Annotated in this window: 52 protein-coding genes and 3 pseudogenes (1 of these 55 cut by a window edge); 21 read left to right on the top strand and 34 right to left on the bottom strand. The window is 71.9% G+C overall.

Annotated elements, in window-relative coordinates:
- The 3 genes from Aru02nite_RS06635 to Aru02nite_RS06645 all read right to left on the bottom strand — a co-directional run.
- Positions 1-398 (bottom strand): class I tRNA ligase family protein (locus tag Aru02nite_RS06635; protein WP_203655759.1); only part of this gene is annotated, 398 nt, incomplete at its 3' end.
- A gap of 67 nt (positions 399-465) precedes the next feature.
- Entirely contained in the window at positions 466-930 is a 465-nt protein-coding gene (locus Aru02nite_RS06640; protein WP_203655761.1) for a hypothetical protein, read from the bottom strand.
- A 174-nt stretch (positions 931-1,104) separates the two neighbouring features.
- Positions 1,105-2,289 (bottom strand): pyridoxal phosphate-dependent aminotransferase, encoded by a 1,185-nt coding sequence (locus tag Aru02nite_RS06645; RefSeq protein ID WP_203655764.1) that lies wholly within the window; start codon positions 2,287-2,289, stop codon positions 1,105-1,107.
- A gap of 22 nt (positions 2,290-2,311) precedes the next feature.
- Here Aru02nite_RS06645 and Aru02nite_RS06650 point away from each other — a divergent pair, with 22 nt between their 5' ends.
- Positions 2,312-2,854: a helix-turn-helix domain-containing protein gene (locus tag Aru02nite_RS06650; protein ID WP_203655765.1), complete on the top strand. Its 543-nt coding sequence runs from the start codon at positions 2,312-2,314 to the stop codon at positions 2,852-2,854.
- Between the two features lie 37 nt (positions 2,855-2,891).
- Here the strand turns inward: Aru02nite_RS06650 and Aru02nite_RS06655 are convergent, their stop codons facing one another.
- From Aru02nite_RS06655 to Aru02nite_RS06675, 5 genes are all read right to left on the bottom strand, one after another.
- Complete coding sequence (locus Aru02nite_RS06655; RefSeq protein ID WP_203655766.1) at positions 2,892-4,760, bottom strand: ABC transporter ATP-binding protein; 1,869 nt, start codon at positions 4,758-4,760, stop codon at positions 2,892-2,894.
- Positions 4,757-6,592, bottom strand: a complete 1,836-nt coding sequence (locus tag Aru02nite_RS06660) for an ABC transporter ATP-binding protein (protein ID WP_373324855.1) — start codon at positions 6,590-6,592, stop codon at positions 4,757-4,759. The genes Aru02nite_RS06655 and Aru02nite_RS06660 overlap by 4 nt, the downstream gene beginning before the upstream one ends.
- A 141-nt stretch (positions 6,593-6,733) precedes the next feature.
- Positions 6,734-7,357, bottom strand: a complete 624-nt coding sequence (locus Aru02nite_RS06665) for a hypothetical protein (RefSeq protein WP_203655768.1) — start codon at positions 7,355-7,357, stop codon at positions 6,734-6,736.
- A gap of 39 nt (positions 7,358-7,396) precedes the next feature.
- Positions 7,397-7,909, bottom strand: a complete 513-nt coding sequence (locus Aru02nite_RS06670) for a methylated-DNA--[protein]-cysteine S-methyltransferase (RefSeq protein ID WP_203655769.1) — start codon at positions 7,907-7,909, stop codon at positions 7,397-7,399.
- Position 7,910: 1 nt separating this feature from the next.
- Positions 7,911-9,386 (bottom strand): AlkA N-terminal domain-containing protein, encoded by a 1,476-nt coding sequence (locus Aru02nite_RS06675; RefSeq protein ID WP_203655770.1) that lies wholly within the window; start codon positions 9,384-9,386, stop codon positions 7,911-7,913.
- 227 nt (positions 9,387-9,613) lie between these two features.
- Here Aru02nite_RS06675 and ychF point away from each other — a divergent pair, with 227 nt between their 5' ends.
- Positions 9,614-10,687 (top strand): redox-regulated ATPase YchF, encoded by a 1,074-nt coding sequence (ychF, locus tag Aru02nite_RS06680; protein ID WP_203655771.1) that lies wholly within the window; start codon positions 9,614-9,616, stop codon positions 10,685-10,687.
- Positions 10,688-10,693: 6 nt separating this feature from the next.
- Here the strand turns inward: ychF and Aru02nite_RS06685 are convergent, their stop codons facing one another.
- The 4 genes and pseudogenes from Aru02nite_RS06685 to Aru02nite_RS06700 form a co-directional block, all read right to left on the bottom strand.
- The gene (locus tag Aru02nite_RS06685) at positions 10,694-10,918 is read right to left on the bottom strand and encodes a type II toxin-antitoxin system RelE family toxin (protein ID WP_239076460.1); all 225 of its coding nucleotides are present in this window, start codon (positions 10,916-10,918) and stop codon (positions 10,694-10,696) included.
- A gap of 190 nt (positions 10,919-11,108) precedes the next feature.
- Positions 11,109-11,264: pseudogene (locus Aru02nite_RS36485) on the bottom strand (type II toxin-antitoxin system Phd/YefM family antitoxin); the annotation flags it as partial.
- Between the two features lie 90 nt (positions 11,265-11,354).
- Positions 11,355-11,834: a mycothiol transferase gene (locus Aru02nite_RS06695; protein WP_203655773.1), complete on the bottom strand. Its 480-nt coding sequence runs from the start codon at positions 11,832-11,834 to the stop codon at positions 11,355-11,357.
- A 223-nt stretch (positions 11,835-12,057) separates the two neighbouring features.
- The gene (locus Aru02nite_RS06700) at positions 12,058-12,918 is read right to left on the bottom strand and encodes an alpha/beta fold hydrolase (protein ID WP_203655774.1); all 861 of its coding nucleotides are present in this window, start codon (positions 12,916-12,918) and stop codon (positions 12,058-12,060) included.
- Between the two features lie 152 nt (positions 12,919-13,070).
- Here Aru02nite_RS06700 and Aru02nite_RS06705 point away from each other — a divergent pair, with 152 nt between their 5' ends.
- The 5 genes from Aru02nite_RS06705 (at position 13,071) to Aru02nite_RS06725 (ending at position 16,511) form a co-directional block, all read left to right on the top strand.
- Positions 13,071-13,469, top strand: a complete 399-nt coding sequence (locus Aru02nite_RS06705) for a YciI family protein (RefSeq protein WP_203655775.1) — start codon at positions 13,071-13,073, stop codon at positions 13,467-13,469.
- Positions 13,466-14,686, top strand: coding sequence for an RNA polymerase sigma factor (locus tag Aru02nite_RS06710; RefSeq protein ID WP_203655776.1), 1,221 nt, complete (start codon positions 13,466-13,468; stop codon positions 14,684-14,686). Before Aru02nite_RS06705 ends, Aru02nite_RS06710 begins: the two co-directional genes overlap by 4 nt.
- A gap of 27 nt (positions 14,687-14,713) precedes the next feature.
- A complete protein-coding gene (locus tag Aru02nite_RS06715) occupies positions 14,714-15,406 on the top strand; it encodes an RraA family protein (RefSeq protein WP_203655777.1) in 693 nt (230 codons plus the stop codon).
- A gap of 25 nt (positions 15,407-15,431) precedes the next feature.
- Positions 15,432-15,923 carry a hypothetical protein gene (locus tag Aru02nite_RS06720; protein ID WP_203655778.1) on the top strand — a complete coding sequence of 164 codons (492 nt, stop codon included), beginning with the start codon at positions 15,432-15,434 and terminating at the stop codon, positions 15,921-15,923.
- 114 nt (positions 15,924-16,037) lie between these two features.
- Complete coding sequence (locus Aru02nite_RS06725; protein ID WP_203655779.1) at positions 16,038-16,511, top strand: VOC family protein; 474 nt, start codon at positions 16,038-16,040, stop codon at positions 16,509-16,511.
- 102 nt (positions 16,512-16,613) lie between these two features.
- Here the strand turns inward: Aru02nite_RS06725 and Aru02nite_RS06730 are convergent.
- Positions 16,614-16,904: pseudogene (locus Aru02nite_RS06730) on the bottom strand (4a-hydroxytetrahydrobiopterin dehydratase); the annotation flags it as partial.
- Between the two features lie 184 nt (positions 16,905-17,088).
- Here Aru02nite_RS06730 and Aru02nite_RS06735 point away from each other — a divergent pair.
- Positions 17,089-17,520 (top strand): (deoxy)nucleoside triphosphate pyrophosphohydrolase, encoded by a 432-nt coding sequence (locus Aru02nite_RS06735; RefSeq protein ID WP_239076461.1) that lies wholly within the window; start codon positions 17,089-17,091, stop codon positions 17,518-17,520.
- Positions 17,517-18,023 carry a DUF1990 domain-containing protein gene (locus Aru02nite_RS06740; protein WP_203655782.1) on the top strand — a complete coding sequence of 169 codons (507 nt, stop codon included), beginning with the start codon at positions 17,517-17,519 and terminating at the stop codon, positions 18,021-18,023. Before Aru02nite_RS06735 ends, Aru02nite_RS06740 begins: the two co-directional genes overlap by 4 nt.
- 12 nt (positions 18,024-18,035) lie before the next feature.
- Here the strand turns inward: Aru02nite_RS06740 and Aru02nite_RS06745 are convergent, their stop codons facing one another.
- The 5 genes and pseudogenes from Aru02nite_RS06745 to Aru02nite_RS06765 form a co-directional block, all read right to left on the bottom strand.
- Positions 18,036-18,968 carry a YobF C-terminal domain-containing protein gene (locus Aru02nite_RS06745; RefSeq protein WP_239076462.1) on the bottom strand — a complete coding sequence of 311 codons (933 nt, stop codon included), beginning with the start codon at positions 18,966-18,968 and terminating at the stop codon, positions 18,036-18,038.
- Between the two features lie 95 nt (positions 18,969-19,063).
- Positions 19,064-19,825, bottom strand: a pseudogene (locus tag Aru02nite_RS06750) (succinate dehydrogenase/fumarate reductase iron-sulfur subunit); the annotation flags it as partial.
- On the bottom strand, positions 19,825-21,750 hold the full coding sequence (locus Aru02nite_RS06755) for a fumarate reductase/succinate dehydrogenase flavoprotein subunit (protein WP_203655785.1): 1,926 nt from the start codon (positions 21,748-21,750) through the stop codon (positions 19,825-19,827). The gene Aru02nite_RS06755 and the pseudogene Aru02nite_RS06750, both read right to left, overlap by 1 nt.
- Before the next feature lie 25 nt (positions 21,751-21,775).
- Entirely contained in the window at positions 21,776-22,612 is an 837-nt protein-coding gene (sdhC, locus tag Aru02nite_RS06760) for a succinate dehydrogenase subunit SdhC (protein ID WP_203655786.1), read from the bottom strand.
- 291 nt (positions 22,613-22,903) lie between these two features.
- The gene (locus Aru02nite_RS06765) at positions 22,904-23,293 is read right to left on the bottom strand and encodes a 4a-hydroxytetrahydrobiopterin dehydratase (RefSeq protein WP_239076463.1); all 390 of its coding nucleotides are present in this window, start codon (positions 23,291-23,293) and stop codon (positions 22,904-22,906) included.
- A gap of 222 nt (positions 23,294-23,515) precedes the next feature.
- On the opposite strand from Aru02nite_RS06765, the gene Aru02nite_RS06770 reads away from it, so the two are divergent.
- The 7 genes from Aru02nite_RS06770 to Aru02nite_RS06800 all read left to right on the top strand — a co-directional run bounded on the left by Aru02nite_RS06770 (position 23,516) and on the right by Aru02nite_RS06800 (position 32,882).
- The gene (locus tag Aru02nite_RS06770; RefSeq protein ID WP_203655788.1) at positions 23,516-24,562 is read left to right on the top strand and encodes an ABC transporter permease; all 1,047 of its coding nucleotides are present in this window, start codon (positions 23,516-23,518) and stop codon (positions 24,560-24,562) included.
- A 97-nt stretch (positions 24,563-24,659) separates the two neighbouring features.
- A complete protein-coding gene (locus Aru02nite_RS06775) occupies positions 24,660-25,649 on the top strand; it encodes an ABC transporter permease (protein ID WP_203655790.1) in 990 nt (329 codons plus the stop codon).
- A 20-nt stretch (positions 25,650-25,669) separates the two neighbouring features.
- Entirely contained in the window at positions 25,670-26,743 is a 1,074-nt protein-coding gene (locus tag Aru02nite_RS06780; protein WP_203655791.1) for an ABC transporter ATP-binding protein, read from the top strand.
- Complete coding sequence (locus Aru02nite_RS06785; protein ID WP_373324853.1) at positions 26,740-27,780, top strand: ABC transporter ATP-binding protein; 1,041 nt, start codon at positions 26,740-26,742, stop codon at positions 27,778-27,780. Before Aru02nite_RS06780 ends, Aru02nite_RS06785 begins: the two co-directional genes overlap by 4 nt.
- 145 nt (positions 27,781-27,925) lie before the next feature.
- On the top strand, positions 27,926-28,915 hold the full coding sequence (locus tag Aru02nite_RS06790) for an ABC transporter permease (protein WP_203655792.1): 990 nt from the start codon (positions 27,926-27,928) through the stop codon (positions 28,913-28,915).
- A 224-nt stretch (positions 28,916-29,139) separates the two neighbouring features.
- Complete coding sequence (locus Aru02nite_RS06795) at positions 29,140-30,885, top strand: ABC transporter substrate-binding protein (RefSeq protein ID WP_203655793.1); 1,746 nt, start codon at positions 29,140-29,142, stop codon at positions 30,883-30,885.
- A 245-nt stretch (positions 30,886-31,130) separates the two neighbouring features.
- Positions 31,131-32,882, top strand: a complete 1,752-nt coding sequence (locus Aru02nite_RS06800; protein WP_203655794.1) for an ABC transporter substrate-binding protein — start codon at positions 31,131-31,133, stop codon at positions 32,880-32,882.
- A 68-nt stretch (positions 32,883-32,950) separates the two neighbouring features.
- On the opposite strand, the gene Aru02nite_RS06805 is transcribed toward Aru02nite_RS06800, so the two are convergent.
- The 8 genes from Aru02nite_RS06805 to deoC all read right to left on the bottom strand — a co-directional run bounded on the left by Aru02nite_RS06805 (position 32,951) and on the right by deoC (position 41,591).
- On the bottom strand, positions 32,951-33,334 hold the full coding sequence (locus tag Aru02nite_RS06805) for a roadblock/LC7 domain-containing protein (RefSeq protein WP_203655795.1): 384 nt from the start codon (positions 33,332-33,334) through the stop codon (positions 32,951-32,953).
- Entirely contained in the window at positions 33,331-35,157 is a 1,827-nt protein-coding gene (locus tag Aru02nite_RS06810) for an IS110 family transposase (protein WP_203655796.1), read from the bottom strand. The genes Aru02nite_RS06805 and Aru02nite_RS06810 overlap by 4 nt, the downstream gene beginning before the upstream one ends.
- A 51-nt stretch (positions 35,158-35,208) precedes the next feature.
- Positions 35,209-36,219 carry a SatS C-terminal domain-containing protein gene (locus Aru02nite_RS06815; protein ID WP_203655798.1) on the bottom strand — a complete coding sequence of 337 codons (1,011 nt, stop codon included), beginning with the start codon at positions 36,217-36,219 and terminating at the stop codon, positions 35,209-35,211.
- 57 nt (positions 36,220-36,276) lie between these two features.
- On the bottom strand, positions 36,277-37,101 hold the full coding sequence (locus Aru02nite_RS06820) for a GNAT family N-acetyltransferase (RefSeq protein ID WP_203655800.1): 825 nt from the start codon (positions 37,099-37,101) through the stop codon (positions 36,277-36,279).
- A gap of 52 nt (positions 37,102-37,153) precedes the next feature.
- Positions 37,154-38,011, bottom strand: a complete 858-nt coding sequence (locus Aru02nite_RS06825) for a DUF4261 domain-containing protein (protein ID WP_203655802.1) — start codon at positions 38,009-38,011, stop codon at positions 37,154-37,156.
- Between the two features lie 304 nt (positions 38,012-38,315).
- Positions 38,316-39,215, bottom strand: coding sequence for an aldehyde dehydrogenase family protein (locus tag Aru02nite_RS06830; RefSeq protein ID WP_203655804.1), 900 nt, complete (start codon positions 39,213-39,215; stop codon positions 38,316-38,318).
- Positions 39,205-40,632, bottom strand: coding sequence for an aldehyde dehydrogenase family protein (locus tag Aru02nite_RS06835; RefSeq protein WP_203655806.1), 1,428 nt, complete (start codon positions 40,630-40,632; stop codon positions 39,205-39,207). The genes Aru02nite_RS06830 and Aru02nite_RS06835 overlap by 11 nt, the downstream gene beginning before the upstream one ends.
- A gap of 5 nt (positions 40,633-40,637) precedes the next feature.
- Entirely contained in the window at positions 40,638-41,591 is a 954-nt protein-coding gene (gene deoC, locus Aru02nite_RS06840) for a deoxyribose-phosphate aldolase (protein ID WP_203656058.1), read from the bottom strand.
- A 72-nt stretch (positions 41,592-41,663) separates the two neighbouring features.
- Here deoC and Aru02nite_RS06845 point away from each other — a divergent pair, with 72 nt between their 5' ends.
- On the top strand, positions 41,664-42,581 hold the full coding sequence (locus Aru02nite_RS06845; RefSeq protein WP_203655808.1) for a LysR family transcriptional regulator: 918 nt from the start codon (positions 41,664-41,666) through the stop codon (positions 42,579-42,581).
- A gap of 289 nt (positions 42,582-42,870) precedes the next feature.
- On the opposite strand, the gene Aru02nite_RS06850 is transcribed toward Aru02nite_RS06845, so the two are convergent.
- The 5 genes from Aru02nite_RS06850 to Aru02nite_RS06870 are packed head-to-tail and all read right to left on the bottom strand — an operon-like array spanning position 42,871 to position 47,958.
- The gene (locus Aru02nite_RS06850; protein ID WP_203655810.1) at positions 42,871-43,809 is read right to left on the bottom strand and encodes a serine hydrolase; all 939 of its coding nucleotides are present in this window, start codon (positions 43,807-43,809) and stop codon (positions 42,871-42,873) included.
- Entirely contained in the window at positions 43,806-45,389 is a 1,584-nt protein-coding gene (locus tag Aru02nite_RS06855) for an N-acyl-D-amino-acid deacylase family protein (RefSeq protein WP_203655812.1), read from the bottom strand. The genes Aru02nite_RS06850 and Aru02nite_RS06855 overlap by 4 nt, the downstream gene beginning before the upstream one ends.
- The gene (locus tag Aru02nite_RS06860) at positions 45,390-46,166 is read right to left on the bottom strand and encodes an amino acid ABC transporter ATP-binding protein (RefSeq protein ID WP_275408592.1); all 777 of its coding nucleotides are present in this window, start codon (positions 46,164-46,166) and stop codon (positions 45,390-45,392) included.
- On the bottom strand, positions 46,163-47,092 hold the full coding sequence (locus tag Aru02nite_RS06865; protein ID WP_203655814.1) for an amino acid ABC transporter permease: 930 nt from the start codon (positions 47,090-47,092) through the stop codon (positions 46,163-46,165). Before Aru02nite_RS06865 ends, Aru02nite_RS06860 begins: the two co-directional genes overlap by 4 nt.
- The gene (locus Aru02nite_RS06870) at positions 47,089-47,958 is read right to left on the bottom strand and encodes an ABC transporter substrate-binding protein (protein WP_203655816.1); all 870 of its coding nucleotides are present in this window, start codon (positions 47,956-47,958) and stop codon (positions 47,089-47,091) included. The genes Aru02nite_RS06865 and Aru02nite_RS06870 overlap by 4 nt, the downstream gene beginning before the upstream one ends.
- 157 nt (positions 47,959-48,115) lie before the next feature.
- On the opposite strand from Aru02nite_RS06870, the gene upp reads away from it, so the two are divergent.
- Positions 48,116-48,754, top strand: coding sequence for a uracil phosphoribosyltransferase (gene upp / locus Aru02nite_RS06875; RefSeq protein ID WP_203655817.1), 639 nt, complete (start codon positions 48,116-48,118; stop codon positions 48,752-48,754).
- Between the two features lie 42 nt (positions 48,755-48,796).
- Here the strand turns inward: upp and Aru02nite_RS06880 are convergent, their stop codons facing one another.
- Together Aru02nite_RS06880 and Aru02nite_RS06885 are read right to left on the bottom strand one after the other, a co-directional pair.
- On the bottom strand, positions 48,797-50,467 hold the full coding sequence (locus Aru02nite_RS06880) for a phospho-sugar mutase (protein ID WP_203655818.1): 1,671 nt from the start codon (positions 50,465-50,467) through the stop codon (positions 48,797-48,799).
- A 19-nt stretch (positions 50,468-50,486) separates the two neighbouring features.
- On the bottom strand, positions 50,487-52,181 hold the full coding sequence (locus Aru02nite_RS06885; RefSeq protein ID WP_203656060.1) for a serine/threonine-protein kinase: 1,695 nt from the start codon (positions 52,179-52,181) through the stop codon (positions 50,487-50,489).
- 600 nt (positions 52,182-52,781) lie between these two features.
- On the opposite strand from Aru02nite_RS06885, the gene Aru02nite_RS06890 reads away from it, so the two are divergent.
- The 3 genes from Aru02nite_RS06890 to Aru02nite_RS06900 all read left to right on the top strand — a co-directional run bounded on the left by Aru02nite_RS06890 (position 52,782) and on the right by Aru02nite_RS06900 (position 56,887).
- Positions 52,782-54,365 carry an acyl-CoA mutase large subunit family protein gene (locus tag Aru02nite_RS06890; protein ID WP_203655819.1) on the top strand — a complete coding sequence of 528 codons (1,584 nt, stop codon included), beginning with the start codon at positions 52,782-52,784 and terminating at the stop codon, positions 54,363-54,365.
- A gap of 605 nt (positions 54,366-54,970) precedes the next feature.
- On the top strand, positions 54,971-56,209 hold the full coding sequence (locus tag Aru02nite_RS06895; protein WP_239076466.1) for an amidohydrolase: 1,239 nt from the start codon (positions 54,971-54,973) through the stop codon (positions 56,207-56,209).
- Between the two features lie 39 nt (positions 56,210-56,248).
- A complete protein-coding gene (locus Aru02nite_RS06900) occupies positions 56,249-56,887 on the top strand; it encodes an MBL fold metallo-hydrolase (protein ID WP_203655821.1) in 639 nt (212 codons plus the stop codon).
- A 7-nt stretch (positions 56,888-56,894) separates the two neighbouring features.
- On the opposite strand, the gene Aru02nite_RS06905 is transcribed toward Aru02nite_RS06900, so the two are convergent.
- Positions 56,895-57,271, bottom strand: partial view of a gamma-glutamylcyclotransferase family protein gene (locus Aru02nite_RS06905; protein WP_203655822.1) — the 3' portion only. The gene runs 67 nt beyond the window's last position; 377 of the gene's 444 nt are visible here — the last part of the coding sequence; the start codon falls outside the window, past its right edge; the stop codon is at positions 56,895-56,897.

The following is a 57,271-nucleotide window of genomic DNA, read 5'->3' on the forward strand; positions in this document are numbered from 1 at the left end:
TCGGGCGCGTGCTGCCCGGTCACCTGCTGCTGCGGCGGCCGGTAGCCCGCCACGTACGGCAGGGTCGGGTCGCAGTGGACGCCGAAGTAGTTCTGCACCCGGCGTTCGGTGGGCAGGCCGTTGTCGTCCCAGCCGACCGGGTAGAAGACCTCCTTGCCCTGCATCCGCTGGAAGCGCGCCACCGTGTCGGTGTGCGTGTACGAGAAGACGTGGCCGATGTGTACCGAGCCCGATACGGTCAGCGGCGGGGTGTCGATGGCGAATACCTCCGACCGGGTCTTACGCCGGTCGAAGGTGTAGGTCCCCAGTTCCGCCCAGCGTCGCGTCCACTTCTCGCCCAGCCCGTCCAGGGTGGGTTTCTCGGGGACGCGAGCGCTGGCGCTGCGCGTATCGGTCATGTGCCGATGCTAGGGACCGACCGGGGTCCGGGCGACGGGTTTCCTCAGGTGGCCCGATGTTCCGCGGTCAGACCCGCGTACCGGAGGGCTGTTCGGCCGGCCGGCTGTCCGCCGGACGGTGCCGCGGTACGCGGTAGCCGGCGACCGCGGCGACCCCGAAGATGGCGAGCGCGTCGATGCCGTGCAGCGCGCCGAGTCCGGGTACGGCGTGCGACAGCAGGCCGAGCGCCACCTGTACCACCACGAGCAGCAGGATCAGGCCGGCCCACTTCACCCCGCCCGGTATCCGGGCGAACAGGGACAGGATCAGCAGCACGATCGCGAGCAGCGGGACGAGCAGCTCGCCGTTGACCGCGTGGATCACGAACCCGGCGCTGCCGGTGATCGAGCCGGAGTCCGCGTTGTGCTTCGTGACGACGTGGCCGTCGTCGATCCACTTCCCGAGCCCGAACACCCCGTAGGCGATGACCGCGGCCTGCACCACGACCTCCACCGCGATCAGGTACGCGAACACCCGGTACGCCGTGCGCATGGCTCCTCCTCGCCGAGGTTTCGTCGCACGAGGGGGTCGCAGCGCGGGGCCGCCGTACGAGGATCGTCCTCATGGTCCGTCCGGGCGGCGGGGCAGGAACACCCGCCGCCCAGCCACGGTTGTGGTCCGTCGGCCCGCCCCGGGTCGCCCGTTCGGCCACCGCGGCGGGTGCGGTCAGAGCCTGGCGGCGGCGAGCCGTTCCGGCAACGTACGCAGGGCCTCGACGGGCTCCGCGCTGTACACGAACCGGATGTACCGGGCGGCGACGTCGGCGCCCCACCCGGTCATCGGGGTCGCCGCGACCGCGCCCTCGCGCAGCAGCGCGGCCGACACCTCCGCCGGCTCCCGGCCGAGTGCCGCCACGTCCAGCAGCAGCGACCACCCACCCGCCGGGCGTACGAAGGGGAGGTCGGGTCGGGCGGCGAGAATGGTGTCACGGCGGCGTTCCAGCTCGGCGGCGCACTCGGCGACGTGCCCGTGGTCGCCCCGGAGTACGGCGGTGGCGCCGGCGCGGGCGATCCCGACCGGCGTGGTCGTGTTGTACACGTGGGCCCAGCCGACGCCGTCGATCAGCGCGCGCGGTCCGGCCACCCAGCCGACCCGCCAGCCGATCATCCGGAACTCCTTCGACAATGAGCCGACCACGAGGGTGCGCCCGGCCATGCCGTCCCGGCGTACCGGATGCAGCAGGGTGCGGCCGTCGTACAGCAGGGACTCCATCGCGGCGTCGTAGACGAGCAGCAGGTCGTGCCGCTCGCATAGCTCGGCGACCTGCCGCCAGTCCTCCTCGTCGAGTACCGCGCCGGACGGCATCGACGGGCTCATCAGCAGCAGCGCGCGGGTCCGCGGCGTGACGACCGCCGCCAGCGCCTCCCGGTCCAGCTGCCACTCCCGGTCCGCCGTCACCCGGAACGGCACGAACCGCGGCACCCCGCCGGCCAGCCGTACCCGGTTCACCAGCCCGGCGTACGTCGGGTCGGTGAGGACCACCTCGTCGCCCGGGTCCACCGTCGCGAGCAGGCTGTCGAGTACGCCCTCGGTGCCGCCGGAGGTGATCACGATCTCGGTGCCCGGGTCGTACCGGTGGCCGGTGCGGTCGACGAGCAGGTCGGACACCGCGGCGCGCAGGTCGTCGTCACCGGTGAACGGCAGCCACGAGTTGGCGCGCGGGGTGGCCAGCGCCTCCCGCGTCACCGGTAGCGCCTCGGGCGGCAACGGCAGGTCGGTGTCCAGGTTCTCCAGCCGCAGTACCGGCCATGCGGAGGTGGGGCCGCTGTCGGCGGAGCGGGCGACCCGGTCGATGCCGAACCCGGCGACGTCCACCATGCGACGCGCCAGCCTGACTCCTTTAGTACTCATGGGTGGCTACTATAGTGACGCCATGTCGTCCACACCAGCGGTCACCATCGCCGCCAACCTCCGCGCGCTGCGCGAGAAGCAGGGGCTGTCCGTGGCCGCGCTCGCCGACCGCAGCGGCATCGCCCGCGCCACCCTCACCAAGCTGGAGGCCGGCCGCGGCAACCCCACCATCGACACGCTGTACGCGTTGGCCGACGCGCTCGGCAGCGCCCTCGGCGACCTGATCGGCGCGCGCACGACCGCGCCCGTCGAGGTGATCCGCGCCGGCGGCGGTACGAAGGTGCGCGGTGCCGTGTCCGCGCGGCTGCTCGACCGGGTGCACGGCCACCGCCTCGCCGAGCTGTACGACGTGGACTTCGCGACCACGGCCCGGCACGCCGACCCGCACCCGGCCGGCGTCGTCGAATCGTTGCTGCTGACCGAGGGCCGGCTGCGCGTCGGCCCGGCGGACGCCCCGGTCGAGCTGTCCGCCGGCGACTTCGTCCGCTTCCCCGGCGACGTCCCCCACCTGTACGAGGCGCTCGGTGGACCCGCGCACGGCGTCCTCGTCGTCAGCCACCCGTAGCGGCCGGCCGGTGCGGTGACCGGCCGGCCGCTACCGGTCAGACGAGGGAGTCCTCCCACTGGCGGTGCAGGTCCGCGTACCGGCCGGTGCCGGTGATCAGCTCGGCGGGCGTGCCGTCCTCGACGACGATGCCGGAGTCCAGTACCAGCACCCGATCGGCGATCTCCACTGTGGACAGTCGGTGCGCGATGACGATCGCCGTACGGTCGGCGAGGATCGTCCGCAGCGCCCGCTGTACCAACCGTTCCGACGGGATGTCCAGCGAACTGGTCGCCTCGTCGAGGATCAGCACGGCCGGGTCCGCCAGGAACGCGCGGGCGAACGCGACGAGCTGCCGCTGCCCCGCCGACAGCCGGCCGCCGCCCTTCGCCACGTCCGTGTCGTACCCCTCGGGGAGGGCGCTGATGAACTCGTGCGCGCCGATCGCCCGCGCCGCCCGCTCGATCTCCGCGTCGTCCGCCTCCGGCCGGCCGAACGCGATGTTGTCCCGTACGGTGCCGGTGAACAGGAAGTTCTCCTGGGTGACCATGACGACGGCGCGGCGCAGGTCGGCCTCGGACAGCTCGCGCAGGTCGACCCCGTCGAGCGTGACCCGGCCGCCGGTCGGGTCGTAGAACCGGGAGACGAGCTTGGCGATCGTCGTCTTGCCGGCGCCGGTCGCGCCGACCACCGCCACCGTCTGCCCGGCCGGGATCGTCAGCGACAGGTCCGGCAGTACCTTGCGGTCCGCGCGGTAGCCGAACTCCACGTTCTCGAAGCGCAGCTCGCCCCGGGACGACGGCAGCGCGCGCGGCGTCGCCGGCTCCGGTACGTCGGGCTCCTCGGCCAGTACGCCGGAGAGCTTCTCCAGCGCCGCGGTCGCCGACTGGAGGTTGTTGTAGAACATCGACAGGTCCTGCATCGGCTCGAAGAACTTCCGCAGGTACAGCACGAACGCGGCGAGTACGCCGATCTCGGCCTGGTGGTGCAGCACCCGGTACCCGCCGTACGTCAGGACGACGGCGATGGTCACGTTGCCCACCAGCTTGATGCCCGGCGAGAAGATCGCGATCAGCCGGAACGCCCGCTGGTTCGCCCGCTTGTACTCGTGGTTGACGGCTTCGAAGATCTCCTGGTTGCGCGGCTCCCGCCGGTACGCGTGCACCGCGCGGATGCCGCCCAGCGACTCGACGAAGTGCACGATCACCAGCGACACCGTCTCCCGGGTCCGCCGGTACGCCCGGGACGACTGCTTGCGGAACCACGCCGACAGCCACAGCAGGAACGGGAACGAGCACAGCGTGACCAGCGCCAGCGGCCAGTCCAGGAACAGCAGGATCACCGCGACGCTGACGACGTTCAGCCCGGCGAGGACCAGGTTGTCGATGCCGCCGTCGATCATCTCCGAGATGGAGTCCATGTCGGAGGTGAGCCGCGCGATCACCCGCCCCGACGTGTACCGCTCGTGGAACGACAGCGACAGCTTCTGGAAGTGCTTGTACACCCGGCGGCGCAGGTCGAACAGCATCGACTGGCCGATCCGGCCGGACAGCATCAGGAACACGCGCTTCGTCACGTACGCCCCGGCGGCGGCGACCACGAACGCCACGCCGATGCCGACCAGCGTGCCGTAGTCGCGGTGGTCGCGGATCGGCGGGATGCCGCGGTCGATACCCAACTGCACCAGGTACGGCCCGGCCATCCCGGCCAGGTTCTGCACCAGCAGCATCGCCACCGCGAACGTCAACAGCCCGCGGTGCGGCCGTACCAGCGAGCCGAGCAGCCGCATGCTGCGCGACCGCAGCGCCCGTACGGACTGCTTGTCGGTGGCCTCCGCGGCGGTACGCTCCGCGTTCTCCTCGGCGGCGACCCCGCGCCACGCCTCGATGTCCAACTCCGCCGGCACCGCGGGCTTCTCCGTACTCATCGGGCCGCCACCCCCCGTCCCTCGGGCAGTTGGTCGGCCCAACCGGCCAGGTCCTCGTCCTCGTCGGCGGTCGCCGACAGCACCGCCCGGTAGCTCGGCACCGTGGCCAGCAGCTCCGAATGCGTGCCGACCGCGGTGATCCGGCCGTCCTCCAGCAGCGCGACCCGGTCCGCCAGCGCCACCGTGCTCGGCCGGTGTACGACCAGCAGCGCGGTCGTGCCGGCGAGTACCCGGGCCAGCGCCTCCTCGACCAGCGCCTCGGTGTTCACGTCCAGCGCGGACAGCGGATCGTCCAGCACCAGCACCTTCGGCCGGGACACGACCGCGCGGGCCAGGGCGAGCCGCTGCCGTTGCCCGCCGGACAGCGACAGCCCCTGCTCGCCGACGCGGGTGTCGAGACCCCAGGGCAGCTCGTACACGAACTCGGCCTGGGCCACGCGCAGCGCCTCCGCCAGCTCCGCGTCGGTGGCGTCGGGGCGGCCGAGCGCCAGGTTCTCCCGGACGCTCATGGAGAACAGGATCGGCTCCTCGAACGCGGTGGCCACCGTGCGCCGCAACGAATCCAGCGTGTACTCCCGGACGTCGCGGCCGTCCAGCGTGATCCGCCCACCGGTCACGTCGTACAGCCGGGGGACGAGGGAGACGAGCGTCGTCTTGCCCGAACCGGTCACGCCGACCAGCGCCATCGTCTCGCCCGGCGCGATGTCCAGGTCGATGCCGGCGAGTACGTCCCGGTCGCCCTCCGGATAGCCGAAGCGCACGCCCTCGAACCGCACCGCGCCGGTCACCGACGCCCGGTCCACGTCGACCGCGCCCGGCCGGTCCACGACCGTCGGCTCGGTGTCGAACACGTCGTAGATGCGGTCGGCGGCGGTCATCGCCTCCTGCCCGGTGGCCAGGATCCAGCCCAGCGACTCGACCGGCCACACCAGACCCATCTGCAACGTGGCGAACGCGACGAGCTGCCCCAGCGTCAGGTGGTCCTGCACCACCGCCACCGCGCCGACGACGACGATCACCGCGAGCGACAGGTTTGGAATCAGCTCGTACAGCGGGGCGAAGCGGGAGTCGAGCCGGGCCCGCTCCACCGCCAGCCCGTACACCCGGTCGGCGTTGGCGGTGAACCGCGTGAACATGTGGTGCCGCCGGCCGAACGCCTTGATCACGCGGATGCCGTGCGCCGACTCCTCCACGTACGTCGCGAGGTCGCCCTGCGAGTCCTGCACCTGCCGGGAGACGGTGAGGAACCGCCGCGCGAAGCCCCGGCTGATCAGGAACAGCGGCACCGCGGACAGCGCGACCAGCGTGCCGAGCGGCCAGTACAGCCGGATCAGCAGCACCACGACCACCACGTACTGGCAGACGTTGACGATCAGGTAGATCACGCCGAACGACAGGAAGCGCCGGATGACACCGATGTCGGTGATGGCGCGCGAGAGCAGCTGCCCCGACTGCCACCGGTCGTGGAACGTCAGCGGCAGCTTCTGCATGTGCCCGTACAGCTCGTCGCGGACGTCGGCCTCCATCGACAGCGACGCGTACGACTGGGTCCAGCGGCGGAGGAACACCATCAGGGCCTCCAGCGCGCCGAGCGCCAGGGCCGCCAGCCCGAACCAGATCAGCCCGCCCGGGTCGTGGTGCCGCACCGGCCCGTCCACCACCCGCTGCATCACCATCGGAACGACGATGCTGGCCCCGACCGCCAGCCCGGCGGCGACCAGCATCACGATCATGTGCGGCAGGTACGGCCGCAGATAGTGCCTGATTCGCCACAGATTGTGTAAGGGATTGGACGTACTGCTGCTGGGGGTCGATGAGAGGGAGGGCACGATCCGACGTTATCGGGTACTGCCGACAACCCCCTCGTGAATTTCGCGTGCGCCCCGGTGCAGCTGTGTCGAGAGTCACTGGAACTCCCGGGCCCCCGCTGCGGTCCGGCCCGCACGCAAACCCTTGCGGGACAACGGATCCCGTCAGCTGTACTGGAAGCCCAGCGCGATGCCCTCGTCCACCACCCCGCGGTACACCCCGGCGGGCCCGAACGTACGCAGCCCGGCGTCCAGCGGCGGAACGTACGCACCGCGCGGCCCGAGCGGCAGCCGGTACCCGTTGCGTACGCCGCCGACGCCCCACAGGTGCCGCATCTCCGGATGCCGGTGGTACACGCTCGCGTCCCGCGGGTACAGGTCGATCCGGACCAGCGTCCGGCGGGTGATCAGGCCCGAACCGACGCCGCTGACCTTCGTCGCCGTCGACACCGCCACCGCCGCCAGGTCACCCCACGGCATCAGCCACGGCGCGCCCTTCGGGTCGTCCCAGCGCACCCCGTAGCCGTCGATGATCACGCGGCGTGGGCGGGTCAGCCGTCGGTACATGATCAGCGGCAGCACGCCGATGCCCAGGAAGACCGTGCCGATCGCGCCGCCGACGAGCTGGCCGCCGACGGGCCCGCCGGACGCCAGGCCGATGATCGACGACACCACGGCGACCCCGCCGATCCCGCCGCACACCACCAGCGTCAGGACGATCATGACCCAGTTGCCCTTCCCCATGTCCAGCACCGTGGGCGGCGGCGTCGGGTACCCCTGCCAGCTCATGCCGCGACTGTAGAGCCCGGCGGCCAGTGTTTGCGCCGGTCACACGCCCGTTCCGGCGGCGGACGCCTCGTGCGCCAGCAGCCAGCGCTTCACCGGCAGACCCCACCGGAACCCGCCCAACGACCCGTCCGTACGCAGGATGCGGTGGCAGGGAACGAACAGTGCGGCGGCGTTGCGCCCACACGCGTTCGCCGCGGCCCGCACCGCGTCCGGCCGCCCCGCTCGCGCCGCGTACGCCGTGTACGTCAGCGGCACACCCGCCGGCACCCCGCGCAACACGTCCCACGCGTACGTCAGGAACTCGCCGCTGCGCTGCCGCACCGGGACCGCGTCGATCGCACCCACCTCACCCGCCAGGTACGCCCGGACAGCGGCGCCCACCGCACCCGGCTCACCCGGTACCACCGAGTCGGGGCGCAGCGTCGGATGCGGCAGGCCGACCAGCGCGTCCACCGAGTCGGTCCAGCCGCTCGCCAACACCGCGCCGTCCGCGTCCCGTAGCACCGTGAACGGTCCCGTCGGCGTCGGCACCGTGAACGTCGTCGCCGGCACGTCAGCCCCCACTCGCCCGGCCGGCCGCCTGCGCGGCGTGCCGCCACAACCGGATCACCGCGTACGACCGCCACGGGCGGAACGCACCCGCCCGTACGGCCAGGGCCTTCGGCGCGTCCGGCAGGCCCAGCGCCGCCGCACCCCGCCGTACGCCGAGGTCGCCCTCCAGGAACGTGTCCGGCTCACCCAACCCGCGCAGCATCACGTAGCTCACCGTCCACGGGCCGATGCCCGGCACCGCCAGCAACGCGGCCGCCACGTCCGCCGGCTCGCCACCGTTCAGGTCCACGGCACCCTCCGCGGCCAGCGCCGCCGCCGCCCGCAGCGCCCGCCGCCGCGCGTTCGGCATCGGGAGCAACTCGTCCGGCGCCTCCGCGACCGCCGCCGGCGTCGGGAACGTGTGCGTCAACCCCTCCGCGTCCACCCTCTCGCCCAGCGCCGCCGCCAGCGCGCCCAGGATGCTGCGCGCCGCCGCCACCGACACCTGCTGCCCCACGATCGCCCGGCACAGCATCTCGAACCCGTCCACCGACCGCGGCAGCCGTACCCCCGGCACGGCCGCAACATCCGCCCGCAGCGCCGGATCCGCACCCAGTACGCCGTCGACCGCGTCCGGGTCCGCCGACAGGTCCAGCAGCCGCCGGCAGCGCGACACCGCCGGCGACAGATCCCGGACGTCCGCCAGATGCAACGTCGCCGCCACGTACCCGTCCGCCGGCGTCAACGCCACCCAGCCCGCGCCGTGCGGCAGCCGCATCGCCCGCCGGTACGTCCCGTCCGCCAACCCCTCCACACCCGGCAACACCCGCGCACCCAGGAACGCGAACAGCTCACCCGCCGCAAAAGGCTCCCGGTACGCCAGCCGCACCGGCACCGTCGTCCACCCCTGCTGCGGTACCACCGCCGTCGGCCGGCGCGCCGCCCGCAGCTCCGACGGAGTCCCGCCGTACACCGCGCGAACCGTGTCGTTGAACTGCCGGATGCTGCCGAAACCGGCCGCGAACGCCACCTCCGCCAGCCCCAGCTCCGTCGTCTCGATCAGGATCCGCGCCGTCTGCGCCCGCTGCGCCCGCGCCAACGCCAACGGCCCCGCACCCACCTCCGCCGACAACAACCGGTTCAGATGCCGCTCCGTGTACCCGAGGCGTCGCGCCAACCCCGCGACCCCGTCCCGGTCCACCACACCGTCCGCGATCAACCGCATCGCGCGACCCGCCACATCCGCCCGCGCATCCCACTCCGGCGAACCCGGCGCCGCATCCGGCCGACACCGCATGCACGCCCGGAACCCCGCCCGCTGCGCCGCCGCCGCCGACCGGTAGAACCGGACGTTCATCCGCTTCGGCGTCTGCGCCGGGCAACTCGGCCGACAGTAGATCTTCGTCGACGTCACCGCCGTGAAGAACCAGCCGTCGAACCGGCGGTCGCGGCTCGCCACCGCGCGATAGCAGTGCTCGAAGTCCGGGAGTGCGTTCACGCATCCGATCCTGACACCGGGCCGGGGTGACGGCTCGCGGGTTTCGGACACGACCGTCAGCGCAGATTGTTCAATTGTCTCATTGTTCAATTGTTCAACAGTGTCATTGTCCAATTGTTGAACAATCGAGTGGTTCCAGCAAAGTTGATCATGGCGGTGACCCCGCTGTACTCCAGCCCCGCCCGCTCCGCCCACCGCCCGATCGCGCACACGTACACTGGCGCGCTGTGAGTCTCACGATCGGCATCGTCGGCCTGCCCAACGTCGGCAAGAGCACCCTGTTCAACGCGCTGACCCGGAACGAGGTCCTCGCTGCGAACTACCCGTTCGCGACCATCGAGCCGAACACGGGCGTCGTCGGCGTACCGGACGAGCGCCTGGGCGTACTGGCGGAGATGTTCGCGTCGGAGCGGGTGGTGCCGGCGACGGTGACGTTCGTGGACATCGCGGGTCTGGTGCGGGGCGCGAGCGAGGGTCAGGGGCTGGGCAACAAGTTCCTGGCGAACATCCGCGAGTCGGACGCGATCTGCCAGGTGATCCGCGCGTTCCACGACGACGACGTGACGCACGTGGACGGCCGGGTGTCGCCGCACGACGACATCGAGACGATCAACACGGAGCTGATCCTCGCCGACCTGCAGACCATCGAGAAGGTACTGCCCCGGTTGACGAAGGAAGCGAAGCTCCAGAAGGACAAGCAGGCCACCGTCGCCGCGGTCGAGGAGGCGAAGGCGGTCCTGAACGACGGCCGCACCGTGTTCGCCGCGGGTCTCGATCCGGAGCCGCTGCGGGAGCTGCACCTGCTCACCGCCAAGCCTTTCCTGTATGCGTTCAACGTCGACGAGGACCAGCTCACCGACGAGGACGCGAAGGACGGGCTGCGCAAGCTGGTCGCGCCGGCGGAGGCGATCTTCCTCGACGCGAAGATCGAGTCCGAACTCGTCGAGTTGCCGGACGACGAGGCGCTGGAGCTGTTGCAGGGCATGGGGCAGGAGGAGTCGGGCCTGTCGCAGCTGGCCCGGGTCGGCTTCAACACCCTCGGTCTCCAGACGTACCTGACCGCCGGTCCGAAGGAGTCCCGCGCCTGGACGATCCGCCGTGGCGCGACCGCGCCGGAGGCGGCCGGCGTCATCCACACCGACTTCCAGCGCGGTTTCATCAAGGCCGAGATCGTCTCGTACGACGACCTCATCGCGGCGGGTTCGATGGCCGAGGCGAAGTCCCGGGGTCAGGTCCGCATGGAGGGCAAGGACTACGTGATGAAGGACGGCGACGTCGTCGAGTTTCGCTTCAACGTCTGACCCCGGTCACGGGCGGTACGCGTCGCGTCGGTGTCGGGTGGAGTGGATCTCGACGGCATGCTTGGTCTCGTCGATCTTGAAGATGATCCGGTAGGTCCCACGGCGCGCGGAATAGTAGCCGTCGAACGGTTCGTCCAGCGGCTTCCCGGCGCGTCGGGGATTCGTGGCGATGGTCCGCTCGATGGTTTCCAGCGCGGCGGCCGCGACGTCGAGTGGCAGGTCTTCGTACACGTTCCGCCGCACTCGGCGGGACAACAGCATGACGTACGGTTCGTTCTCGGCGGGGGTGCTCACCTCCGGTCTGGCGCCGTCGCTCGGCCAGTTCGGCGCGCACCTGGTCGAGTGGGACGGTGTCGCCGGCGGTGAAGTCTTCGCGGGATTCGCGGAGATCGGCGAGTGCGTCGGAGTCCGCCATGACGTCGATCGTCTCCTGCAGCGACTCGTACTCCGCGACCGAGATGAGCATGACGTCGGCGCGGCCGTTCCGGGTGATGGTGAAGTGGTCGTGTTCGCGCGCGACGCGGTCGGTGAGCTCCGCGATGCGGGCCTTGGCCTCCGTGATCGGGATCGTCTCCATGAATCCCAGCCTGTCGACCGGTCAGAATTCTGACCAGTGGGCAGTCTCGGCGGTCCGGGGTCCGTCTGGTGGCGGACCCCGGCCGGTCGCTCAGGTGAGGACGAGCCAGCGGTGGCCGTCGAGGAGTTCGCGGGCCGCGTCGAGGTGGCCGGCGTGCGTGGCGGTCTCCGTGATGACGTGCAGGATCGTCTCCCGCAGGTCGGCGAGTCGCCAGTCGCCGAAGGCGTCGTCGGGCCACCAGGCGGGCGCCCGGTCGAGCGGGGTGGCGGCGATGACGGCGTCCGCGGCGGCGATCTCCTGCCGGTACCCGTCGAGTACGGCGGCGGCGGGTTGGTCGTCGGCATGCCAGGCGTCCCCGGGCACGAGGAGGTCGGGGCGGCCGGCGGTGACGACGCGGAACCAGAGGCGTTCGACGTCGAGGCTGAGGTGCCGGACGAGGCCGAGGCAGTTCCAGCCGGAGGGCAGGACGGGGCGGCGCAGCGCGTCCTCGTCGAGCCCGTCGAGGGCGCCGAGGATGTGTTTCCGCTGGTCGCCCAGGCTGGCGAGCAGGGCGCCGGTCTCGCTGCTCATCGCGCGCCCCCGCCCAGCGTGGCGGATCTGGGCCTCATCGCGCGTCCCCGCCCACCGGTGGCGGGCCTGAGCCTCATCGCGCCCCCGTCCACCGTGGCGGTCTCGCTGCTCATCGCGCGCTCTCGCCCGACGTGGCGGTGTCGCTGCTCCTTGCGCGTTCTCGCCCACCGTGGCGGTCTCGCTGCTCCTCGCGCGTTCCCGTCCACCGTGGCGGACCTGAGCCTCATCGCGCGCCCCGGCCCACCGTGGCGGTCCATCGCGCGTCCCCGTCTACGGCGGTACGCAGCCAGTCGAGTGCGGCGGCGGCGTGGTGGAGTACGGAGATGTGGCCGTCGTGGGGGTGGAGCCGCAGGTCGGCGCCGGGTACGTGGTCGGCGAGCCAGCGTCCGTGTCCGGCGGGGACGATCCGGTCGAGTCCGCCGTGCAGGAGCAGGACGGGCGCGGTGATGGTGGTGGGGTCGCAGCCCCAGGGCGCCACGTACGACAGGTCGTCGTCGATGAGCGCGCCGGGGCCGCGGGCGATCGCGGGCCGTACGACGGAGATGAGCCAGGACCACTCGCCGTCGAGCGCGGCGTGGTCGGCGGGTACGAAGCCGGGGTCGCCGTCCTCGGCGGTCGCGGTGTGGTGTTCCTTGGCGGTGCGGCCGGCGGCGGCGGCGCGCAGCGAGGCCGTACCGGCGGGGGACATGCCGGCGAACCAGTCGAGCCCGTCGGCGCCGTACGGGGCGAGGCCGGCGATGGAGACGGCGGCGGTGACGCGGTCGGGCAGCAGCGCCGCGCAGCCGAGCGCGAAGGTACCGCCGCCGGAGTGGCCGAGCACGGCGAACCGTTCGATGCCGAGCGCGTCGGCGACGGCCGCGACGTCCCCCGCCACCGACGCGACGGTATGGCCGGGGTGCGGGTCGGATCCGCCGTACCCGGGCCGGTCGTACGAGACGAAGCGCAGGCCGGGGGCGAGCAGCGGGGCGGGCGGGGTGCCGATGTTGGGGGTGCCGTGGTGCCAGAAGACGGCAGGCCCGTCGCCGCCGGTGTCGTACGCGTGCAGGGTGCGGCCGTCGGCCGACCGCAGATCGTGCTCCCGCATGGTGAACCTCCTCGGTCGTCGCCGATACGTCGGCGCAGTGGGTCGCGTCTCGACATCCGTCGCCGGGAAATCGGTACGGTGCGGTTGTCGAGATCGTCGCGCCCGCTCCGACCTCGGGACGGCACATCGTCACACGTGAAGGGAGCCGGGCGATGAAGTACCTGGTGTTGATCTACGCGAACGCGCAGAGCTGGGGACATCCGATCTTTCTGCGTACGGCGGCGGGGCAGGCGCTGTCGGAGGACCGGCGCGCCGCGCTGGCCGCGGACCTGGACGCGCTGCTCACCGAGATCAACGACTCCGGCGAACTGGTGAGCGGCGCGGCGCTCGCCGACCCGGCCACCGCCCGGACCGTACGGTCGGCGGACGGGGGGCCGCTGGCCACGGACGGCCCGTACGGGGAGAGCAAGGAGCAGCTGGCCGGGTTCTTCCTCGTCGACTGCGCCACGCGCGAGCGGGCGGAGGAGATCGCCGGCCGCTTCCCCGAGGCACGGTACGGCGGCGCGGTGGAGCTGCGGCCGGTGATGGACCTCGGCGGTGAGGAGATGTGACCGAGGCGTCGGGGGACCTGTGGCGTCGGCTGGCGCCGCGGGTCCTCGCCGCGCTGGTGCGGCGGTACCGGGACTTCGACGCCGCCGAGGACGCCGCGCAGGAGGCACTGCTGGCGGCCGCACGGCAGTGGCCCGAGGAGGGCGTACCGGAGGATCCGGGGGCGTGGCTTATCCGGGTGGCGTCCCGGCGGCTCGTCGACGGGATCCGCAGCGACCGGGCGCGGGCCCGCCGCGAGGAGACGGCGGCCCGGCTGGAGTACCCGCCGGAGCCCGGCCCGGCCGGTGACGACACGCTGACCCTGCTACTCCTCTGCTGCCATCCCGCGCTGCCCGAACCGTCCCAGGTCGCGCTCACCCTGCGCGCCGTCGGCGGCCTCGGCACCGCGCAGATCGCCCGCGCCTTCCTCGTACCGGAGGCGACGATGGCGCAGCGGATCAGCCGGGCGAAGCAACGGATCCGGGCGGCCGGCGCACACTTCGACCCGCCGCCGCCGGACGAACTGCCGGACCGGCTGCGCACCGTGCTGCACGTGCTCTACCTGATCTTCAACGAGGGGTACACCGCGAGCGACGGTGCCGACCTGCACCGGGTCGAGCTGGCCGCCGAGGCGATCCGCCTGACCCGCGCGGTACACGCGGCGCGGCCGGACGACGGTGAGGTCTCCGGGCTGCTGGCGCTGATGCTGCTGACCGACGCGCGCCGGCCGGCACGTACCGGGGCGGGCGGTGACCTGGTGCCGCTGGCCGAGCAGGACCGCACCCGCTGGGACCGCGCCGCGATCGACGAGGGTACGGAGCTGATCACGACGACGCTGTCCCGCGCGCCGATCGGGGCGTACCAGATACAGGCGGCGATCGCGGCGGTGCACGCGGAGGCGGCGACGGCGGCGGAGACGGACTGGCCGCAGATCCTGGGCCTGTACACGCTGCTGGCGCGGCTGGCGCCGAACCCGGTGGTGACGCTGAACCGTGCGGTGGCGGCGGCGATGGTGCACGGCCCCGCGGTCGGACTCGCGCTGCTCGACGGTCTCGCCGACGACCCGCGGATGGCCCGCCACCACCGGCTCCCCGCGGTACGCGCGCACCTGGCCGAGCTGGCCGGCGACCGCGACGCCGCGCGGGCCGACTACCTGCTGGCCGCGCGCCTGAGTACGAGCCTGCCCGAGCAGCGGTACCTGAACGCCCGCGCCGACCGGCTGCGTCCGCCCGCTGGCTAGGATCCGACCGGACGACGGGAGGGCGCCGTGCTGACGGAGTTCGCGGGGTTGTCGACGCCGCTGGTGGCCGACGCGTGCCTGCGCGCGGGCGTACCGCTGCGTGCCGCACCGGCGGGGATCGGGCCGGTCGTGCGCGGTCACCGGGTCGCCGGCCGGGCCCTTCCGGTACGGCATCACGGCAGCGTCGACGCGTTCCTGGAGGCGTACGGCCGGGCCGAGCCGGGTGACGTTCTCGTCGTCGACAACGGCGGCCGTACGGACGAGGCGTGCATCGGCGACCTGACCGTACTGGAGGCGCGTACCGCCGGGGTGTCGGGCCTGGTCGTGTGGGGCCTGCACCGCGACACCGCCGAACTGGTCGACATCGCCGTCCCGGTGTTCAGCTACGGCAGCCTCCCCGCCGGCCCGGTACGGCTGGACCCGGCGGGCCCGGAGACTCAGGTGTCGGCGCGGTTCGGCGGGCACCTGATCGTGCGGGACGACGTGGTGTTCGGCGACGACGACGGCGTGGTGTTCGTCCCCGCCGGCGACGTCGAGCGGACACTCGACGCCGCCCGGCGGATCCACCGCACCGAGCGCGACCAGGCCGACCGCATCCGCGCCGGGGACACGCTGCGCCGCCAGACCGCGTTCGACGAGTACCTGGCGCGGCGCGCCGACGACCCCTCGTACACGTTCCGGCAGCATCTGCGGCGCGTCGGCGGCGCGGTCGAGGAGTAGCCGGGGGAGGTTAGTCTCCAGGACCGTGCGGGGACGGATGGCGGGCGGCGGACGGTGGCGGGTCTGGTCACGCTGGGCGCCGTGGCGGGGCAGCCGGTGCAGCCGGCCGCTGACGGTGGTGCTCGACGCGGCGGACGGCGACATCGACGCGCTGGCGCTGGCGTGCCTGTTGATCGCGGTGCCGCTGCTGGTGGTCGTCGCGATCGAGCAGGCGGCGCGCGCCCTGCTCACCCCCGTCGCCGTCCTCGTCCGGTACGTGGCGGATCTGCCCCGCCCGGTGGAGATCACGGTCCGGGGCCGGCGCCGCTGGGCGGAGAGCATGGTCCTGGCGCCGGATCCGGCCGCGGCGCGCCGCATCTGTTTCGCCGTCGCGGCGCACCTGGGTGCCGGCCGCGACCTGGGCGATCCGCGGTTCCAGCAGTGGCTGGCGGAGGCGGGTGGCCGGTTCGTGCCCGACCGTCGGGTACGCCTGCTGCGCCGGCTCGTCCGCGGCCTCCGCGGTACGGCCCGCGCCTGACCGCGTACGGGTGACGCGAACGGTTCGCCGGTACGCCGATGACTCGCCGGTGGTGTCGTCGTCTGTACCTGTGACGGCCGGTGGGCGGCCGCGCGTGACGCAGAGGAGCCGACGATGGACAAGCTCAACCCGTGCCTGTGGTTCGACACCCAGGCGGAGGAGGCGGCAGAGTTCTACACGAAGGTCTTCCCGAACTCCCGGATCGTCGAGATCTCCCGGTACGCCGACAACGTGCCGGACCGGGCCGGCACCGTACTGACGGTCGCGTTCGAGCTGGACGGTACCCGGTTCGTGGCGTTGAACGGCGGGCCGGAGTTCACGTTCTCCGAGGCGGTGTCGTTCCAGATCAACTGCGCCGACCAGGCTGAGACCGACCGGTACTGGGAGGCGTTGACGGACGGCGGCGAGGAAGGTCCGTGCGGCTGGCTGAAGGACCGGTTCGGGGTGTCGTGGCAGGTGGTGCCGACGGAGATGATGGCGCTGCTGCAGGACCCGGATCCGGCCCGTGCGGCGCGCGCCACCGCGGCGATGATGCAGATGAAGCGCCTGGACGTGGCCGCGATCCGGCGGGCCGCGGACGGCGCCTGACCGGGCGCGGCCGGCGCGTCAGGCGGTGTCGCTGACCGAGTGGTCGTCGGCGCCGCGGCGCCAGAACCACACGCGGGAGTGCCGTTGCGGGGGTGCCTGGAACGGCCCGGCGATCGTCCGGTACGCGTCCTCGATACGTGCGGCGAGCGCGACCTGGGCGGTGGTCAGCACGTCGCCGTCGACGGGGTCCAGGCCGATCTGGGTACAGCCGTCCGTACGGTGCAGGTCGGGGCGCAGCCGCATGGCGTCCGCCACGACCTTGATCCGTTCGGTGAGTTCGGCGTGCTGTGACTCGGTGATGTCGAGGGTGCGGTGTATGCCGCCGCGGTCTCCCTGCCATCCGTCCAACTGCGCGAGTGCCTCGCGCAGGATCTCGTCGTTGAGTGTGGACATACGGCCCCTTCGAGGCGCTCTCGGTGACCGGTTCGTGACCGGCCATTCGACTCGCCGCTGACGGTTGGTGGCTTGAGTGTGCCGTTATCTTCCCGTGATGTCCACGCCCACTTTTCGGCCAAACCATCAGATTGCACCCGAGGCTTCGCGCTTCGGCCAGGGAAATCTGGCACTCTTGTGGCCCGTGACGAGCATTCCGCAACCCGATCCGGACACCGCCCCCGTGCGCGGTACCGGCGTGATCGTCGGCGCGGCGATCGTGCGTGCCGGGCGGGTCCTGGCCGCGCAGCGCGCCACCCCGGCCGCGGCCGCCGGCCGCTGGGAGTTCCCGGGCGGCAAGGTCGAGCCGGGCGAGTCGGAGCACGACGCGCTGGTCCGCGAGTGCGAGGAGGAGCTGGGCGTACGGGTGGCGGTGCTGTCCCGGATCGGCGCCGACGTCCCGATGGTGAACGGCGCGGTCCTCCGCCTGTACCTGGCCCGCCTGGTGGAGGGCGAGCCGCGGGCGCTGGAGCACGCGGAGCTGCGCTGGCTGGCGGCCGACGGCCTGGACACCGTGCCGTGGCTGCCCGCGGACGCGCCGCTCGCCGCCGCGCTCCCGCCGTACCTGGTGTCGTGACGGACGACCCGACGTACCCGGAGGTCGGTGCGACGCGGGCGGGTGCGCTGCCGACCGGCTACCGGCACGTCCGCCGGACCGTACGGCTGGGCAGTGGACCGGAGCCGTTCCACCGGCTCGTCGCGGGCATGGCCGACTGGCGCATCCACCGCGACGCCGGCCTCACCGTACGGGTGGACGGGCCGCCGACGCCGGGTCTGCGGTTCGTGACCGGGATCGGGTTCGGCCCGCTGCGGCTGTCCGCACCGTGCCGGATCGTCTGGTTCGTCGACGAGCCCGACCGGTATGGCTTCGGCTTCGGCACGCTGCCCGGCCACCCCGAGCGTGGCGAGGAGTCCTTCCTCGCCGAGTGGACCGCCGAGGACGACGTGTACTTCCACGTCACCGCGTTCAGCCGCCCCGCCGCCTGGTACGCGCGGCTCGGCGCGGCGCCCGCCCGTCGCGTCCAGGACCGCGTCACCGACCGGTACGTCGCGTCCGCCGTCGCCCTCGCCGGCCCCTGACGGGGCGCGGGTTCAGCCGAGCGCCGCGCGCAGCGTCGCGTACGTCGGGGCGAGGTCGCGCAGGATCGCCGCGACCGCCGCGTCGTCGCCCGTGACCAGCGGGTACTGGAGCGCGCCGACGAGTCGGGCCTGGTCGTCGGCGGTCGCGGCGGCGTCGGTGCGGCCGAGTTCGGCGAGGTGCCGGGCGGCGTCGGACAGCCGCCGGGCGCCGCAGCGTACGGCGAAGTACGTGAAGTGGGCGCGGGTGTCGTCGGGCAGCCCGGCGTCGGCCTGGTCGGCGAGCCGGTGCAGGCCGGCGGCGCCACCGAGGGTGCCGGGCGGGGCGGGACGGTGCCCGTCGGACAGCCACGCCGCCGCGTACGCCAGCGACGCGTGCCGTGCCGCGTCCGCCGACACCGCCCGCACCGTACGGAAACCGGACCGCATCCGGTACTCCGCCGTCAGGTACGGCACGCCGGCGCCGCGCCACGCGGTGACGAACGCGTCGGCGGGCAGCGTGGCGTACGGGTGGCCGTGCGGGTCGTGCAGCCGCACCGTGTCGCCGTCGACACCGAGTACGAGGACGTAGTGGTCGATGACGCCGGTGGGCGTGCCGGGCTGGTACAGCAGCAGGCCCATGTCGAGGGGTCCGGCGACCACGGGGCCGTCGGCGACGGCGGCGCGGAGCCGGGCGAGCGCGTCGGCGGGCGTACCGCCGTCGGTGCGGTCGCAGGCGAAACCGAGCAGGTCGAGCGCCTGGTCCAGCCCCGCCTCCGGATCCCAGCCGTACGGGTCGAACAGCGGCAGCGTGCCGCCCAGCAGTTCGAAGCCGAACGCCGACCCGGTCAGGAACTCGACGAGGTCCGGCGTGGCGGCCCCGGCGAGGGCCATCGCGACGGAGTTGGCGTAGCAGTACGGGCCGGAGCCGACGTAGGTGACCATGCCGGCCAGTACACCGGCTGACACGGTGTGAGGGTCAAGACGCGGAACGGCCGGCGCACCCTCGGGTACGCCGGCCGTCCGTCGTGCGTGGGTCAGCCGCGCCGGCCGTCGGCGGGCTTCTCCGGCATGCCGGGGCGCCGGAAGATCTTGCGGCCCAACCAGAAGATCGGGTCGTACCGCCGGTCGACGACGCGTTCCTTCATCGGGATGATCGCGTTGTCGGTGATGTGGATGCCCTCCGGGCACACCTCGGTGCAGCACTTGGTGATGTTGCAGTACCCGAGGCCCTGCTCGGCCTGCGCGACCTCCTTGCGGTCGTCCTTCGCGTCGAGCGGGTGCATGTCCAGCTCGGCGGCCCGGATGAACAGCCGCGGCCCGGAGAACGCCTGCTTGTTCTCCTCGTGGTCGCGCACCACGTGGCAGGTGTTCTGGCAGAGGAAGCACTCGATGCACTTCCGGAACTCCTGCGAGCGCTCCACGTCGACCTGCTGCATCCGGTACTCGCCCGGCGCGACGCCCTCCGGCGGCGCGAACGCCGGCATCTCCCGCGCCTTGCGGTAGTTGAAGGAGACGTCCGTGACCAGGTCGCGGATGACCGGGAAGGTACGCAGCGGCGTGACGGTGACGGTCTCGTCACGCCCGAACGTGCTCATCCGCGTCATGCACATGAGCTTCGGCATGCCGTTGATCTCGGCGGAGCAGGAGCCGCACTTGCCGGCCTTGCAGTTCCACCGTACGGCGAGGTCCGGCGCCTGCGTGGCCTGCACCCGGTGGACGATGTCGAGGACGACCTCGCCCTCGTTGACCTCGACGTCGAAGTCGACCAGGTCGCCGGTCTCGTCGTCGCCCCGCCAGATCCGGAAGTGGCGCTGGGTGCCCATCAGTTCTCCTCTTCCTCGTCGGCGGCCCCGTCCCCGGACGGCGCGGCGTCGTACGCGGTCAGCTCCTCCTCGGTCACGTACTTGGCCAGCTCGGCCCGGTCGAACAGGTGCTGGAGACCCATCGGCATCACCGGCATCGGCTGGCGTACCACGTCGACGTCGCCGGCGGGGGAGGACGAGCAGACCAGGTTGACCTTGCGCCACTCCGGGTTCATGCCCGGGTAGTCGTCGCGGGTGTGGCCGCCGCGGCTCTCCTGCCGCTCCAGCGCGGCGCGCGCGACGCACTCGCCGACCAGCAGCATGTTGCGCAGGTCCAGGCACAGATGCCACCCCGGGTTGTACTTGCGCCCCGGCGGCGCCGCGACCGCGTCGACCCGGGCCCGCAGCTCGGCGATCCGCTTGACCGCGGTGGTCAGCTCCTCCTCCCGGCGGATGATGCCGACCAGGTCGTTCAGCGTCTGCTGGAGTTCGGAGTGCACCTCGTACGGGTTCTCGCCGCCCTCCCGGGCGAACGGCGCCAGCGCCTCCTCGCTCGCCGCGTCGACGTCCGCCTGCGCGACCGCCGGCCGCTCGGCCAGACCGTCCACATAGGACGCCGCGCCCTCGCCGGCCCGCTTGCCGAACACCAGCAGGTCGGACAGCGAGTTGCCGCCGAGCCGGTTCGACCCGTGCATACCGCCGGACACCTCGCCCGCCGCGAACAGCCCCGGTACTGCCGCCGCAGCGGTGTCCGGGTCGACCTCCACGCCGCCCATCACGTAGTGGCAGGTGGGCCCGACCTCCATCGGCTCCTTCGTGATGTCCACGTCCGCCAGTTCCTTGAACTGGTGGTACATCGACGGAAGGCGCTTGTGGATGTAGTCGGCGGACCGGCGCGACGCGATGTCCAGGAACACGCCGCCGTGCGGGGATCCGCGCCCGGCCTTGACCTCGGCGTTGATCGCGCGGGCCACCTCGTCCCGGGGCAGCAGCTCCGGCGGCCGCCGGTTGTTGTCCGGGTCGGTGTACCAGCGGTCGCCCTCGTCCTCGGTCTCCGCGTACTGCTTGCGGAAGACGTCCGGCACGTAGTCGAACATGAACCGCTTGCCCTCGGAGTTGCGCAGTACGCCGCCGTCGCCGCGGACCGACTCGGTGACGAGGATGCCCTTCACCGACGGCGGCCACACCATGCCCGTCGGGTGGAACTGCACGAACTCCATGTTCAGCAGCTTCGCCCCGGCGCGCAGCGCGAGCGCGTGCCCGTCCCCGGTGTACTCCCAGGAGTTGCTGGTCACCTTGAACGACTTGCCGATGCCGCCGGTCGCCAGCACCACCGCGGGCGCCTCGAACAGCACGAACTCGCCCGACTCCCGCTGGTACCCGAAGGCGCCGGCGATCCGGCCGTCGGTGACGAGCAGCTCGGTCACGGTGCACTCGGCGAAGACCTTGATCTTCGCCTCGTAGTCGCCGGTCTCGGCGAAGTCGTCCTGCTGCAACGACACGATCTTCTGCTGCAGCGTACGGATCAGCTCCAGGCCGGTGCGGTCACCGACGTGCGCCAGCCGCGGGTACTCGTGCCCGCCGAAGTTGCGCTGGGAGATCTTGCCGTCCGGCGTACGGTCGAACAGCGCGCCGTACGTCTCCAGTTCCCAGATCCGCTCCGGCGCCTCCTTGGCGTGCAGCTCCGCCATCCGCCAGTGGTTCATGAACTTGCCGCCGCGCATGGTGTCGCGGAAGTGGACCTGCCAGTTGTCGTTCGGGTTGACGTTGCCCATCGCCGCCGCGGCGCCGCCCTCGGCCATCACGGTGTGCGCCTTGCCGAACAGCGACTTGCAGATGATCGCGGTCCGCTTGCCGGCCAGCCGCGCCTCGATCGCGGCGCGCAGCCCGGCGCCGCCGGCGCCGACGACCACGACGTCGTAGGAGTGCCGCTCGATATCGGTCATGACTTGTCTCAGCCGCCTTGAAGATCTAGTGAATGAAGCGCAGGTCGGTCAACGTGTTGGAGGAGACCAGACCGATGTACGCGTCGGTCAGGGTCAGCGTCCCCAGCGTGATCCAGGCCCACATCATGTGCCGCTCGTTGAGCTTGGAGACCCACATCCACATCCGGTACCGCACGGGGTGCCGGGAGAAGTGGTTGAGCCGGCCGGCCGTGATGTTGCGGCACGAGTGGCAGGACAGCGTGTACATCCACAGGCAGACCACGTTGCCGACGAGGATGATGTTGCCCAGCCCGAACCCGAACCCGCCGCCCTTCCCGTGGAAGGCCAGCACCGCGTCGTACGTGTTGATCAGCGAGATCAGGACCGCGACGTAGAAGAAGTAGCGGTGAAAGTTCTGGATGATCAGCGGGAACCGCGTCTCACCCGAGTACTTCCGGTGCGGCTCGCGTACCGCGCACGCCGGCGGCGACTGCCAGAACGACCGGTAGTACGCCTTGCGGTAGTAGTAGCAGGTCAGCCGGAAGGCCAGCAGGAACGACAGCGTCACGATCGCGAACGGGATCAGCGGCGGGAACTCCGGCAGTGGCCGCCCGAAGTGCGCCGCCTCCGGGATGCACGACTTGCTGAGACACGGCGACGCGAACGGCGTCAGGTAGTGGTAGGCCCCGACCCAGTAGTACTTCTGGGTGGCCGCGCGGACCACCGCGTACACCAGCCATGCGGTCAGGCCGAGCACGGTGATGAGCGGCTGGAACCACCAGCGGTCGGTCCGGAGCGTCCGGGCCGCGATGCCGGCCCGCCCTCCGCCGGCCGGGCCGGCCGACCCGGGCTCGCGGGTCGGCGGGGTTGCGGTCGTCGTCATTGACTCGCTCTCCTGCGTTGCGATCCTCGGCCACCCGTCCGGCAGCCGCCACACTTACCGACAATTCGGGCTCAGTGCGCATACGCGCATATACGTTACGCCGCGCGATCTTCGGTGTGTGCGCAGGAGTCTCCCGCGTTGACAACCGAATCGGAAGACCCGAGGTAACGATCGTCGTAGCGGGCCTGTCCGGCAGCTCGGTTGATCTTGTCGGTAAACCCCGCCGCCGCTACGGTGCGTGAGTTACCCGCGAGTACCCCCGTGTACGGGTCGGGTCGGCCGGCGGTACCGTCAGCGCGGGTGGTCGAGTACCCGGTCGATCGTGGCGGCCATCGTCAGATCGGCCTCGGTCACCCCGCCGAGGGCATGGGTGACCAGCGAGAAGGTGACGGTCGTCCAGCGGATGTCGATGTCCGGGTGGTGCCCGGCGGTCTCGGCCGCGTCGGCCACCGCGTCGACCGCGCGGATGCCCGACAGAAAGTCCGGTGCGGTGTAGCTACGCGTAATCTCTGTGGTGTCGCCGCGCCACGCTGGCAGGGCACGGAGCCCGTCGGCGACCTGCTGAGCGGATAGTAAGGTCCCCATGTGCGCAACGGTGCGGGTCGAGGCGACCGATGGCAAGCGGATCGCCGATATCAGAGTCTGGGATTTGGCTGGACACCCGGCCGCACCGTCCGTCACCAGCCCCGCCGTACCCGACTCAACGGGACAAATCCCGATGCGCGATCGGCGCGTAGTCGCGGCCCGGTTACGCGATCAGGGGACTTGTTACCAAGCTGATGCCGCCAGGAACTCAAATCGGCGGACAGGGATGGATAGTTTTCGCACCGAAGTCGGGCGCGCAGCATGCCCGGACGGGGTCGTGACTCGCGGACCCTGGCCAGCCCGGAGGGAGCAGGATCGATGACGCAGACCCCAGCGGGTCCCCACGACTACGCGGAGGCCCCGGCCGGTGGCCTCGCGGTGGGCGAGGCACCCCTCGGCGAGCCCGGCGAGGAGGTCGTCGCCGCCGGGGGCAAGGCCATCGTCGGCCGGTCTCCCGGCCAGCTCGCGTGGATCCGGTTGAAGCGTGACCGCGTGGCCCTGGTCAGCGGGATCGTACTGGTGGTCATGTTCATCCTGGCGATCGCCGCCCCGTTGATCTCGAAGCTCTACGGGGCGAACGCCACGGACCAGCACTCCGACCTGCTCGACACGTCGGGATACCCGCTGGGGTACCTGGGCGGGATCAGCGGGTCGCACTGGCTCGGCCTGGAGCCGCAGCTCGGCCGGGACGTGCTGATGCAGCTCATCTACGGGATGCGCACCTCGCTGGTGATCGCCTTCGTGTCGGCGATCATCACGGTCGCGATCGGCATCATCATCGGCATCATCGCCGGGTACGCGGGCGGTGTGGTCGACTCGATCCTCAACTGGGTGATCGACCTGGTGCTGGCGTTCCCGTTCTTCATCTTCTGCCTCGCCGCCATCCCGGTCGTCACCGACGCGGTGTACGGCTCGCGCGGCGACGTCTCGGCACTGTTCCGGGTCGGCCTGATCATCGGCGTGTTCGCCTGCTTCAGCTGGACGTACCCGGCGCGGTTGGTGCGCGGTCAGGTGCTGTCGCTGCGGGAGCGGGAGTTCGTCGAGGCGGCGCGGGCGGCCGGCGCGGGCATGGGGCACATCCTGTTCCGCCAGCTCCTGCCGAACATCTGGGCGCCGATCCTGGTGGTCTTCTCGCTGAACGTGCCGTCGTTCATCACCGGTGAGGCGGCCCTGTCGTTCCTGAACATCGGCGTGGTCGAGCCGACGCCCGACCTCGGCCGGATGATCAACAACGGTACCTCGTTCCTGCAGACCGACCCGTTCTACACGATGGTCTCCGGCGCCACGATCCTGATCCTGGTGCTGGCGTTCAACCTGTTCGGCGACTCGGTGCGGGACGCCCTCGACCCCAAGTCGTCGCGGTGACCGCGGCTTCCGGTGCCGCCGGCGGTAGGCCGGCGGCCGTCGTAACGGATGGATCCACAGTGGACAGCACGATGAGCGCCGATCGGCGAGGTGTGTGATGGCTCGGTACCTGATCCGGCGGATCCTGCTCGCCGTCGTGACGATGTTCGCGGTGAGCGTGCTGACGTTCCTGCTGTTCTTCGCGGTGCCGACCTCGCCGGCGTACGTGATGTGCGGCAAGCAGTGCGACGCGCACGCGATCGCGCAGACCGAGCAGCGGCTCGGCCTCGACAAGCCGATCGTCACGCAGTACGGCGAGTTCATGAAGGGCATCGCCGTCGGCCGGACGTACGGGACGGGCGACCTGGCGGTCAAGTGCGACGCGCCGTGCCTCGGCTTCTCCTTCCGTACCAACGAGCCGGTCACCGACATCATCAAGCGGACGCTGCCGGTGACGGTGAGCGTGGTGGTCGGTGCGCTGGTCATCCAGCTCGTCATCGGTGTCGGGCTGGGGATGATATCCGCGCTGCGGAGAGGCACCGCGTTCGACAAGGCGGCGGTCGGCGTCAGCCTGGTCGGTGCGTCGATGCAGATCTACTTCTTCGGCCCGATCCTGTTGTTGATCTTCGTGTACTCACTGCACTGGCTACCGAACCCGGCCTACACGTCACCGTTCGACGATCCGTTCAAGTGGTTCACGCAAATGATCTTGCCCTGGGTCACCCTCGGCTTCCTGAACTCCGCGATCTACGCCCGGCTCTCCCGGGCCCAGATGCTGGAGACGCTGTCCGAGGACTTCGTGCGGACCGCCCGGGCCAAGGGCCTCCCCAAGCGCAAGGTGTACGCGCGGCACGCGCTGCGGGCCGCCATCACCCCGATCGTCACGATCGCCGGCCTGGACCTGGGCGGGGCGCTGGGCGGTGCGGTCATCACCGAGACGGTGTTCGGCGTCAACGGACTCGGGCGTACGTCGGTGAACGCGGTGAACGACCTCAACCTGCCGGTCGTGATGGGCACCGTGCTGCTGGCGGCGTTCTTCATCATCTGCATGAACATCATCGTCGACGTGCTGTACTCCGTCATCGACCCGCGCGTGCGGCTGAGCTGACCGGAAGAGAGTAGGGAAGAGTGACTGCCACAGCATCGTCCGCCGCGACGTCCGGCGTCGCGGACGACCGGCCGTACCTGGAGGTCGACGACCTGCGGGTGCAGTTCAAGACCGAGGACGGCATCGTCCGCGCGGTCGACGGCATCTCGTTCGCCCTGCCGCGCGGCCGTACGCTCGGCATCGTCGGTGAGTCGGGCTCGGGCAAGAGCGTCACGAGCCTGACCGTCATGGGTCTGCACAACGCGGCGCGTACCCGGATCACGGGGTCGATCAAGCTGGACGGTCGGGAGATCGTCGGCCTGGACGACGAGCAGGTCCGCCGGATGCGCGGCCGCGACGTGGCGATGATCTTCCAGGACCCGCTGTCCGCGCTGCACCCGTACTACACGATCGGCAAGCAGATCTCCGAGGCGTACCTGGTGCACCACCCGGGGCGCAAGGCGGAGGCGCGCAAGCGGGCCATCGAGATGCTCGACCGGGTCGGCATCCCACAGCCGAAGAAGCGCGCCGACCAGTACCCGCACGAGTTCTCCGGCGGTATGCGGCAGCGCGCGATGATCGCGATGGCGCTGGTCAACGACCCGTCGCTGCTGATCGCGGACGAGCCGACGACGGCGCTGGACGTGACGGTCCAGGCGCAGATCCTGGACCTGCTGGAGGACCTCCAGCGGGAGTTCAACTCGGCGATCATCATGATCACGCACGACCTGGGCGTGGTCAGCCAGGTCGCCGACGAGGTCATGGTGATGTACGGCGGGCACGCGATCGAGTTCGGCTCGGTCGAGCAGGTGCTCCGCTCGCCCCAGCACCCGTACGCGTGGGGCCTGCTGCAGTCGGTGCCGTCGCTGCGCGGCAACGCCGAGGAGGACCTCGACCCGATCCCGGGCAGCCCGCCGAGCCTCATCAACCTGCCGTCCGGGTGCGCGTTCCACCCGCGCTGCGCGTACAAGATGGTCGGCGGCGGGCCGTGCGACCTTGAGGTGCCGGAGTTGCTGCCGACCGCCGACGCCGGGCACGTGGTGGCCTGCCACCTGCCGGAGAACGAGCGCCGGCGGGTCTACGAAGAAGAGATCAAGCTGGGGGCCGCGCAGTGAGCGATCCGATTGTCGAGTCCGCCGGCACGGCGGTGAAGCAGCCCTCGTCCGACGGGACGCCGCTGCTCTCGGTGGAGGGCCTGACCAAGCACTTTCCAGTACGCCAGGGTGTGTTCGGCGGCAAGGCGCTGGTGCGCGCCGTCGACGGCGTCGACTTCAGCGTGGACCGGGGCCAGACACTGGGCCTGGTCGGCGAGTCCGGCTGCGGCAAGACCACCACCGGCCGGATGGTGGTGAAGCTGCTGGAGTCGACCTCGGGCCGGATCATGTTCGAGGGCCGCGACATCACGCACATGAACCGTGCGCAGATGCGGCCGCTGCGACACGACCTGCAGATCATCTTCCAGGACCCGTACTCGTCGCTGAACCCGCGGCACACGGTCGGCAAGATCGTGGCGATGCCGTTGCAGGTCAACGGGATCACCCCGCCCGGCGGGGTGAAGAAGCGGGTGCAGGAGCTGCTGGAGACGGTCGGCCTCAACCCGGAGCACTACAACCGTTACCCGCACGAGTTCTCCGGCGGTCAGCGGCAGCGCATCGGTATCGCCCGCGCGCTCGCCCTGCGGCCGAAGCTGATCGTCGCGGACGAGCCGGTGTCGGCGCTGGACGTGTCGATCCAGGCGCAGGTCATCAACCTGCTGCGGGAGCTGCAGCGCGAGTTCGACCTGGCGTTCGTGTTCATCGCGCACGACCTGGCCGTGGTCCGGCACTTCTGCCAGCGCATCGGCGTCATGTACCTCGGCAAGATGGTCGAGGTCGGTGACCGGACGCAGATCTACGAGGAGCCGGCCCACCCGTACACGCGGGCGCTGCTGTCGGCGGTGCCGGACGTGACGAAGATCGGTACCGAGGGCCGCGAGCGGATCCGGCTGGAGGGCGACGTACCGACGCCGCTGAACCCACCGTCCGGCTGCCGGTTCCGTACCCGGTGCTGGAAGGCGCAGGAGAAGTGCGCCGAGGTGGAGCCGCCGCTGCTGCAGATCGGTACGGGTCAGCAGGTGGCCTGCCACTTCCCGGAGACCGGCCCGGTTTCCTGACCCTGTTCGTCGACGGCGCCCGCACCGGTTCACGGTGCGGGCGCCGTCGTGTCGACGCGTGTTCGTAGCGTGGCCGTGACCCATGGCCGGGCGAACATGCCTACCGTCTGGGCCGACTGTCCTTCGACGGTGCGAGGTGTCGGCAATGATTCGGTACCTGATCAAGCGTCTCGTGTTGGCGGTACTGGCGATGGTCGCGGTGAGCGTGCTGACGTTCCTGCTGTTCTTCGCGGTGCCCACGTCCCCCGCGTACGTGATGTGCGGGAAGCAGTGCACCGCGCACGACATCGCGCAGACCGAGCAGCGGCTGGGGTTGGACCAGCCGATCGTGGTGCAGTACGCGGACTTCATGAAGGGCATCGTCGCGGGCCGCACGTACGGTTCGGGCGAGCTGGCGGTGCACTGCGACGCGCCGTGCCTGGGCTTCTCGTTCCGTACCAACGAGCCGGTGACGTCGATCCTGGCCCGGACGGTACCGGCGACGACGAGCATCGTGGTCGGCGCGACGGTGATCCAGCTGGTGGTGGGTGTGGGGCTGGGCATGGTGTCGGCGCTGCGCCGGGGCACCGCGTTCGACCGGGCGGCGGTGGGGACGAGCCTGGTCGGCGCGTCCATGCAGATCTACTTCTTCGGCCCGATCCTGCTGCTCCTCCTCGTGTACCAGCTGCACGTGCTGCCCACGCCGGGGTACACGTCGCCGCTGGCCGATCCGGGGATGTGGTTCGAGCAGATGCTGTTGCCGTGGCTGACGCTCGGGTTCCTCAACTCGGCCATCTTCGCGCGGCTGTCCCGGGCCCAGATGCTGGAGACCCTGGCCGAGGACTTCGTGCGTACGGCTCGCGCCAAGGGCCTGTCCAGGTGGCGGGTGTACGCGCGGCACGCGCTCCGTGCGGCCATCACCCCCATCGTCACCACCGCCGGCCTGTACCTCGGGGCGGCGCTGGGCGGTGCGGTCATCACCGAGACGGTGTTCGGCGTCAACGGCCTCGGCCGCGCGTCGGTGGACGCGGTCAACCAGCTCAACCTGCCGGTGGTGATGGCGACCGTGTTGCTGGCTGCGTTCTTCATCATCGTGATGAACGTCGTGGTCGACATGTTGTACTCGGTGATCGACCCACGGGTGCGGTTGGGCTGACAGACCACCCCGGCCGGCGCAGGAACCACGCCGTGGTTGGCATCGCTGAGACCGTCTCGTTGCCGGCCTGTGACTCGGCCGGCCCGGGATGTGACTAGGTTCTCTGTGAACCAGCTTCACTGGTGCATTGTCTCCGCGGTGCGGGGCCGTGCGCCGGTGGGCACAACGCCGCCGCGGTTGCGTGGGAGGGCCCGAGCGGCACGAGGTTGCCAGGAGGTTATGGAATGCGACCCAGACTGGCCGTGGCCGCCGCCGGCGCCATGGTCGTGGTCGCGGCGCTCGGGGCCTGCTCGAAGAACACGGGCAGCAACGAGGGCGGCGGCTCCACCGTGCAGAAGAACACCGGGGGTATCGCGACGAACCCCAAGGACTCGCAGGGCCCCGCGCCCGCGGTCGCCGGTGCCAAGAAGGGCGGTGACCTGCAGATCCTGCAGGACTCCGACTTCGAGCACCTGGACCCGCAGCGCACGTACGTCGTTCAGGCCATGTCGGCGGAGCAGCTGTTCGCGCGCACGCTGACGATGTTCCGGCAGGACAAGGGCGGCAAGCTGACCCTGGTCGGCGACCTGGCCACCGGTCCGGGCAAGGACCTCGACGGCAACAAGTGCATGAACTGGGAGTACACCCTCAAGGACGGGCTCAAGTACGAGGACGGCTCGCCGATCACGGCCAAGGACGTGGCGTACGGGATCTCCCGTTCGTACTCCAGCCAGATCGCGGAGGGTCCGCACTACCTGGCGCAGTGGCTGTCGAACGAGGCCGAGTACAACAAGACCTACAAGGGCCCGTACAACGGTGGCGCGGACATCGCGCCGGGCCTGGAGGTCAAGGGCGACAAGACGCTCCGCTTCCACTTCAAGCAGCCGCACTGCGACCTGCCGTTCGCGCTGCAGCTGCCGACCTCGGCGCCCGTGCCGAAGGCCAAGGACACCGGCGCGAAGTACGACAACAAGCCGTTCTCGTCCGGGCCGTACAAGGTGAAGCAGTACATCCGCGGTACCAAGCTGGTGCTGGAGCGGAACAAGTACTGGGATCCGAAGACGGACCCGATCCGGCACGACTACGCGGACACCATCAGCTACACGTTCGGCCCGACGGACGTGACGCAGACCAACCGGCTGATCGCGGACTCCGGCCCCGACCAGTACGCGGTGGCTCAGCAGAACGTGCCGCAGACGTTGCTGCCGAAGGTGAACGGCGACTCCACGCTGAAGTCGCGGACGATCGCCGGCCAGGCCCCGTTCGTGTACTACGCGGCGGTCAACACGCAGAACATCAAGGATCTGAAGACGCGCCAGGCCATCGCGTACGCGATCGACCGTAAGGCCGTCATCCAGACCCTGGGCGGTTCGCAGCTCGCCGACCCGGCGTACACGCTGCTGTCGCCGACCGTGCTGGGCCAGCAGGACTACAAGGCGTTCGACGGTGGCCCGAGCGGCAACCCGGCGAAGGCCAAGGAGTTGCTGGGCGGCAAGCACCCGCAGATCGTGTTCGGCTACCGCAACAACCCGTGGGGTCAGCGGCTCGCGCCGTCGATGCAGCAGGCGCTGGAGAAGGCCGGGTTCAAGGTCGTCCTCAAGCCGGTCGACGCGGAGAACTACTTCACCGAGCTGGGTCGTAAGAACAACGCCTTCGACCTGTACGTGACGGACTGGGCGGCGGACTGGCCGACCGGTGCCGCGGTGATGCCGGTGCTGACCGACGGCCGCACGATCCAGGCCAACGGCAACAACGACGTGTCGTACTACAACGACGACGCGTACAACGCCAAGCTGGACGCGGCGAGCAAGGTGCCGGCCGCGCAGGCCGGTCCGAAGTGGGCTGCGCTGGACAAGGAGTGGGCGCAGACCGCGGCGACCATTCCGATCTACTACTCGAAGAGCCTGTCGCTGACCGGCTCGAAGGTGGGCGGCGTCGAGCTGTCGACCGACCTGGGTACGAACCTCTACACGAGTGCGTACCTGAAGTAGCAACGGTTCCGCCCTCCGGCGGCCGGCACCCCACGGGTGCCGGCCGCCGGCTTTTTTCTGCTCGTACGCGGATCGTGGAGGTTTTCTACGACCGTATTGAGACCCGGTCGTTGTCCCGCCGTGATGCCCGGCCGCGGGCCGCCCGCTACGTTCTCTGCTCATGGCGTGCTGTGGCACACGCCATACCGGGGGTGGCGTGGGTCACCCCCGTTGCTGTAGGGCCGGCAGGCCGACTGGGAGGACGGATGCGACGACGAGCAGCTCTCGCCGCGCTGAGCGCGCTGGTACTGGCCGGTTCGCTGGCCGCGTGCAGCAAGAACACCGGCACGGGTGACGGCGGCGGGAACGAGCACCACAGCGAGCAGACGAGCGCGATCGCGACCGACCCGAAGGACTCGATGGGTCCGGCGGCGGCGGTCAAGGGCGCGACCACCGGCGGCACCTTCCACTACCTGGAGGAGTCCGACTTCGAGCACCTCGACCCGCAGCGGACGTACATCGTCGACGCGATGGCGGTCGAGCACCTGTTCGTGCGTACGCTGACGATGTTCAAGGAGACCGGCGACGGGAAGGTCACGCTGGTCGGCGACCTGGCGAAGACGCCGGGCAAGGACGTCAAGGGCGACTGCCGGCAGTGGCGGTTCACCCTCAAGAGCGGCCTCCGGTACGAGGACGGCTCGCCCATCACCGCCGCCGACGTGGCGTACGGCGTGGCCCGGTCCTTCTCGCCGGACATGAGCGAGGGCCCGACGTACATCCAGAGCTGGCTGACGGGCAGCGACGACTACAACGCGACGTACAAGGGGCCGTACAACGGCGGGGCGAAGGTGCCGCCGGGCGTGACGGTGGACGGCGACGACACCATCACGTTCACGTTCAAGCAGCCGCAGTGCGACATGCCGTTCGCGGCGTCGATGGGCGTCACCGCACCGGTTCCGGCCGCCAAGGACACCGGCACCAAGTACGACCTGCGGCCGTTCGCGTCCGGCCCGTACAAGATCGACAAGTACCTGAAGGGCACGTCGCTGACGCTCGTGCGCAACAAGTACTGGGACGCGAAGACCGACGCGGTGCGCCACGCGTACTACGACACGTTCGTGGCGACCTTCGGTGACAGCGACGTGCAGCAGACCCAGCGGATGATGGCGAGCAACGGCGACGACGCCAACGCCACCATGTACGAGAACGTGCCGGCGGCGTTGCTGCCCAAGGTGCTCGGCGACCCGGCCGTCAAGAAGCGCATGATCCAGGGCCTGTCGCCGTTCGTCAGCTACCTCGCCATCAACACCCAGCGGGTCACCGACCTGAAGGTGCGGCAGGCGCTCAACTACGCGATGGACCGCGGCGCGTACCTCCAGGCCCGCGGCGGCACCATCACCGGCGAGCCGGCCACCGCGATCCTGTCCCCGCTGACCATCGGGTACCAGAAGTACGACCCGTACCCGGGCGGTACGCACGGCGACGTGGCCAAGGCCAAGGAACTCCTCGGCGGCAAGAAGCCCAAGCTCGTGTACGCCTACCGCAACGACTCGAAGAACCAGCCGCTCGCCGCCGTCGTCAAGAACGCGCTGGAGCGCGCCGGCTTCCAGATCGTGCTGCGGCCCATCGACAAGGCCAGCTACTACGACCAGATCGGCGCCAAGAACAACCCGTACGACCTGTACCTCAACACCTGGGGCTTCGACTGGCCGAGCGCCGCGACGGTACTGCCGCCGCTGTTCAACGGCAAGCAGATCCAGCCCAAGGGCAACAAGGACTACTCGTACCTGAACGTGGACGACGTCAACGCGGCCATCGCCACCAACTCCGCGATGCACGCCGACAAGGCCGCGCCCGAGTGGGCCAAGCTCGACAAGACCATCATGACCAAGTACGCCCCGGTCGTGCCGATCATCGCCACCAGCAACGTCACCCTGTCCGGTACCAAGTGCAAGAACGTGGTACTCAGCCACGTGATCGGCACGCCGGTCTTCTACAACGCGTACCTCGCCCGGTAACCGAGTGCGCGACGCGCGGGCCCCGTCCGGTACGCCGGGCGGGGCCCGCGCCGTCCGGGGGCGGCGCGTCAGCTCAGCAGCGGCGCGATCTGCGCGGTGAACTCGGCGATCTCGTACCCGAGGCGCTCGCGGTCGCAGTCCACGACGGCGAGGACGGTCAGGCTCAACTCCGCGCTGACCGGCGTGGCCATGAGTACGCCGGCGGCCATCTCGACGATGGTCTGGCACGGAGCGCCGGCCTCCATGCAGCGGCCGGCGCCGTCGGCGATGGACAGCAGGCCGGCGCCGATGCTGGCGAGCTGCTCCGCCCGCAACGTCGGCAGGCCGGCCGACACTGCGATGGGGACACCTTCGACCGAGGCGAGCACGGCGTGGCTCGCGCCCGGCACCCGGTTGATGAGCGAGACGAGTAGCGGACCCAGGCTGCTGGCTTGCAGGCCGAGTTCGGTCACGGGCGAGCCGCCGGGGTGAACGCGGCCGACGACGCCGCCTGTTCGACCGGCTCGTGTCCCGTGCTCCGCCGTCCCCGTTGCCAGCCGCGGAAGTAGCCGGCGGTCTGCGCCGCGAGCTGCGACGCGTCCCGCGCGATCGGCGCCGGGTCGTTCTCGTCGATCGGGGAACCCGGCACCAGGTTCGCCTGCGGTACGCGACGGGGGAGGCCGCTCTCCGTGTTCTGCCCGACGGACGGCTTGCTGGCGGCCTCGGCGGCCTTCCAGCCCTCGTCCGCCAGGCTGTCCCACTCCATCTCGCCGTGCTCACCGGCGAACCACGCCGAGCGCGCCGCGGCGAAGATGAGCAGCTCCGAGTCGCCCTCACCGACCGGCGGCTCGGACGGCTCGGCCGCCGCCGAACGTCGCGGCTGGTCGTGCGTACGCACCCGGCGGCGGCTGCGCGGCCCGGAGTCGCCGCCGCGGCGCGACCGGGTGGCCGGCTCCGGCAGCGAGGTGACCGACGCGGTGTCCTCCGCCGCGTCCACCGAACGCAGCTGCGGCCGCGGCTCGCCGTCCGCGTCGCCCAGGATCAGCGTCGGCTGGAAGTCCGTCTCGAACTCCAGCTTCGGCGGCTCGGGCTCGCCCGGCAGGGTCGGCCGTTCCACGGTCAGATCGGTGTCGTTGCTGCCGTTCACCGGCGCCGGCTCCGCCGGGGTGAACGTCGGGGCCGGCGGCTCGGCCGGCGCCGACCGCGACTTCTTCGTCTTCGGCTTGGGCCGCAGGTGCAGCGTGCTCTCCTCGACCGGCTCCGCGGCCGCCGCCGGGGGCGGCGCCATGACCGGGCGGGACGGGCGGGCCGGCAGCTTCGGGCCGCGACCCCGGGTCGGCAGCGGCGCCGGGCTGACCGGCCGGTTGCCCGGCGGCGACCACGACGGCTCCCCGGACGGCGGGCGGAACGGGTCGGGTGGCATCGGCAGGTCCGTGGTCGGCGACTCGACCGTCGCCCACTCGCTGGTCACCGCCTCCGCCGCCGGCTCGGCCGGCTCGGGCCGGGCCGTACCGATGCGTTCGGAGACCTCGCGGATGAGGGCGCCCGCGGCCGTGTCGCACGCCAGTACGGCGGCGACGGTCTGCCGGACCGCCGCGCCCACCGACTCCACCGGGTACCGCGGCGGGTCCATGTCGGCGACGGCCTGCCGCAGCGCGGCCAGCGCGTCGGTGGCGTCCGCGTACCCGGCGGTGACGAGGCGGGCCACGACGCTCTCGTCGCGGTCCCGGCTCACCTGCGTCGGGTCGGGCAGCGCGTCGAGCAGCGCGAGCGGGGTCGCCGCGCCCGGATCCGGGAACGCGCGCAGCGCCGCCGGGTACAGCGCGCGCAGCACCTCGCGCAGCGCGGCGACCGCGGCGACCCGGCTCGTCGCCAGCGCCGCGTGCGAACTCAGCGCCGGCCGGAGCGCGTGCAGCTCCGGCGCGGCCGGCTGCGGCAGCGCGACCAGGGTTCCGCCGTACAGCGCGCGGGCCATGGCGACGGCGCGCCGGGCGTCGTCCTGCGCGTCCTGCGGCTCGGCCGCGGCCAGCTTCTCCACCGCCGCCGCGTCCACGAAGCACGCGGTACGGCCGGAGGCGACGACGAGCTGCGGTACCGGTCGGCCCGGCGCGTCGGACGCGACGGGCACGGCGAGCAGACCCGCCGGGTCCGCTCGCTCCGCGAGCAGGCTCAGCAACTCCGCGTAGCCCTCGGCGGTGTCGGCGAACTGTTGGACGGCCGCCACCCGGCCACCGTCGTCGACCACCGCAGCGGTCAGTCGTTCGCCCGCCGCAGCCAGCCCGCAGTACACACGCACGTCAACACCTCCGACGCCGATTCACCGCTCTCGATGCTCCCTGTTCGGGGGTCAGTCGCGCCAGTCCACGGCGGCACTGATCTTCCCGATGATCGTCCGCCACGCGAGCGCTGCCTGTTGTGCCCCGATTTTCTTCGCACGGCGCCGCGCCCGGAACGCGGTCAACCCGCCCTTGGCGACGCCGCGCATCGCCTCGTCCAGGTCGTCCAGCGGGGAGTCCGGCGACAGCGACGTCAACACGGAACCGAGATCCAGCGCGTACGCCAGGTCACGGGCCAGCTCGCCGGCCGAGATGACCAGGTCCTCGTCCCAGCTGTCGTGCCCGCCGCGCAGGTTCGCCACCAACAGATCCAGCTCGTACCGGTCCTCGTCGGTCGGTACGACGTGGTCGGCCTCGATGCCGTCGGCGAGCGCGTCGGCGGTGTCGATGCCGCGCAGCGTGTGCGGCGCGTCCGACCGTACGAAGTCGGCGAGGCCCGCCGGCGTACGGAAGAGCAGGAGCTTGCCGCCCTGGGCGAGGAACACGGGCACCTCGTCCGGGCCCTCGGGCTCCTCGTCCTCCTCCTCGTCCTCCTCCTCGGCGTCCTCGTCCTCGGAGTCGTCCTCGTCGGAGTCGGCCTTGTCGGAGTCGCCGCCCTCGTCCTCGGACGTGTCGTCGTCGGCCTCGTCGGACTTCGACTCGTCCACGGACTCCTCGGCGTCCGCGGTGGCCGCGTCCTCCTCGGCCGGCTCCTCGCGCTCCGGCCCGGCGCCCTCGACCTCCGAGACCTCCGCCGGCCCCCGGTACGCCCGCAGCGTGTACCCCACGCCCGCGGGCAGCGCGATCTCGATCGGGTCGACCCGTACGTCCGCCCAGAAGGCGTCCGCCTCGGCCGTACGCTCCGGTGTCGACTCGTCGTCCCCGTCCGCCGGGTCGTCCGACTCGTCGGCGGGGTCGTCCGCGGCGTCGTCGGTGTCGTCCGGCTCGACGTCGGTCGGCTCGGAGCGCTCCGCCGACTCGGCGTCGGACGACTCGTTGTCGGACGGTACGTCCGACTCGTGTTCGGCGCGGTGGCGAGCCACGGCGTCCTCCGTTTCATGCCCGGTCCCCGGGCAACGTGTGCGACAGTGTGTCGGCGCTCAGCCCGGGACCGCAGCCGGCTGGTCCGGCCCGCCGGACGGTCGTGGCTGAGCGGCCCCGGCACCGGCCCGGTCGAACCGGTGCGCGTGACCCAACGAATAGAACCCTAGACGCCGGTACAGCCCGACCGGGCCGTCGTCCGGATCGACGCGCAGGAAGGTCAGGTCGCAGCCGGCCGCGGCGGCCCGGCGTACCCCGGCGGCCAGCAGCGCCGCCGCGTACCCGCGCCGCCGGTACGCCGGGCGGGTGAGCACGTCCTCGATCTGGGCGACGCCGTCGGACGGCGACAGGTAGAGCTCGCACCAGGCGCACGGGGTGCCGTCCGGCCCGGTCACCGCCAGGAACACGGTGCCCGGCGGGCGACGCGTCCGCTGCCCGGTGAGCTGCTCGTACGCCGTGTCGGACAGTCCCGGCACGCTCTCCCGCCAGGCCCGCTCGACCGGCCCGAGCAGCGCGTCCAGCCCGACGGCCGCGACCGGAGCCGGCATCGGCGGGTCCGGCGCCCCGCCGTACGACATGAGCAGCTCGCGACCCGCCTCGTACCCGGCGGCCGTGAAACCCGCGACCAGCTCGCCGTCCGCCGGCCCGTCCACCGAGACCACCCGGTACGCCAGCCCGGCCGTACCGAGGACGTCGTCGGCGGTGGCGACCAGCTCGGCGGCCGTCGCCGGGCCGGTAACGTGCAGCCGGTTCAGGTCCCGCACCACCGGGTACGCCGGGTCGAGCGTGACGAACCCACCGGGTACGTCGACCACCGAGGCCGCCTGGCGCCGGGCCACGGCGTGCCCGAACGCGACGGCGCGGGCGTACTCGGAGTCGGTCACGGCTGCCGAGCTTAGAGGTCCACGGCCACCGGCCTGCCGCCGGACCGAGCCGTCACACGTCGTACCCGGGGCCGGGGTCGAGGTCGACGACCGGACGCAGCGGGGGAACGGTGGCGGTGCGGCGGCTGGGCACGAACTGCTGGTCGGCCGACAGCCCCGGCACCGGGCTGCCCGGCCGCAGCACGTCACCGTGCTTGCACACGTACTCGGCCAGCTCGAACAGCAGGTCGCCGAGCCGGTCCGGGTCCAGGTTGCGGGACTGGCACTGGATGTCGGGCAGCCCGAGCGTGTGCAGCCCGAGCGTGTCGGTCATGGTCACGCTCGGATCGTGGACCGACCGGAACATCCGCACGTTGACCACCCCGGTCAGCGGATGCGCGACCAGCGCGCCCGGCGGCAGTGCCTGCTGGCTCGCCGGCCACCACGTCGCCAGCGGCCGTACCGTCGCGATGATCGCGTCCAGTACCGCGCGGAACACGTGCACCCGCTCGGTGCTGTCCCGGCCGCGACCGATGAGCTGACTGATCGTGATCAGGTACCGGCAGCGGTCCAGGCTCGCGGCGGCGTCCGGCCAGTGCCACGACTGGCTCAGGTCCCGCTCCTCCGCCCGGTCGTCCGCCGCGAACGTCATCGCCGACAGCAACAGATCCGTCCGGTACGAGTCGCGCTCGGTGAACGGGTGGTGTTCGGGCGGCAGGCCGAGGATGTCGGCCGGATCCGGCCGGTACGGCGCCGCCGGGTCCGCCCGCTCGTGCCGGAGCAGCACGTTGCTCGGACCGGCCCACACCAGCGTCGTGCCGGGCAGCGCGGACCGGATCCGTACGGTCAGCGCCCGCGGGTCGATGCTGGGCGGATCCGGGTAGCAGAGATCCACTGCAAGTATCGGTGCAGGCTCCGGGGGGAGGGCCACCTGCGACATCTTGGCACGAGATCATGTGTGTGCGTACCCGCTGCACCCAGTGATATCGATCGATGTCTCAGTGGTCGGTCCAAAGCGGCGGGTCGCGGGCGCCCGCGCGGGCCCGGCCGTACGCGGGTCGGTGCTGGTCGGCGCGTCGTCGACCGCTCGCCGACCCGGCCGTACGCCCCGCCCGGCCGTCCCGCCGGAGCTGACGGCGGCGCCCCGGCACGTCCCCAGCGGTCCGACCGTCGCCCGGACACGCCACCGACCCGCCGTACCGGTGGGCCGGCGGGTCGGCGGTGCCGGGCGCGGGTCAGACGCCGCGCGGGTGCCAGACGGTCTTCGTCTCGACGAACGCGGCCAGCCGGCCGAGGCCCGGCTCGGCACGCCAGTCGTCCGCCGCCGGTCGTACCACCCGCTTGAGGTTCTCGGCGGCGAGCCGCTCCAGCTCGGCGGCCTGCCCGGCGTCCGCCACGCCGGCCAGGTCGAGCGCGTTCACGTCGGCGTGTCCGGCGAGCCACGGCGCGGTCTCGGCGGCCGAACCGGTCAGCAGGTTGACGACGCCGCCGGGCAGGTCGGACGTGGCCAGTACCTCGGCCAGCGTGATTGCCGGCAGCGGGTGCCGCTCGCTCGCCAGTACGACGACGGTGTTGCCGGTGACGATCGCCGGCGCGACCACCGACACCAGCGCGAGCAGCGGCTCGGCCGGTGCGACGATGCCGACCACGCCGGTCGGCTCCGGCGACGACAGGTTGAAGTACGGCCCGGCGACGGGGTTGGCGTTGCCGAGCACCTGCGCGTACTTGTCGGCCCAGCCCGCGTACCAGACCCAGCGGTCGATCGCGGCGTCCACTGTGGACAGTGCGGCGGCGGTCGGCTCGCCCGTGCCGGCCGCGACCTCGTCCGCGAACTGCGCGCGGCGGCCCTCCAGCATCTCCGCGATCCGGTACAGGATCTGGCCCCGGTTGTACGCCGTGGCGCCGGACCAGCCGCCGAACGCCTTCCGCGCCGCCTGCACCGCGTCGCGCACGTCCTTGCGGGACGCCAGCGCCGCGTTGGCCAGGAACCCGCCGTCCGCGCCCTGCACCGGGTACGACCTCCCCGACTCGCTGCGCGGGAACTTCCCGCCCACGAACAGCTTGTACGTCTTGCGTACGGCCAACCGTACGGGCGCGTCGGGCGTGCGGTCGGCGCGCTTCTGCTTAGCCGGCAAGGTACGCCTCCAGACCCTGGCGACCGCCCTCGCGGCCGTAACCGGACTCCTTGAACCCGCCGAACGGGCTGGTCGGGTCGAACTTGTTGAACGTGTTGGCCCACACCACCCCGGCGCGCAGCCTCTCCGCCGCCCACAGGATCCGCGAACCCTTCTCCGTCCAGATCCCCGCGGACAGCCCGTACGGCGTGTTGTTCGCCTTCTCGATCGCCTCTGCCGGCGTGCGGAACGTCAGGACCGACAGCACCGGGCCGAAGATCTCCTCGCGGGCGATCCGGTGCGCCTGCGTGACGCCGGTGAAGATGGTCGGCGCGAACCAGAAACCCCGCTCCGGCAGGACGCAGGGCGCGCTCCACCGCTCGGCGCCCTCCTCCTCACCGATCCCCGCGAGCGTACGGATCCGGGCCAGCTGCTCGGCCGAGTTGATCGCGCCGACGTCGGTGTTCTTGTCCAGCGGGTCGCCGACCCGCAGCGTCGCCATCCGCCGCTTCAACCGGTCGAGTACCTCGTCGGCGACGGACTCCTGCACCAGCAACCGGGAACCCGCGCAGCAGACGTGCCCCTGGTTGAAGAAGATGCCGTTGACGATGCCCTCGACCGCCTGGTCCAGCGCGGCGTCGTCGAACACGATGTTCGCCGCCTTGCCGCCCAGCTCCAGCGTCACCCGCTTCGACGTCCCGGCCACCGACCTCGCGATCTGCCGGCCCACCTCCGTCGAGCCGGTGAACGCGACCTTGTCGACGCCGGCGTGCTCGACCAGCGTCCGGCCGGTGTCGCCGGCACCCGTGACGATGTTGACCACGCCCGGCGGCAGGTCCGCCTGCTGGCAGATCTCCGCGAACACCAGCGCCGTCAGCGGCGTCGTCTCCGCCGGCTTCAGCACGACCGTGTTGCCCGCGGCGAGCGCCGGCGCGATCTTCCACGCCAGCATCAGAAGCGGAAAGTTCCACGGGATGACCTGCGCGGCAACGCCGAGCGGCGTCGTGCCGAACCCGGCGTACGCGAGCTTGTCGGCCCAGCCGGCGTAGTAGAAGAAGTGCGCGGCGACCAGCGGGATGTCCACGTCGCGCGACTCGCGGATCGGCTTGCCGTTGTCGATCGACTCCAGTACGGCCAGCTCGCGCGCCCGCTCCTGCACGATCCGCGCGATCCGGAACAGGTACTTGGCGCGCTCGGCGCCCGGCATCCGCCCCCAGACCTTCTCGTACGCCCGGCGGGCGGCGGCCACCGCCTTGTCCACATCGGCCGGTCCGGCCTGCGCGACCTCGGCGAGCACCTCCTCGCTCGCCGGGTCGACCGTCTTCATCGGCTCGCCGTCCACCGCGGCCACGAACGCGCCGTCGATGAACAGCCCGTACTCCGGGCGGATGTCCACGACGGACCGGGACTCCGGCGCGGGTGCGTACTCGAATGCCATGGCGATCAGTCCAGGGTGAAGTAGTCGGGGCCGGCGTAGCGGCCGGTCGCCATCTTGGCGCGCTGCATGAGCAGATCGTTCAGCAGGGACGAGGCGCCGAACCGGAACCACCGCGGGTCCAGCCAGTCCTCGCCGACGGTCTCGTTGATGAGCACCAGGTAGCGGATCGCGTCCTTCGCGGTACGGATCCCGCCCGCCGGCTTCACGCCGACCTGCCGACCCGTACGGTCCCGGAAGTCGCGCACCGCCTCCAACATGACCAGCGTGACCGGCAGCGTCGCCGCCGGCGCCACCTTGCCCGTCGACGTCTTGATGAAGTCGCCACCCGCCAGCATCGCCAGCCACGACGCCCGACGCACGTTGTCGTACGTCACCAGCTCGCCGGTCTCCAGGATCACCTTCAGGTGCGCGTCCCCGCACGCCTCCTTCACCGCGACGATCTGCCGGAACACCTCCTCGTACCGCCCGGCGAGGAACGCGCCGCGGTCGATCACCATGTCGACCTCGTCCGCACCCGCCGCCACCGCCGCCCGTACGTCGTCCAGCTTCACCGCCAGCGGCGCCTGCCCCGACGGGAACGCCGTCGCCACACTCGCCACGTGTACGCCCGAGCCACGCAGCTGCGCCACCGCCGTCGGCACCAGCGTCGGGTACACGCAGACCGCGGCGACCGGCGGGCAGCCCGGATCCGCCGGGTCCGGCCGCATCGCCTTCGCGCACAACGCCCGCACCTTGCCGGGGGTGTCCGCACCCTCCAACGTCGTCAGATCGACCATGCGTACCGCGAGGTCCAGGGCCCACTGCTTGGCCGTCGTCTTGATGGACCGGGTGGCCAGGGTCGCGGCCCGCTGCTCCGCGCCGACCTGATCCACCCCGGGCAGACCGGACAGGAACGTCCGCAACGCCTCCGGCGATCCGGCCAACTCCGCGGCAAGCCGCTCGGCCTCGTGCGTCTCCATCGACGCCGATCTCGTCATGCGGGCGAGTCTAGCGGCCTCGCCGTACAGCGGAATCGCCGCGATAATCACCGAGTGTTAAGTAGCAGACGGCTCCAGGTCCTCCTGGAAATCTTCCGAACGGGCAGCATCGCCGGCGCCGCCCGGGTGCTGAGGATGTCCCCGTCCGCGGTGTCGCACCAGCTCACGCAGCTCGAACGGGACACCGGAGTCGGCCTCGTCGAACGCGGCGCGCAGAGCCTCCGGCTCACCGACGCCGGACTGCGACTCGCCCGCCGAGCACAGTCCGTACTGGACCTGATCGAGGCCGCCGAGCACGACCTCATGGTGCAGGCACGGGTCGATTCCGGACAACTGCGGATCGGCTTCTTCGCCTCCGCCGGGTACCGGCTGCTGCCCCTCACCCTGTCCCGCTACAGCGACCGCCACCCCGGAGTCGACCTCGACCTCGTCTTCGGCCAACCCCACGAACTCCTGCCCAGCCTCGAACGCGGCGCCCTCGACGTCCTCGTCGTCTTCGAACAGGCCCTCGACCCGTGGCGCGCCCCCGACGGCGTCGACGTCACCTACCTGTTCACCGAACCGCACATGCTCGTCGTCCCCGAACGACACCCGCTCGCCCACCGCGTCCGCGTACGCCTCGCCGAACTCGCCGACGAACCCTGGATCACCACGTACGGCGGCGCCACCCCCGTCTCCGTACTCGAACGGGCCAGCGCCATCGAAGGCTTCACCCCCCGCATCCGCTGCCGCAGCGACCACTACGAAGTCACCCTCGGACTCGTCCGCGCCGGACTCGGCGTCGCCCTCGTACCCAGCCTCGGACTCGAAGGCGCCGCCGGCGTCGCCCGCTGCCGCCTCGACAACCCGCACCTGTACCGGCGCGTCGGTGTCGCCGTACGGCCCACGAACCCCAACCCGGCGCTCGCGTCGTTCCTCGGGCATCTGAAGAGCGCGGCGGCCCAGGTACGGGCGTCGCTGGCGCGCCAGTGAGTCTCGGTTGCATTTGGCAACTGTTCAATTGTCCAATTGTGTCATTGTTCAACTGTTCAACAATTGGACAGTTGAACAATTGGACAACCAATCAGCGGACCAATTCCGCACCGCACTCGTCACCCACGCCCGCCGCCGATCGCCCCACCGCACACCCCGTGCCGCCGATCACCCCGCCGCGTGCCCGATGCGCGCCGCCCAACGGCCCCGCCGACCGGCCACCGCCGCCGACCGCCCACCGCGTCCCCGATGCGCACCCGAACCGCCACGCCAAGCGCCCACTCCCGGCTCACCCGAGCCAGCCGCCCGCATGCCGGGCGAGCGCCAACCCCGTCTCCCGCAACGCCCCGACCAGTCCCGGTTCGGTACCGGCTTCTCCGACGGCGATCACCGCGTACCCGATGCGCCGGCTGGCGACGAGTACCCCCACCTCGGCGCGTACTCCGGTGTCGGTGCCGGTCTTGGCGGCGATCCACACGTCGCCGGGCGCCGCGGCGTCGGGTACGCCGTCGTCGTACGGGTCGTGGGGCAGGAGTGCGGGGACGAGCGTGTGGTCGGTGTTGCCGCGCAACCACCGCAGTACGAGGGCGGAGGCGCCGGGGGACCACAGGGTGCCGGCGCCGGCGCGGGCGGCGAGTGCGGCGAGGTCGCCGGCGGTACCGAGGGCGAAGGTCGGCGGGTCGGTGGGGCCGCGGGTGTCGCGGATCCGGTCGAGCAGCGTGGTGTCGTGGACGCCGAGTTCGGCGGCGCCGGCGTTGACGGTGTCGCGGCCGATGCGGCGCAGCAGCGCGTTGGTGGCGGTGTTGTCGCTGACGGCGGCGACGAGGACGGCGAGGTCGCCGACGGGCCAGCGGCGCGCGGTGAGTGCGGCGAGCAGCCCGGTGCCGCCGCACACGTCCTCGGGCCGTACGTCGACGGTCTCGGCCGGGTCGAGTGTGCCGGCGTCGATCTGCCGCGCGGTTTCGGCGAGCAGCAACACCTTCCCGGTACTCGCCAGCGGCAGCCGTACGTCGTCGGCGTGCCCGTACGTGATGCCGTCCCCGCGTACGGCAACGGCGAGGGTGCCGGGCCCCCGCCGCGCCACGGCCCGTACCGCGGCGTCGAGTACCCGGTTCGCGCTGGTGGTTGCGCCGGCCTCGGGGCAACCGGATCCGTGCACCACTCCCGCGTCGGGCACCGCGTCGACGCCTTCGGCGTCGGTGGGGCGACGGTTTGCGGGGGTGGTCATGTGGCGAGCACCGTGCCGGGGCGTACGCCGGTGTCGGTGGTGTCGCGGACGACGGGGCGGCCGGCGACGAGGACGTGCCGGACGCCGGTGGGGGCGAGCAGCGGTTCGGCGTACGTGGCGCGGTCGGTGACGGTGTCGGGGTCGAACACCACGAGGTCGGCGTGCGCGCCGGTACGGACGACGCCGCGGTCGGTGAGCCCGAACCGGGCCGCCGGGTACCCGGTCATCTTGTGCACGGCGGTGTGCAGGGGGAGCAGGCCGAGGTCGCGGGTGTAGCGGCCGAGGACCCGGGCGAACGTGCCGGCCCAGCGCGGGTGCGGGTGTCCCGGTTTCGGTACGCCGTCGGAGCCGATCATGGACAGCGGGCTGGCGAGCACCCGGCGTACGTCGTCCTCGCGCATCGAGTGGCTGATGATGGTGACCTGGCCGTGGTCGGCGAGGAGCAGGTCGGCGACGACGTCGAGGGGGTCGCGGCCGCCGACGAGTTCGGCGACGGTACGGCCCTCGGCGGTGGGGTTGGACGGGGCGCACGCGATCGAGATGCGGTCCCAGCCGCCGTTGCCCACGGTGTTCTCCCACCCGGGTACGCCGCGGTCGATGTCGGCGGCCATCCTGTTGCGCTGCAAGGGATCGGCGAGCCGGGCGGTGAGCGCGTCGATGCCGCCGGCGTTCGCCCACGGCGGCAGCATGGCGGTCAGCGAGGTGCTCGCCGCGTCGTACGGGTAGACGTCGCAGGTGAGGTCCATGCCGCCGGCGCGCAGGGCGGTGAGCCGGGCGAGCGTGGTCTCGGTCCGGCCCCAGGCGTACTTCCCGGCGGTCTTGTGGTGGGAGACGTGCAGCGGGGCGCCCGAGTCGCGGGCGATGCCGATCGCCTCGTCGAGCGCCTCCTCGACGCGGGACATCTCGTCGCGCAGGTGCGTCACGTACGGCTTGGCGTGCCGGGCGGCGACCCGGGCGAGCGCGGTGACCTCGGCCGTACCGCCGAAGCTGCCGGGGGTGTAGATGAGTCCGGTGGACAGGCCGGCGGCGCCCTGCCCGAGCGACCGGTCGAGCAGGTCGCACATGGTGGCGAGTTCGGCGTCGGTGGCGGGCCGGTCGTCGTAGCCGACGACGCCGGCGCGCAGCGTCCCGTGCCCGACGAGCGACGCGAGGTGGTTGGCCCGCCCCCGCATCCGGTACGCCGCGGCGAAGTCGGCGAAGTCCGCCGCCACCGGCGCGTCCCCGCCGAACGTGGCCGCGGACTGCCGCCGTACCGCGGGCAGCCGTTCGGGGAGTCCGGGGAACAGGCTGGATCCGCAGTTGCCGCAGATCTCGGTGGTCACACCCTGCCGTACGGCGGCCATGGCCAGCTCGTGCCCGTCCGGCGCGAGCAGCCCGACCGCGTCGGAATGCGTGTGCACGTCGACGAATCCGGGCGCCACGACCGCACCGGCCGCGTCCAGGGTGTCGGCCGCGGTCGCGGGTTCACCGGGCGGCAGCACCACGATCCGCCCCTCGCGTACGCCGACGTCGGCGCGCCGCGGCGGGGTGTCCGTACCGTCGGCGACGAGTCCACCGCGGACGACCAGGTCGAGGCGCATTCAGAGCACCTGCCCGAGGAACGCGCGGGTCCGCTCGTGCCGGGGCTCGGCGAGCACCTCCCGCGGTACGCCCTGCTCGACGATCGCGCCGTCGTCCATGAACACCAGGTGGTCGCCGACCTCGCGGGCGAAGTTCATCTCGTGGGTCACGACGATCATCGTCATGCCGCCCTCGGCCAGGTCGCGCATCACCGCGAGTACCTCCTGGACGAGTTCGGGGTCGAGGGCGCTGGTCGGCTCGTCGAACAGCATGATCTTCGGCCGCATCGCCAGGCTGCGCGCGATGGCCACCCGCTGCTGCTGCCCGCCGGACAGCTGCGCCGGGTAGTGGTGCGCGCGGTCGGCGAGGCCGACCCGCTCCAGGAGTTCGGCGGCGAGGTCGCGGGCCTGGCGCTTTCCCATGCCCTGTACGGTGACCGGCCCCTCCGCCACGTTCTCCGCCGCCGTACGGTGCGGGAAGAGGTGGAACCGCTGGAACACCATGCCGATCTTCGCGCGCTGCCGGTTCAGCTCGCGCGGCGGCAGCGCGTGCAGCCGCCCGCCGACCTCGCGGTACCCGATGAGTTCGCCGTCGACCCAGATCCGGCCGGCGTCGATGGTCTCCAGCCGGTTGACGCACCGCAGCAGCGTCGACTTGCCCGACCCGGACGGCCCGATCACGCACACCACCCCGCTGTCCGGTACGTCGAGGCTCACGCCCCGGAGTACCTCCAGCGGGCCGAAACGCTTGCGTACGGAGCGGATCCGTACCATCGGCTCGGCCGTGGCGGTGCTCATACGAGTCGCTCCCGTCGGGTGAAGGGCAGCAGGTTGCGGCCGATCCGCCGGGGCAGCCCGCCGTGCCCCCGGTTGAAGCGCTTCTCGACGAAGTGCTGGCCGACGCTGGCGATCGTGGTGAGCAGCAGGTACCAGACGGACGCGACGATCAGCAGCGCGATCACCTCGAAGTTGTCCAGGTAGATGTGCTGGGCGACGGTGAGCAGGTCGGCGCCGGCGATGACGGACACCATCGACGTGGTCTTCAGCATCGAGATGAACTGGTTGCCCGTCGGCGGGATGATCACCCGCATCGCCTGCGGGAGTACGACGCGGCGCAGCACCTGCGCGTGCGACATGCCGAGCGCCTCGGCGGCCTCGCGCTGTCCCGGGTCGACGGCGTTGATGCCGGCCCGCACGATCTCCGACATGTACGCGCCCTCGTTGATGGTCAGCCCGAGCAGCCCGGCCACGAACGGGGTGATCAGCGCGTTCGTCTGCCACTCGACGAGTTTCGGCCCGCCGAACGGGATCCCGATGCCGATCTGCGGGAACACCAGCGCGAAGTTGAACCAGAAGATGAGCTGCACGAGCAGCGGCGTACCGCGGAAGAACCAGGTGTACAGGGACGCGGCGCCGCGCAGGACGACGTTGCCGGACAGCTGCATGACGGCGGTGAGCACGCCGAGCAGTACGCCGACGGTCATGGACACCACGGTCAGCGCGATCGTCACCCACAGCCCGGTCAGGATCCGGTGGTCGAACTGGTTGCCGACCACCACGTCCCAGTGCAGGTTCGGGCTCACGATGATCGTGTACGCCAGCCACGCCAGGAACAGCGTCGCCGCGGCCGCCGCCACCCACCGGCCCGGCCGCACCGTCCGCGCCGGTACGACGGGCAGCTCGGCGGCGTCGTCCTCGGCCGGGAGTACGCCCGCGGTACTCATGCGGTGGCGTTGACGGTGATGGACTTCGGCGCGTTCGCGGTCACGCCGTACGTGCCGAGCAGCTTCGCGTAGCTGCCGTCGGCGAGCATCTCCTGCATCGCCTTCTGTACCGCGTCGCGCAGCCCGCCGTTCCGCTTGTCCACGGCGATGCCCCACGGCCCCGCGTCGTACTGCGCCTCCAACAGCTCGTACTTGCCGCCCTTCGCGTACTGGACGCCCGCGGGGTGGTCGACGATCGTGGCGACGGCGCGGCCGGTGTCGATCTGGAGCAGCCCGGTCGGCGCGTCCTCGCTCTGCGCGATCTGCATCTTGGTGGCGCACTTGGTGTTCTGCCGCTGCCCGATGGCGAGGTTGGAACTGCCCTTGGCGAGGACGATCTTCTTGCCGCACAGGTCGGCCAGCGTACGGATGTGCGCCGGGTTGCCCTTCGCGACCATGATCGAACCGCCGGCCTGGAAGTAGTCGACGAAGTCGACCGCCTTGCGCCGTTCGGCGGTGTCGGACAGCGACGACATGGCCAGGTCCCAGCGGCCGCCCTGGATGCCGGGGATCAGCCCGTCGAACGCGGCGTTCGTGATCTCCAGCTTCAGCCCCAGCTTGGCCGCGATCGCCTTCGCCAGGTCCGGGTCGACCCCGGTCAGCGTCCGCGTGCCCGGCTTGTACATCTCCATCGGCGGGTACCCCTCGGAGGTCACCACCTTGAGCACCCCGGCCTGCTTGTACCGGGCGGGCAGCAGGTCCCGCGCGCTCTTCGCCGCCGCCACCTTCGCCTTGTCGCTGCCGCTCGACGCCGAGGTGGACCGGCCGCAGCCGGCGAGCGCGACCACCAGGACCATCCCGACCGCGAGCACGCTGTGCCGTCGCATTCCGGTTCCCCTTCCGTAGGCCGGTGCGAAATTGGCAGTCATCGTGGCAGCGGCCACTCCCGCCGCGACCGGTCGTGCACGCGCGCGGGGCTCAGCGTCGAAGACTTCGACGCTGCCGGCCCGGTGCCGCCCGGACCGATCGGTTAGGTTGTCGGGCGTGGATGTCACCGTGGTCGACCACCCGCTCGCCGCCGCCCGCCTCACCGCCATGCGGGACGTACTGACCGAGCCCGGTGCGTTCCGCGCCGCGCTCGGCGAGCTGACCACGATGCTCGTGTACGAGGCGACCCGTGACCTGCCCGTCGAGCGCTACGACATCAACACCCCGGTCTCACCCACCGAGGGCGTACGGGTCGCGGTGCCGCCCCTGCTCGTCCCCGTACTCCGGGCCGGTCTCGGCATGGCGGACCCGGCGCTCGGCCTGCTGCCCGAGTCGTCCATGGGCTTCGTCGGCCTGGCGCGCGACGAGAAGACGTTCGAGCCGCGGGCGTACCTGGAGTCGCTGCCGACGGACCTGACCGACCGTCCGGTCATCGTGCTCGACCCGATGGTCGCCACCGGCGGCTCGCTCGAACACTGCTGCCGGCTCATCGCCGACCGCGGCTGCACCGACATCACCGTCGTCTGCGTCCTCGCCGCGCCGGAGGGCATCGACCGGCTGGCCGCCGCCGGCCTGCCGTTGCGCCTGGTCACGGCCTCGATCGACGAGCGGCTGAACGACCGGAAGTTCATCGTCCCGGGGCTCGGCGACGCGGGCGACCGTCAGTTCGGCGGGATGCCCCGCTTCTCCGCCTGACCCGCCGAGCCCGCTCTCACACCGGTACGCCCAGCGCGGCTCTCACCCCGGTACGCCCAGGGCCGCGGCGATCTCCGCCCGCAGCGTCGCCAGCGGCCCCGCCGGCTCGTCGTCCGCCGCGACCACGACCTCCAGGTACGCCTTCAGCTTGGGCTCGGTACCGGACGGCCGGATCACCGCGCGCAGCCCGTCGGCGGTCAGCGTGAGGACGTCCGCGTCGGGCTGCCGGTCGGTGACGGTGACCGGGCGGCCGAGCAGCGTCGCCGGCGGGGTGGCGCGGACCCGGGCCATCATGGTGCCGATCGCGGACAGGTCCGTCACCCGTACCGAGAGCTGGTCCGTGCCGTACCGGCCGAACTCGGTGGCCAGCTCGGCGAGCCGGTCGACGAGCGTGCGGCCCTCGGCGCGGAGTCCGGCGGCCAGTTCGGCGACGACCAGCGCAGCCGTGATCCCGTCCTTGTCGCGTACGTGACCGGGCGACACCGCGTACCCCAGCGCCTCCTCGTACCCGAAGGTCAGGCCGGAACCGGCGCGGACGATCCACTTGAACCCGGTCAACGTCTCCGCGTACGGCAGGTCGCGGGCGGCGCAGAGCGCGCGCAGCAGCGTGGACGACACGATGGTCGTCGCGTACAGCCCGCGGGCGCCGCGGCGCATCAGGTGGTCGGCGAGCAGTACGCCGACCTCGTCGCCGCGCAGCATCCGCCAGCCGGCCGGCTTGTCCGCGGGTTCGCCGGTGGCCGGGTCGGGCACCGCGACGGCGCACCGGTCGGCGTCCGGGTCGTTCGCGATCACCAGGTCGGCGCCGGCGGCCGCGCCCAACGCCGCGGCCAGGTCGATCGCACCCGGCTCCTCCGGGTTGGGGAACGCCACGGTCGGGAAGTCCGGGTCCGGCTCGGCCTGCTCGGGCACCACCGCCGGCACCGCGAACCCGGCCCGCCGGAAGGCCTCGACCAGCACCGCCCCACCGACCCCGTGCATCGGCGTGTACGCCACGCCCAGCTCGCGCGGCCCGCCCGGCGCCACGACCGCGACCGCACCGGCCAGGTACCCGTCGAGCACGTCGTCGCCGAGGATCTCGCCGGCCGACCCGAGCGGTACGTCGGCCAGCGGGCCGACCGCGCGGATCGCCGCCTCGATGCCGGCGTCCGCGGGCGGCACGATCTGCGCGCCAGCGCCCAGCTCACCGCCCAGCCCGGCCCCCAGATACACCTTGTACCCGTTGTCGCGGGGCGGGTTGTGGCTGGCGGTGACCATCACGCCGGCGGCGGCGTCCAGCGCGCGCACCGCGTACGCCAGGACGGGGGTGGGGAGCGGGCGGGGGAGGACCAGCGCCCGGCGGCCCGCGCCGGTCGCCACCCGGGCGGTCTCCGTGGCGAACTCGCGCGAGCCGTGGCGCGCGTCGTAGCCGATGACCACCGGGCCCTCGCCGCCCTGCGCGTCCAGCCAGCGGACCAGACCGGCCGCCGCCGCGCGGACCACCGCGAGGTTCATCCCGTTGGGGCCGGCGCGCAGCGGGCCGCGCAACCCGGCCGTACCGAACGTGAGCGGGCCGGCGAACCGGTCCGCCAGCTCACCGGCGGTGTCCGGCAACCCGTCCAGTACGGCCCGCAGCTCGTCCCGGCTCGCCGGGTCCGGGTCGTCGGCGATCCACGCCTCGGCGCGCGCCCGCAGTACCTCGTCGTCCGCAGTCACCGCACCATCCTGCCCCATCGGCGCGGCGGCCGCGGGGTCAGCCGATGTGGTACGCCTTCACCGCGTTCCGGTACGCCGCCCGGTCCTGCTGGAACGACGCCTCCGGCACCGACAGGTACACCTGGTACGCCGTGCCGTCGACCACCACGACCCGCCACAGCGCGTGCCGGTGCTGCCCCTGCGACACCAGCGTGTACTCCAGCTCCGCGCCGTTGTGCCCGCCCAGCGGCACCCCGGTACGCAGCGCGACCTGGTGGTAGTCCTGGTACTGCGAGTTCAGGCCGTTGCCCGCGTTGCGCAGCAGGTGCGCCGCCGTGCTGTTGTACGACTCGGTGTTGAACCGGATCCACGCACCGCCGTCGTTCGGGTCCGCGTACTGCCAGAAGGTCTTGCTCGACACGCGCTTCCAACCCTTCGGCACGACCGAGCCGTACCCCGCGTTCGGGTTGGTGAACTTCGTGCCGGACACGGCGTTCTCCGCCGCGGGCTTCGGCTTGTTCGGGGTCTCGGTGCCGCTGAACACGCCGCTCGCGCCGAGCGCCACCGCGACGATCACGATCGCCACCACGGCCGCACCCGCCGCCACCAGCCACGGGCCGAGTCGCCGCCGCGGCCGCTCCTCGTGGTACGCCTGCGCGTACTCCGGCACGTGGTACTGCTCCGCCGCGACCGGCACCTGCGCCGTTCCGCGCCGCATCTGCGTCGGCTCCCCGTACGGCGGGGCGGAGGCGATCCCCGGCGCCGGCCCACCCGACATCGGCTGCCCGGACATCGGCTGCCCGGACATCGGCGGGCCGGACATCGGCTGCCCGCTCATCGGGGCACCGCTCATCGGGGCACCGGACATCGGCGGACCGCTCATCGGCGCGCCCGACATCGGCGCTCCGGACATCGGCGCGCCGGAGACCGGGGCGCCCGCGGCGGGCGCCGACGGGTACGCGGAGGTCTGCGGTGCGGCCGGGCCACCGGACAGCGGGCCGGCCAGCGCCGCACGCAGCTCGTTCCGGGTACGGGTGACGTCCCAGCGCTGCTGCGGGTCCTTGATCAGCATCCCGGACAGGACCGGCCCGAGCGGCCCCGCGTTCCGCGGCGGCTCGGGGTCCTCGTACACCACCGCGTGCATGGTGGACAGCGGGTCGCCGCGGTCGAACGGCGGGCGGCCCTCCGCCGCGGTGTAGAGCGTGACGCCCAGCGAGAACAGGTCCGACGGCGGGCCGAAGTCCGCGCCCATCGCCCGCTCCGGCGAGATGTACTGCGGGGAGCCGAGCACCATGCCCGGCGTGGTGAGCGCCGCGTTGGTGTCGGTCATGATCCGGGCGACGCCGAAGTCGGTCAGCACGACCCGCCCGTCCGAGCAGATCAGGACGTTCGCCGGTTTCACGTCGCGGTGCAGTACGCCGGCGGAGTGCGCCGCCTCCAGCGCGCCGAGCACGGACAGCCCGATCTTGGCGATGGCCCGCGGGTTGAGCGCGCCGTCGCGGGCGATCATGTCCGCCACGCTGCGCGCCTGCAGCAGCTCCATCACCAGCCAGGGCCGGTCGTTCTCCGTGATCACGTCGTACATCCGGACGACGGAGGGGTGCGACAGGCTGGCCGCCGCCCGCGCCTCGCGCAGCGTCCGCTCGTACAGCGCGGCGCGCTCGTCGGCCGGGATGCCCGGCGGTAGCAGGACCTCCTTGACCGCCACGTCGCGGCGGAGCAGGTCGTCGTGGGCGCGCCAGACGGCGCCCATGCCGCCGGACCCGATCGGTTCGTGCAGCGTGTACCGGCCGCCGATGCAGGCGCCGGGGGTACCGCGGCTGTCGCTCGGCGCCTGGGGGCCGTCGCCGGGCGGATTGGGGTGTGGGGTGGTCACGAGGCGTGTCCTCCGGGAGTCAACCGCTCCACGTCACGGTGCGGCGCCCGGCCCGTGCACGGGGCGTGCAGGGGACCGGAATCCGACGGGGTGTCCAGTCTGCGGGGCGCGATCCGCCGCCGCGCACCAGGGTGCCCCGAGACCGACGCCGCCATCTCGCCCTCACCTTCCGTCATTCCCCGGGCCACCCGGCGGAGGGCACCGCCGGCGGTGGTCGGGCGCACACCGGGCCGGTGTGCCGTACGGCCGTGGCGCTTACGATCGGCGCATGAGCGCAGACCGCAGGCGACGGCCACGACTACAGACCGCGTCTCCCGCCGGAGGTCGGAGCGAATCCTCGGTTCCGAGCGCAGACCGGAGGCGACGGCCAAGCGTACTGGTCGTGTCGCGCGCCGCTGGTGGTCGGTGGCGCGCGTCGATGTCCACCGGCCCACACCGTACGTCGGCGGTGCGACAGTGCCGGTCGGGGGAGTCGCGATGAGCGCGGAACATCGGGCGGAGTCGGGCATTCCGGTGCCGGCGGTGGCCGGCCCCGACGACGTACGCCCCGGCCTCGACGAGCGGTTGGGCGCGCCGGGTGCATACCCGTTCACCCGGGGTGTATACCCCACGATGTACACCTCCCGACCGTGGACCATGCGCCAGTATGCCGGTTTCGGTACCGCGCGCGAATCCAACGCCCGCTACCACCAGCTGCTGGCCGCGGGCGGTCACGGGCTGTCCGTCGCGTTCGACCTGCCGACCCAGATGGGGTACGACTCGGACGAGCCGATCGCGCACGGCGAGGTCGGCAAGGTCGGCGTGGCGATCGACTCGATCGACGACATGCGCACGCTGTTCGACCGGATCCCGCTCGGCGAGGTCTCCACGTCGATGACGATCAACGCGCCAGCCGCGGTACTGCTGCTGCTCTACCAGCTCGTCGCCGAGGAGCAGGGCGTACCGGGCGCGAAGCTCACCGGCACGATCCAGAACGACGTGCTCAAGGAGTACGTCGCGCGCGGGACGTACATCTTCCCGCCGCGGCCGTCGCTGCGCCTGGTCGCCGACACCTTCGCCTACTGCGCGGCCGAACTGCCGCGCTGGAACACCATTTCCATCTCCGGCTACCACATGGCGGAGGCCGGCGCGACGCCCGTGCAGGAGATCGCGTTCACCCTGGCCAACGGCATCGAGTACGTGCGGACGGCGGTGGCCGCGGGCCTCGCCGTGGACGACTTCGCGCCGCGGCTGAGCTTCTTCTTCGTCGCCCGTACGACGCTGCTGGAGGAGGTGGCGAAGTTCCGTGCGGCGCGGCGGATCTGGGCCCGGATCATGCGCGACGAGTTCGGCGCGACGAACCCGAAGTCGCAGATGCTGCGCTTCCACACGCAGACCGCCGGGGTGCAGCTCACCGCGCAGCAGCCCGAGGTGAACCTGATCCGCGTCGCCGTGCAGGGCCTCGGCGCCGTCCTCGGCGGCACCCAGTCGCTGCACACCAACTCGTACGACGAGGCGATCGCGCTGCCGACGGAGAAGGCCGCCCGCCTCGCCCTGCGTACCCAGCAGGTGCTGGCGTACGAGACGGACCTGACGGCGACGGTCGACCCGTTCGCCGGGTCGTACCTGGTGGAGTCGATGACCGACGAGATCGAGGCCGCGACCGTCGCGCTGATCGACAAGGTCTTCGAGTACGGCTCGGCGGTCGACGCGATCGAGGCCGGCTTCCAGAAGCGCGAGATCGAACTCTCCGCCTACCGCGTGGCGCAGGAGATCGAGGCCGGCGAGCGGACGGTCGTCGGCGTCAACCGCTTCCAGACCGACGACGACGAACCGTACGAGCCGCTGCGGGTCGACCCGGCCATCGGCGCCGAGCAGGAGAAGCGGCTGGCCGCCCTGCGTGCCGACCGCGACGACCCGGCGGTACGCGCCGCGCTGGACGCACTGCGCACCGCGGCCGCCGGTACGGAGAACGTGTTGGTGCCGATGAAGGCGGCGCTGCGGGCGCGGGCGACGGTCGGCGAGGTCTGCCACGCGCTGCGCGACGTCTGGGGCACCCACCAGCCGGCCGAACGGTTCTGACCGGTCCGTGCCGGTGGGGGCCGTCTTCCCACCGGCACGGCCGGACGGTTGGCGCGTCAGCCGGTGTCTGCCGAGCGTGCTCGGAACCTCCCTGCTCACCTGACCGCGCGAACGCGGCAGGTCCCCCGTTGGCGGATGAGGGTCTTTTCTGGCCACTTGGCTGGCACCCCACTGCTCCGTCACCGACTGACGCAGCCGAGACATTAGCACATATGTTCGAAAGAGTGGGCCACCGAGCTGGTCACACTGCGCAGTGCTCTGCGCCGCCCCAGTGATCACTGTCCGTGTACGCGACCGGGTGACGTCGAGCGTGACCGCCGCGTACCTCCGGCGTTGTACGGGGTGTGAGGTCGGCGTCGCCGCGTCGGACGCGCGGTACGCGAGCGCCGGCCGGGAGGACAGGAAACTGTGGCGCTACGCACGGACAGCGACAGGACCCGACCGCAATTCCGGTCGCACAGCGTCATCCGGTTCGGACTAGGATCACGTCCACCGGAACGGCCGCGCCCCACGCGGCCGTACGCGGCCGGCCGATGCCGGTGACAGTGCGTACAGACAGTCGTCCCACCCGCCGCTCCACCATCACAGATCGAGACGATCAGACAGTGAGTGCATCGACGCTGACCCCCGGCGTGACCACCAGGTTCGACCCCGCCGCCGATTCGCTGCCCGCCCTGCTGGACGGCTGGCTCGCGAGTCACCACGGCGAGCTCGTCGCCATCCGCCGACACCTGCACGCCCACCCCGACCTGTCCGGGGAGGAGCACCCGACCGCGGCGTACCTGTCGGGGATCCTCGCCGGTGCCGGTCTCGAACCGCGGCTGCTGCCGGCCGGCAACGGGGTGATCTGCGAGGTCGGCTCGGGCGACCCGGTGGTCGCGCTGCGCGGCGACATCGACGCGCTGCCGATGACCGACGTCAAGGACGTGCCGTACCGGTCGACGGTGGACGGGGTGACGCACGCCTGCGGGCACGACGTACACGCGACGGTGGTGGCGGGCGCGGGCCTGGCGCTGGCCGAGCTGGCCGCGGCGGGGCAGCTGCCGGGCACCGTACGGCTGCTGCTCCAGCCGTCCGAGGAACGGTTCCCGTCGGGCGCGCCGCAGGTCGTGGCCGCGGGCGGGCTGGCCGACGCGCGGGCGGTGTTCGCGTTCCACTGCGACCCGAAGCTGCCGACCGGGATGATCGGCGTCCGTTCCGGTCCGCTGACCGCCGCCGCCGACATGCTGGAGGTACGGCTGTCGGGAACGGGTGGGCACACCGCGCGCCCGCACCTGACCGCCGACGTGGTCAACGCGCTGGCCCGGGTCGTCGTGGACGTACCGGCGCTGCTGACCCGGCGCGCCGATCCGCGCGCCGGCCTGTCCGTGGTGTTCGGCGCGGTACACGCCGGCCAGGCGCCGAACGCGATCCCGCGCGAGGGCGTCGCCCGCGCGACCGTACGGGTGCTGGACCGAGACGCGTGGGGTGACGCACCCGAGCTGATCGACCAGCTCGTCCGCGACGCGGTCGCCGGTACCGGGGCGGACGTCGAGGTCGACTACACCCGGGGCGTACCGCCGGTGGTGAACGACCGGGCCGCGACCGCGGTGTTCGGTGCCGCGGCCGCCGCCGCGCTCGGCCCGGACCACGTGGTCGAGGCGCCGATCAGCATGGGCGGTGAGGACTTCGCCTGGTACCTGGAGCACGTGCCCGGCGCGATGGCCCGGCTCGGCGTGGGTCGTCCCGGCGAGCAGCTCGACCTGCACCAGCCGAACTTCGACGTGGACGAGCAGGCCATCGCCCACGGCGTACGGGTGCTGGTGCACACGGCGCTCGCCGCGCTCGCCGATCCGTCGCTGTGATCCGTGGGCGGTGCGCCGCCCGCGGGGTAGAACGGACGCATGAGGCTGATCCGGTACGCGCACGCCTGTGTCCGCCTGGAGTCGGCGGCCGGCGTGCTGGTGTTCGACCCGAGCGGCTTCGCCGGTCCGGAGGCGTTGACGGGCGCCGATGTGGTGCTCGTCAGCCACGGCCACTTCGACCACGTCGACCCTGACCTGCTGCGTACTGCGGGGGCGGGGTTGCGGGTGTGGGCGCCGGCACCGGTCGTCGCGGAGCTGCCGGATCTGGGCGGCCGGGCGAGCGTGGTGGGGCCGGGGGAGACGTTCGACGCGGCCGGCTACCGGGTCCGGACGTACGGCGGGACGCACGCGCGGGTGCATCCGCACCTGCTGCCCGATCCGGCCGTACCGTTCGTGCCGAACGTGGGGTACCTCGTCGACGGCGTGTACCACCCGGGTGACGCGCTGGTCGCGCCGGACGCGCCGGTGCGGACGCTGCTGCTGCCGGTCAGCGGCCCGTGGCTGAAGGTGGCGGAGGCGGTGGACTTCGCCCGCGCGGTCGGCGCCGAGCGTACGGTGCCGATCCACGACGCGATCAACTCCGAGCTCGGCAACCAGGTCGTGGACCGTACGCTCCGGGCGTTGCTGCCGGACACCGACTACCGGCGGCTCGCCCCCGGCGAGTCCATCGAGCTGTGACGGGTCGTCAGAGCGCCGGGCGGGAGCGGATCGCCTTCACGTAGTCGTCCGGGGCGCCGGCCTTCTCGGCGGCGTCCGCGACGAGCTGCACGTGCAGGCTGCTCGGCAGCCCACCCTCGTACGCGTCGAGCACGTGCACCCGGGCGATCTTGTCGCCGTCGAGCGCCGCGACCCGGACCCGGAGCTTCCGGTACAGGGAGCTGGTGACGCCCTCCCACCGGTCGAGCGCCGACTCGTCGAACGCGTGCAGGTCGTACAGCGCGACGAAGACCCGGTCGTCGGGGTCCTCGACGATGGTGGCCAGCGGCCCGTCCTGCCAGCCGAGTTCGGCGCCGCCGAAGGTGAGGCGCCAACCCTCCAACCACCCGGTACCCACCAGCGGGG

Origin of the sequence: Actinocatenispora rupis (genome assembly GCF_016861975.1) — a bacterium.
Taxonomy (GTDB): Bacteria; Actinomycetota; Actinomycetes; order Mycobacteriales; family Micromonosporaceae; genus Actinocatenispora; species Actinocatenispora rupis.

Bases quoted from the DNA above. Each gene is read 5' to 3' on its own strand.
- Aru02nite_RS06640 (WP_203655761.1), bottom strand. From the start codon at position 930: ATGCGCACGGCGTACCGGGTGTTCGCGTACCTGATCGCGGTGGAGGTC.
- Aru02nite_RS06645 (WP_203655764.1), bottom strand. From the start codon at position 2,289: ATGAGTACTAAAGGAGTCAGGCTGGCGCGTCGCATGGTGGACGTCGCC.
- Aru02nite_RS06650 (WP_203655765.1), top strand. From the start codon at position 2,312: ATGTCGTCCACACCAGCGGTCACCATCGCCGCCAACCTCCGCGCGCTG.
- Aru02nite_RS06655 (WP_203655766.1), bottom strand. From the start codon at position 4,760: ATGAGTACGGAGAAGCCCGCGGTGCCGGCGGAGTTGGACATCGAGGCG.
- Aru02nite_RS06665 (WP_203655768.1), bottom strand. From the start codon at position 7,357: ATGAGCTGGCAGGGGTACCCGACGCCGCCGCCCACGGTGCTGGACATG.
- Aru02nite_RS06695 (WP_203655773.1), bottom strand. From the start codon at position 11,834: ATGAGCAGCGAGACCGGCGCCCTGCTCGCCAGCCTGGGCGACCAGCGG.
- Aru02nite_RS06700 (WP_203655774.1), bottom strand. From the start codon at position 12,918: ATGCGGGAGCACGATCTGCGGTCGGCCGACGGCCGCACCCTGCACGCG.
- Aru02nite_RS06705 (WP_203655775.1), top strand. From the start codon at position 13,071: ATGAAGTACCTGGTGTTGATCTACGCGAACGCGCAGAGCTGGGGACAT.
- Aru02nite_RS06725 (WP_203655779.1), top strand. From the start codon at position 16,038: ATGGACAAGCTCAACCCGTGCCTGTGGTTCGACACCCAGGCGGAGGAG.
- Aru02nite_RS06755 (WP_203655785.1), bottom strand. From the start codon at position 21,750: ATGACCGATATCGAGCGGCACTCCTACGACGTCGTGGTCGTCGGCGCC.
- sdhC (WP_203655786.1), bottom strand. From the start codon at position 22,612: ATGACGACGACCGCAACCCCGCCGACCCGCGAGCCCGGGTCGGCCGGC.
- Aru02nite_RS06770 (WP_203655788.1), top strand. From the start codon at position 23,516: ATGACGCAGACCCCAGCGGGTCCCCACGACTACGCGGAGGCCCCGGCC.
- Aru02nite_RS06775 (WP_203655790.1), top strand. From the start codon at position 24,660: ATGGCTCGGTACCTGATCCGGCGGATCCTGCTCGCCGTCGTGACGATG.
- Aru02nite_RS06790 (WP_203655792.1), top strand. From the start codon at position 27,926: ATGATTCGGTACCTGATCAAGCGTCTCGTGTTGGCGGTACTGGCGATG.
- Aru02nite_RS06795 (WP_203655793.1), top strand. From the start codon at position 29,140: ATGCGACCCAGACTGGCCGTGGCCGCCGCCGGCGCCATGGTCGTGGTC.
- Aru02nite_RS06800 (WP_203655794.1), top strand. From the start codon at position 31,131: ATGCGACGACGAGCAGCTCTCGCCGCGCTGAGCGCGCTGGTACTGGCC.
- Aru02nite_RS06835 (WP_203655806.1), bottom strand. From the start codon at position 40,632: ATGGCATTCGAGTACGCACCCGCGCCGGAGTCCCGGTCCGTCGTGGAC.
- deoC (WP_203656058.1), bottom strand. From the start codon at position 41,591: ATGGAGACGCACGAGGCCGAGCGGCTTGCCGCGGAGTTGGCCGGATCG.
- Aru02nite_RS06850 (WP_203655810.1), bottom strand. From the start codon at position 43,809: ATGACCACCCCCGCAAACCGTCGCCCCACCGACGCCGAAGGCGTCGAC.
- Aru02nite_RS06855 (WP_203655812.1), bottom strand. From the start codon at position 45,389: ATGCGCCTCGACCTGGTCGTCCGCGGTGGACTCGTCGCCGACGGTACG.
- Aru02nite_RS06860 (WP_275408592.1), bottom strand. From the start codon at position 46,166: ATGAGCACCGCCACGGCCGAGCCGATGGTACGGATCCGCTCCGTACGC.
- Aru02nite_RS06865 (WP_203655814.1), bottom strand. From the start codon at position 47,092: ATGAGTACCGCGGGCGTACTCCCGGCCGAGGACGACGCCGCCGAGCTG.
- Aru02nite_RS06870 (WP_203655816.1), bottom strand. From the start codon at position 47,958: ATGCGACGGCACAGCGTGCTCGCGGTCGGGATGGTCCTGGTGGTCGCG.
- Aru02nite_RS06880 (WP_203655818.1), bottom strand. From the start codon at position 50,467: ATGGGGCAGGATGGTGCGGTGACTGCGGACGACGAGGTACTGCGGGCG.
- Aru02nite_RS06885 (WP_203656060.1), bottom strand. From the start codon at position 52,181: ATGGGCGCCGTCTGGCGCGCCCACGACGACCTGCTCCGCCGCGACGTG.
- Aru02nite_RS06890 (WP_203655819.1), top strand. From the start codon at position 52,782: ATGAGCGCGGAACATCGGGCGGAGTCGGGCATTCCGGTGCCGGCGGTG.
- Aru02nite_RS06900 (WP_203655821.1), top strand. From the start codon at position 56,249: ATGAGGCTGATCCGGTACGCGCACGCCTGTGTCCGCCTGGAGTCGGCG.